This is a genomic window from Marinomonas algarum, assembly GCF_020532605.1.
Taxonomy (GTDB): Bacteria; Pseudomonadota; Gammaproteobacteria; order Pseudomonadales; family Marinomonadaceae; genus Marinomonas; species Marinomonas algarum.
The window spans coordinates 57,672-113,583 of the sequence record NZ_JAJATW010000011.1; the positions used below are offsets into that span (position 1 = coordinate 57,672).

The following is a 55,912-nucleotide window of genomic DNA, read 5'->3' on the forward strand; positions in this document are numbered from 1 at the left end:
AAAGCGTGATCAGATCATTGCTGCAGCTCAGGCCGGAGTGAATGGGTATGTAGTGAAACCCTTTACAGCTGTTGCGCTCAAAGAGAAGATCGAGAAAATATTTGAACGAATAGACGCTGCAAAATAGGGATTTCACATGTCAAACAAACTGGAGTCTGGGCTAGTGGATTTTGAGAAACTAGTAAAAGATGGCGCTGTGGAGCTTTTAAGTTGCATCGAAGTCGGTGATTTCAGTGCGGCGATTAAGAAAATACAAGAGCTAAGCGAGGCGCGTCATAATAGTTTTTATAACGAAGTTGGTTGTTTAACTCGCAGTTTACATGATGCTATCCGTGACTTTCAGGTTGGCTCTGTGGATCTGGTTGTTAATGACAGTGAGAAAGAGAAAACCAACAAAATCACCGACGCATCGGATCGATTAGATTACGTTATTGAAATGACCAGTGCGGCTGCGAATAAAACCATGGATATGGTTGATACCAGCGTGCCTGTGGCCAGTGAATTGCAAAGTCAAGCAAGAGACTTGCGCAAAGATTGGGCTCGACTGATCAAGCGTGATCTAAGCCCACAAGAGTTTCGAGATTTATACAAGCGTATTGATGCATTCTTGTCTTACGCTGATGAAAGTGCAACGACGTTGCATTCAAACCTCAACACCATTCTTTTAGAGCAGGGTTACCAAGACTTAACCGGTCAGGTCATTGCTCGAGTGAATGATTTAATTCGAGATGTGGAAGAAAAACTTGTGCATCTTGTCGCTGTTGCTGGACGCGTTGATAGTATCTCAGGCATCGAACACGCTGAGGATGAGTCTGAGCACGATGACACTCGTGGACATGGCCCCGCTATTAATAAACAAAAAACACCTGAAGTACTGAATAGTCAAGACGAAGTAGACGACTTGCTATCAAGTCTTGGTTTCTAGAAGGAGCTGAGGATGAGTTTCGAGGTCGATGAAGAGATTCTACAAGATTTTTTGGTAGAGGCTGGGGAAATCCTAGAGCAACTCTCTGAACAGTTAGTAGACTTAGAGCAAAACCCTGATGATAAGCCTTTGCTTAATGCCATTTTCCGTGGTTTTCATACAGTCAAAGGGGGTGCTGGTTTCTTACAGCTAACCGCTTTGGTTAACTGTTGTCATTATGCAGAGAGTGTTTTTGATATTCTAAGAAACGGTCAACGTCAAATTGATTCTGACCTGATGGACATCGTTTTGCAGGCACTGGATGCCGTCAATGAGATGTTTGATGTGGTCAGAGCGGGTGGTGAGCCAGAAGAGGCTCCTCCTGAGTTAATTGATGCTCTAAAAGCGTACGCTGTTCCACCATCAGAAGATGAGTTGGCGGAAGACGATCAAGAAGAGGTTGATGAGGCCGCTTCTGATGAGGTCGAGCCTGAAGAACCATCGGTGACGGAAGAAAGTGACACGGCAGAGTCAACGGCCAATCAATCCGTGGATATTTCTGATGATGAATTTGAGTCGTTATTGAATGCATTGGGTGAAGACACAACAGCACCTCAAGACCCTAAAAAGTCTAATGCTGTGCCTGAAAATACAGAAAAAACCGATGATGAGATCACTGAAGATGAGTTTGATGCCTTACTGGATCAGCTCCACGGTGGCGGTGCGCCTGGCGTAGGCGGATCGGAAGGTAATACTGACGAGGGCAAGGCGAATTCTGACATTGACGCTTCGTCGGATGACATCACGGAAGAAGAATTTGAAGCTTTGCTTGATAAACTGCATGGCGAAAAGTCCGCTCCAGAAGGCAGCAAAGACAAAGCACCTGATACTGCTTCGTCGGCATCGGGTGAAGAGTCTGACCTTATTACAGAGGACGAATTTGAGTCCCTGTTAGACAGCCTGCACAGTCAAGAGAAAGAAAAGCAAGCGAAAGAAAAGTCGACCGAAAAACCAGCAGAAAAACCGAAAGAGACACCAAAGCCTAAGGCGAAACCAAAAGTAGCGCCTAAGCCAGAAAAAGCAAAAGCAGAGCCAGCTAAAGAAAAAGTGACTCACGCTCCTGTGACTCAAGAAGCGACTGTTCGAGTGGATACGAAGCGACTTGATGACATCATGAACATGGTGGGTGAACTTGTTTTAGTGCGAAACCGTTTGGTTCGCTTAGGTTTACAAAGTGATGATGAGTCGATGGGGAAAGCGGTTTCCAACTTAGATGTGGTAACCGGAGACCTGCAGAACGCTGTGATGAAGACGCGGATGCAGCCGATCAAGAAAGTCTTTGGTAAGTTCCCTCGTGTGGTTCGAGATTTGGCTCGGAACATGAAAAAAGAAGTCAATTTAGAGCTTCGAGGAGAGGAAACAGACTTAGATAAGAACTTGGTGGAGGCTTTGGCTGATCCTCTCGTTCACTTGGTTCGAAACTCAGTAGACCATGGTGTTGAGCCGCCTGATGTGCGTGAAGCAAAAGGGAAACCAAGAGTTGGTCACGTTATTCTTTCTGCAGAGCAAGAGGGTGATCACATTCTTTTGTCGATTGAAGATGATGGCGCAGGTATGGATCCGGCTTTCTTGCGTAAGAAAGCGGTTGAAAAGGGGCTGATGGATACCGATGCGGCAGAGCGTTTATCTGACGAAGAAGCGTTTAACCTGATCTTTGCTCCTGGGTTTTCCACAAAAGTAGAAGTAACCGATGTCTCTGGTCGTGGTGTGGGAATGGACGTTGTTAAAACGAAAATTTCTCAACTTAATGGCACGCTTCAGATTAAATCCGTTTTAGGTCAAGGTTCGCGCTTTATTATTAAAGTGCCACTGACGTTGGCAATTATGCCGACCTTAATGGTGACTCTGTCGGATCAAGCGTTTGCTTTCCCACTCGTCAGCGTGAATGAGATTTTCCATCTTAACCTGAAAAAGACCAATATCGTTGACGGTCAGCAAGTGGTGGTTATTCGCGGTAAAACATTACCGATTTTCCATCTGAAAAACTGGTTGATAAAGAATCGTCATGAGGATAACCAGCCATCAGAAGCGCATGTCGTTGTCATTCAAGTAGGTATGAGCGAAGTAGGTTTTGTGGTGGATCAACTGGTTGGTCAAGAAGAAGTCGTTATTAAGCCGCTTGGTAAGATGTTACAAGGAACAGCGGGCATGGCAGGGGCAACAATTACCGGTGATGGTCGTATTGCATTAATCCTTGACGTGCCTAGCATGCTGAAGTGTTACGCATCTAGGTAGCAAGTTTTTCGTTTAGGGGATGTAATATGCCTATTAAGGTGCTTGTTGTAGATGACTCGGGTTTCTTCAGGCGACGTTTGGTAGAAATATTCGAGTCTGATTCTCGTCTTATCGTAGTGGGTACAGCGAGTAACGGCCGTGAGGCTATTGATAAAGTGCAGTCGTTATCACCCGATGTGGTGACAATGGATTATGAAATGCCCATTTTAGATGGCATTGCGGCTGTTAGTAGCATCATGAAGAATAAGCCAACGCCTGTGTTGATGTTTTCTTCGTTGACGCATGAAGGGGCGAAAATCACCCTTGATGCATTAGAAGCGGGTGCGGTTGATTTTATGCCAAAGAATTTCGAGGATATCTCTCGAGATTCTGAGATGGTAAGACGTGCTTTGGTTGATCGTGTTTTGGTTGTTGCTAGAACACGCTTTTCTGGTAATCAAAGGTATGTAGAGCCACCTAGGCCTCGTGAAGCGCCTAAGCCTATCGTTACAGAGCGTGGTGTTATCATTCCTCGCTCTCGTAAACGGGTTAGCTTGGTTGCCATTGGGACTTCAACAGGGGGACCAATGGCGTTACAGGCGGTATTGACGAAATTACCAAAAAATTTTGCTGCTCCTTTAGTCTTGGTTCAACATATGCCTGCGGCGTTTACGGGGGCTTTTGCTGATCGTTTGAATAATATCTGTCAGATCACAGTGAAAGAAGCAAAAGATGGAGATCGCCTCCAAGCTGGGGTTGCCTTGTTAGCACCCGGCGGCAAGCAAATGATGATTGACCCTCGAAATGGGGGGTGTGTCAGAATTTTGGATGGAGATGAGCGGCTAAACTATAAACCTTCCGTGGATGTGACTTTTGGCTCCGCGTCTAAGTGTTACCCCGGAAAAGTCTTATCTGTAGTAATGACCGGCATGGGGGTAGATGGGCGAGATGGTGCTCGTATGCTTAAAAACTCAGGGTCAAGAGTGTGGATTCAAAGTGAAGAGTCATGTGTTATCTATGGTATGCCAATGGCCATCGAGAAAGCCAACCTTGCTGATGAAATCATACATTTAGATCATATCGGTGAGCGTATTGCACGTGAGGTTGTCTAGTGGATTTTGTGACTTTAGCCGGACTGATTATTGCTTTTAGTTCCGTATTTTTAGCGAACTGGCTAGGAGGAGGAGACGTTGTTCTGCTCCTCAACTTACCTTCAGCCATCATTGTTATTGTCGGCAGTATTGGTGCCACGTTAATTCAAAGTAATATTCAAGAGTCTCTGCGTGCCTTTGCGCTGGTTAAGTGGAGTCTTTTCCCTCCTGTCTATGACTTCAATTCCGCTCGTTCTTCCTTAAACAGTCTTGCTCATAAAGCCCGTAAGTTTTCTTTGTTAGCGTTAGAGTCGGACATCGAAGTGTTAGGGAATTCTTTTTCCAGTCGTGCATTGCAGATGGCCATTGATGGTGCTGAGGCCGATTCTCTTTCAGACCGTTTACACGATGATGCTGTTCGTCTTTATGATAGGCGAATGAAAAGTGTGTCGTTTTTAGAGTCTATTGGTGGTTATGCGCCAACGCTCGGGATCATGGGGTCCGTTTTAGGTTTGATCCAAGCCATGGCTAATTTAGACAGTCCAGAAGCATTGGGGCATGGTATTGCGGTTGCATTTGTATCCACTTTGTACGGCCAAGGTTTTGCAAATTTAGTCGTTTTTCCTATAGTTAAAAAGCTAACGGGCTACATAGAAAAAGAGCTGCTTTATCATCAATTATTGATCGATGGGATTTGCGGTATCGCTTTGGGCAAACACCCTTATCGATTAGAGCTTGAGCTGGATACCTATGAGTGATGCTCCCAAGCCACCAAGACGTCGAAGAGCGATTCCTAAAACATCGTCTTCTAACACTCAGGGGCGAGATCGATGGATACTGTCTTATGCTGATTTTATCACTTTGTTGTTTGCGTTTTTCGTTGCCTTATATTCATTATCTTTGCAAAGCAATGGCGATGAGCAGCGTTTAAAAGAAAGTTTGGATGGCGTGTTTGAAGCGGTACAAAAGTCAGTTAAGCCTATCAATATTGGTGAGCCGGTTGTAGGGGAACCAAAAGACATTGATGTGATCGAAACGAAGATCATTCCTGAGGCTATTCCATCAATAGAAGAAAGTCGTTCCTCAGTTATTTTCTCTTTGCTAGACCAAGTAGTAGAAAGTCAGTTTACAGGCTTGCGAGCCTTAGGTGAAATTGCTGTTTCTGAGTCCGCCGATTGGGTGAGCCTTGAATTGAACTCTGGTTTGCTGTTTGGTCAGGGAGAATATGAGTTAACGAACGAAGCGGTTGCGCTCTTAATGGTCGTCGCAAATGTATTGAAAAGGTACCCTTCGGTGATATTGGTGGAAGGAAATACGGATAACTTACCTGTGGTCTCGAGTCGTCTGGTGTCTAACTGGCATTTATCGAGTTTACGTTCGTCGTCGGTGGTTGACGAACTGGTCTACCGTGGCGTCAACCCAAAAATGATTGCGCCTATTGGTTTTTCGAGTGAACACCCTCAAGTGAGAAACAATAATGAGGATGGACGCCAGCAAAACCGTCGTGTGGTGTTGAGGATTAGTAAGCGTGACGCTGATAATGTTTACGATTACTTGTTCCAATAGCCTATTACTGTATATGATGGCACAAAATTCATAGGCAAAATAACAGCATAGAATCTCAGGGGAGTCAGAGTGCACATTTGGGCAGTGGCGAATCAAAAAGGTGGCGTAGGTAAAACGACAACAGTGGTGTCATTAGCTGGGTTGTTGGCAGACTCTGGCAAGCGGGTACTGATGATAGACCTTGACCCTCATGGTTCTTTGACCAGTTATTTTCGTTTTGATCCAGACTCTATCGAAAAAAGCAGTTATAACTTATTTCAGACCACAGGGAAAATCCCCGACTCTTTACCCGCTTCTTTAATATTAGAAACGGGGCATCCTAACTTGTCTTTATTGCCTTCTTCGACGGCACTGGCAACCCTGGAGCGCCATGCTCAGGCGCAAGGTGGAATGGGGTTGGTGGTTTCAAAGACATTGGCGATTCTATGGGATGATTACGATTACGTCTTAATTGATAGCCCTCCTGTATTAGGGGTGCTGATGATTAACGCGTTAGCCGCCTGTCAGCAACTTGTGATTCCCGTTCAAACAGAGTTTCTGGCGATTAAAGGTTTAGAGCGTATGGTTCGCACTTTAACCATGATTAATCGTGCGAGAAAGCGCCCCGTGCCTTATATCATTGTGCCGACTCTGTTTGATCGCCGTACTCAAGCGTCAAATAAAAGTTTGCGCAGTCTCAAAGATGCTTATGATGAGTTGGTTTGGCATTCAGTGATTCCGGTCGACACAAAGTTAAGGGATGCGAGTACAGCAGGTGTTGCTCCATCGGCTTTGGATCGTAATGCTAGAGGTATCAAAGCGTATGCTAGCCTGATGGAATCTTTGATGGCACCTGCGGCAGTAGATGGTTTATGAAAGAAGTAAAAAATAAAGAGGTGGATTTAACCAAACCTCAAGTCGCTTTGCAGCGTTATCTTGATGAATTGTTGCAAGAAGCGACTGCGGAGCCTCTACCAGATCAGCAACAAAATGCTTTGTCTATTGAGTCAAGCGAACAAGATACTGTTCAGCCAGAGCCAGAGCCAGAGCCAGAGCCAGAGCCAGAGCCAGAGCCAGAGCCAGAGCCAGAGCCAGAGCCAGAGCCAGAGCCAGAGCCAGAGCCAGAGCCAGAGCCAGAGCCAGAGCCAGAGCCAGAAAAGTTTCATCGAGTAGCAAAAACAGAGCCTCTACCTTGGGCAACAGGTCGCTTTGAGTGTTTACTGTTTTACGTGGGGGGCTTGAAAATGGCGGTTCCTCTTGTTGAGCTGGGGGGGATTTTTCAAAGTGGTGATGACAAATTGACAACGATTTTTGGTCAGCCTGATTGGTTTATGGGCGTGGCAAATGTCGGTGACTTTAATCTTAGAACAGTTGATACCGCACTTTGGGTGATGCCTAATCATTATAAGGGCAGCTTAAAGGAGCATTTTAAGTTTGTAATACAGCTTGATCGGTCTGATTGGTGTGTGGCTTGTGAACGTGTTGCAGAAGCCATTACGCTCGAGCCCTCGCAAGTCAAATGGCGCACTGATCGAAGTAAGCGGCCTTGGTTAGCAGGTACAGTGATAGACCATATGTGTGCCATACTTGATGTTCAAGGCTTTATTGAAATATTAGAAGACCCAAGTAATGGGTTTAAAAACACCTTTAAACAACGATGATAAGAGCCTCTTGGGGGAGTAACCATGTCAACCACAACCAGTCTTGCATTAAACAGTGCAAATCAAGCAGAAGATCCCATGTTGCAATGGGTGACGTTTCGTCTAGAAAATGAAATCTATGGCGTAAATGTTATGCAGGTTAAAGAAGTTCTGCGTTATACCGAGGTCGCGCCGGTTCCGGGTGCTCCGTCTTTTGTGTTGGGTATTATTCATCTACGTGGCACGGTTGTCACCGTTATCGACACTTGTCAGCGCTTTGATCTGCCCTCTGGTGAGATTACAGATTCAACCCGTATTATGATTTTAGAAGTAGACGGCCATGTTATTGGTATTCTGGTCGATGCGGTTTCAGAGGTTGTGTATCTGCGTCAATCGGAAATTGAACCGTCTCCTAACGTGGGTAACGATGATTCGTCTAAATTTATCCAAGGTGTCTGTCATAAAAATGATATTTTATTGATCCTTGTTGACCTAGATAAGCTTCTGTCAGAAACGGAGTGGTCTGAAGTCGCGTCAATGTAATTAAGACAAGAGAGCTCAATGGAATCCCAGTGGTTATTTAATTTTCTTTTGATATTGCAGTTTCTGATACTGATTGCCGTTGTTATTTGGGCGGTCAGACTATCGAGGCGCCTAACGCAAATGAAGCGCTATCATGCGGAAGTCGAGTCAAGCCAAAAGAAACACGTACAAGTGTTGGCATCAGGCTCTATAGGCATGGGGCGACGCCTAGTTGCGATCGAGAAAAAGCTTAACTTAGCGGTTGAAAAGCAGTCTGAGATTCTATCCAAGGAGGGGGGAGTGTCTTATAACCGTGCTATGGAGTTACTGGAAATGGGCGCGACGGTTGATGATTTGGTGTCTAAATGCGGCTTAATTCGAGCAGAGGCAGAGCTAATTAGCTTATTGAAACAAGAGTCTCGGCGCAACTCCGATTACCATTGATGGTTCTTAATGTTATGGGCAAAGGCAATAATTTCTGCCACGGCAAGGTATAACGCCTCAGGTATTTCTTCTCCCAACTCCAAAGTGCTGAGCATTTCAACAAGCTCTGGACTTTGGTGCAGTAACACATCATTTTCTTTTGCGACAGACACTATTTTTTCGGCTAGAAATCCACTGCCTTTGGCTGTGACTTTTGGTGCGCTACTGTAATCGTACTTTAAGGCAATGGCTTTTTGTTGCATTAGGTTCTCACATCGATTAACGAAGAAAGAGAAGGGGCTTTTTTGGCCTCTTCTGTTATTTTTGCCTGAAAGGCGTCGAGTCGATTCACTTCTATGTCTTGTTCTTCCAACTGCTTTTTGAGTGTCGGTAGTTGTTGTTGTAACCGCTGCACGGTGTCTGAGTTTTCAGCAGCGAAAAGTGCCCCAACCTGATTGTTTTGAATACTGGTTCGCGCATCAAAGCGTCCTGTTTCTTCAAAATCAAACTTTAGCTTTACCAGCCAGCGTCGGTCATGTTTGTCTTGCTCTTCTGTACTGGCATCTTGATCTATTTCCATTTGAATAAAATATACGTTCTGTTCTTCTGTTATGGGCAGTTCAATATGAAGTGGGTAGGTTGGAGACTGTGTCCCATTTACGTCGCTAAAATGTCGTAGTTGGTTTGTAGTAATACGTTCGACGGCACTGGCAATTTGTTCTGTTGCTATTTTGTTGGTTTGAGCAGCGACGTTACTCTCAAAGGTGTCTTTTAGACGTGTCAGGTTGAGCTTCAGGTCAGCGGGTAATTGTGTTTTATTGTCATTGGCGAGGATGGACTCAGAGAAAAGCCCACTGCTTTGAATCGCACTCTTCATGGCTTCTGGTGATTGAGTCAGGTTCGCTATATTAGGAAGATATTGTACCAATTGCTTCAATGCAGTTTGTGCCTGAGGAGACAAACTGCTCATGCTACCACTCAGTGTTTGCAGTTGCTTAACAAGTTGTGACATGTCTGTGAAGGATAGTTGTCTTGGTAAACTTTGTTTCAACGCGTCAAGTGAAATAGAGCTTGGCTTTCCTTCAAGTGCTGATGGTAAAACTTGCATCTTGTGATCACTGTCTACGAAGACACGAATAGAGTCCCCTTTCTTTAAAAGTGTTTGACTAATGATCGGAAAAGACGTTTGTCCATCGGTGACGGTTACAGTTTGTGTTCCCTGTGCTGAGGGCGGTGCAGTGGATGTCACCGTCAGGCTTACCACTCGTGACGCTAAGGGGAGGGGGCTCAACTGTGACGGTTTAGCATTGTGAATATCCACAGGCTTTCCCGTGTTGAGCAAACTAAAAGCACCTTGTGCGTTACTGGCATGCAAAAGTTGAGCGGGTTTACCTTGGAATTGAAGGGGTTCACTGTGGTGCAGTGTGGTCGTGTTTAGTCTGCTGATCTGACTGATTTCACTGCTTAGCTTGGCCACCAAGCCCGTTTGATTCAATGGTGAACTGGGTGTGGACTTCGCTGTGTTGTTGTTCAGGATAGGACTGTTTTTGGGAGGAGTGTTAGAGATCATATCTTTCGTCTCTCCAGAAGTCAGGCATTCGCCATTTAAGAAGAATTCTCATATAATATTCAATGTATTTTAAGTGATGCGATCAAAAAGCACAGCGTCACTGTTTGAGTGTTGATTTTATCGGCTGACACGGGGAAATCTTTTGCTTTTTTCTGCCTCTTTAGACGTATCAAACGTATGGATTGAACGATCAGACAGAGATTTATGTCGTGATTTGTCGTTTACGTTGCGTGCCGGTGAGGTGTTGCGTGTCTTGGGCGACAATGGTGCGGGAAAAAGTTCACTTTTAAAGGTCGTGGCTGGAGCGATGACGCCATTGGAAGGACGCATTATGTTTAATGGTCAGGATGTTACGTCTCATCGTGCTTTATTACAGCAATCTATGGTCTACATCGGTCATGGGGCAGGTCTTAAAAGTATGTTAACCATAGAAGAAAACCTCTTAAGTTATTGTCCTGCTACCTCACCCGAACAGATGCAGTCGGTATTAGACATACTGGATCTAGCAAATCATCAAGAAACTTATGTCAAAGCGTTATCTGCAGGACAGTCTCGTCGTGTTGCTCTGGCAAGGTTGTGGCTGAGTCAATGTCCTTTGTGGTTATTGGATGAGCCTTTTGCGTCATTGGATGTGTCTGGTGTGGCTGTCGTTGAGTCAAAAATTCAACAGCATATCAACGAAGGAGGCATGGTGCTTTTAACGACCCATCAAGCCTTGTCGTCTGTCGTGACACGCGATCTGGTGTTGTCTTAATGACGTACCTTACTTTTGGTAGGACACAATGCCGAGTGCTGTGGCGGCGCAAGCAAGACACCGTAAATGCATTATTGTTTTTTGTCATGGTGGTTGCGTTGTTTCCCCTAGGCATTAACCCGTCAGCGGCATTTTTAGCGCCAGCGGCGGGGGGGATTATTTGGTGTGCGGCGGTTTTGGCCATTTTAATGGCGATCGATGGCATTTTTAAAGAAGATTTTCGTGATGGCACGCTTGAACAATGGGTTGTCTGCGGCTTGTCCTTGCCTGTGCTGATGCTGATAAAAGTGGCAATTCATTGGTTTGCGGTGGTGTTTCCTTTGCTTCTGGTCATGCCTTTAGTCAGTGAAATGCTGATGTTGCCTAGCGGCAGCTTTTGGGTGTTGGTTGCTACTGTGTTAGCAGGAACACCCTGTTTATTTTTGTTGGGCGCAATAGGTGCGGCGCTGACGGTGTCGTTAAAGCAAGGTGCGACACTGGTTATTTTGGTGATACTGCCGTTTTATTTGCCCGTGATTATCTTTGCTACCTCTGCGATTGAGGCGTCGCAAGTAGGGTTGCCTTATATTGGCTTTGTGGCCATGTTATTGGCTGTGTCGTTACTGTCTTTGGTCGTTTCGCCGTTTATGACAGCGGTTGCAGTAAAAGCGAGTGTGAATTAAATGAGTTGGGCATGGTTTCATCGATTAGGTTCTCCAAAAAGCTTTTTTTTCTGGTCGAAGAGGTGGGCTCGACCTGCTTTTTTATCGGGGCTGATTATTCTCATCGTAGGTTTAGTATGGGGGCTGGCGTTTGCGCCACCTGATTACCAACAAGGCGATAGCTTTCGGATTATTTATATCCATGTTCCAGCCGCGATGCTGGCGCAAACTTGTTACTTTGCCTTGGGTGTGGCCGGTATTGTGTCCTTGGTGTGGCAAATGAAAATTGCCCCTATGTTTATTCGTGCCGTTGCCCCTATTGGCGCTGTTATGGCGTTTATTTCTCTAGTAACGGGGGCCATCTGGGGAAAAACGGCATGGGGAACCTGGTGGGTTTGGGATGCTAGGTTAACGTCTGTGTTGGTGCTGTTTTTTTTATACATGGGCATTATTGCGCTACAAAATGCCTTGGAGGAAACCGCGTTAGCAGACAAGGCCACGGCGGTCATTAGTGTAGTGGGGTTAATCAACTTACCCATTATTAAGTACTCGGTAGTGTGGTGGAATACTTTACATCAAGGGGCCACGTTTACCCTGACTGAAAAGCCTGCTATGCCGGTGGAAATGTGGCTGCCGCTTTTAATTGCCGTGATTGGTTTTTATTGCATGGTGATGGGATTGGCTTTATGGCGCATGCAAACCATTATTTTACTGCGCGAACATAGAACGCAATGGGTAAAACAAGAGGTGACGGATCATGGCGTTTGATACGGTGTCAGCGTTTCTACAAATGGGCAAACACGGCCTGTATGTTTGGTCTTCTTATGGTATCAGTGTTGTTGCTTTAGGGTGGTTGATTCATCATACCTTGGCGTCGCGTCGACGTGCTCAAATAAGGTTAAGTAAACGATTTAAGAGAGGTGTGTAGGTATGCATCCGCTTCGTAGGAAACGTTTAATCATTATTATAGCGATTTTATTAATACTGAGTTCTGCAGTAGGGCTGGTGATGTTTGCTTTGCAGCAAAATATTAATCTGTTTTTTTCGCCCACACAAATTGCCTCAGGTGAGGCGCCTCAACAAGCCACTATCCGAGCGGGTGGTGTGGTTGTTGAGGGCAGTGTGAAGCGTGATCCACAAACCCTGTATGTTTCATTCGATGTAACAGACTACCAGTACTCGATGACCATCGAATACTTAGGTATTTTGCCTGACTTATTTCGTGAGGGTCAGGGGATTGTGGCGCAAGGTTCAATGATGGCCAATGGCGTCTTTAAAGCAACGCAGGTATTGGCGAAACACGATGAAGAATACATGGCACCGGAAGTATCGGATGCATTAAAAAATGCGCAGAGTAAACGCGTTACGGTAACCGAATCGGCTCTTTCTTATTAGACTGAGCTTCTCATGGTGATTTTTTAAACTGGGTTGTTTATGTTTCCTGAATTAGGCCAATTTTCCCTCATACTGTCGCTATTCTTTGCTTTGTCCTTGGCTGTTCTTCCGTTGGTAGGGTATTGGAAGGGAAATCGTTTGTTGCTTGAAACAGCGAGGCCATTGACGCTTATTATGTCGATGTTGGTGTTGGTTGGCTTTATTAGTCTGTGTATTGCTTTTTTAAGTGATGACTTTTCTGTTTTGTATGTGGCGCAAAACTCGAATACTCAGTTGCCGATTTGGTACAAAGTTAGTGCGGTATGGGGCAGTCATGAGGGCTCTTTACTTTTTTGGGTATTGATCCTTTGCGGCTGGTGTTCAGCAGTGGCGCTGAAAATTCGCACATTACCGGCGGATGTCGGGCCGATTGTGTTGGCAGTACTCGGTATTGTGTGTGTGGGTTTTTTATCTTTTCTATTATTCACTTCTTCCCCGTTTGTGCGCATTTTGCCCGACGCTCCCCTTGATGGTGGCGATTTAAATCCATTGCTTCAAGATTTTGGCCTGATTGTGCATCCGCCGGTTTTGTATATGGGGTATGTTGGTTTTTCTGTGGCCTTTGCGTTTGCCGTAGCGGCCTTGATTACAGGAAACCTCAATGCCTCTTGGGCTCGTTGGGCTCGGCCTTGGACAGCGGCCTCTTGGGCGTTTTTGACTTTAGGTATCACACTAGGCAGTTGGTGGGCTTACTATGAGTTAGGTTGGGGGGGCTGGTGGTTTTGGGATCCGGTAGAAAATGCTTCTTTTATGCCGTGGTTGTCAGGAACTGCTTTATTGCACTCGTTGGCTGTGACAGAAAAACGGGGTGTGTTTAAAAGCTGGACTGTATTACTGGCTATATTCACCTTTAGTTTGTCTTTGCTTGGGGCGTTTCTTGTACGCTCTGGTGTTTTGACCTCGGTGCACTCTTTTGCTGCTGATCCGACCCGAGGCGTGTTTATTTTAGGGCTTTTGATTGTATTGATCGGTGGGAGTCTTCTGTTATACGCCATTCGTGCTGCGCAGGTGCGTTCGACCGTGTCTTTTGGTTTATCCGGACGCGAAGCTTGGCTGCTACTGAATAATATTTTACTCACAGTGCTCACACTCACTGTTTTACTGGGCACCTTATATCCCTTGCTGTTTGATGTTTTAGGGTTAGGAAAAATCTCTGTTGGCGCACCGTATTTTAATGCGGTCTTTTCTCCCATTGCGTTATTACTGATGGTGTTTATGGCGGTTGGGCCATTATCAAGGTGGCATCAGACCTCTGCTAATGCGCTGTTAGTGCCTTGTGTGATCGCCGTGCTGGTGTCAGTGAGTGTTTCTGCTGGGCTTGTTTACCTGCTGGGTTTTGGCGTAACAGCGTTTATAAGTTTGGCGGTAGCCATGTGGGTAGTTGTGCTGTCCTTTTATGATTGGTTTAGTAAAGTGTCTGCGGGGACAAAAGGTATTATTCCCAGAGCACGTCAATTGCCGCGTAATTATTATGGTATGTTGCTCGCGCACCTAGGTATGGTGGTTACCTTAGTTGGTATTGTGCTGGTAACTGTGAACAGTGAAGAGTCTATGTTGCGTTTATCCCCCGGGGATCAAGCGACTGTAGCAGGGTATGAATTTCGTTTTGATCGTGTTGAGCAGTTGAAAGGGCCAAATTACTTGTCCAGCAAGGGGCAGTTTACCGCCTACAAAGAGGGTAAGCAGGTGGCGGTTCTGTATCCTGAAAAACGCTTTTTTACCACACGCCAGCAAGTGATGACAGAAGCGGCTCTGGACGCCGGCTTTACTCGAGATTTGTATGTTTCTTTAGGTGAACGAGTGGATGAGCAGGCTTGGGGAGTACGTGTGTATGTTAAATCGTTTGTTCGCTGGATTTGGCTGGGGGGCTTGTTGATGATGGCCGGTGGCTTATTAGCCGCACTGGACAAACGTTATCGTAAACGGGCGAGGGCAATTTAAATGCGTAAGTTTTTCCTTTTTTTTCCTTTTGTCGCCTTTTCCATACTCAGTGTTGTTCTTTATGTTCAGATTGGTAAAGATGCGAACTACATGCCGTCCGCCTTGATCGGTCAAACCGTACCGGAATTTACGCTAGTATCGTTAACAGACGACGAATTAGTGTCAAACAAAGATTTACCTAATCAACCCTATTTGATTAATTTTTGGGGCACTTGGTGTGCAGCTTGCCATGTTGAGCATCCCTATCTAGTGCAGTTAGCGCGTTCAGGTGTGGTGATTGTGGGGGTTGATTATAAGGATAAAAAGTCACTGGCAGAGCAATGGCTAAACAAAAAAGGTGACCCCTATCGTTACGTTTTAATGGATGAGCTCGGGCATTTTGGTGTGGATATGGGCATAACCGGAGCGCCAGAAACCTTTGTTGTAGACAGCCAAGGCGTTGTCGTATATCGCCATCAAGGGGAAATTAATGCCCAAAATTGGCCAGTTATAGAGGGCTATTTGCAATGAAGAATGCCTTTCAATGTGTTGTCGCCCTAATGTTTTTCTGTGTTTTACCTGTGTCGGCTGAACAAGAGATGGATTTTCGTTCTGAATTGCACAAAACGCGTTTTCAAAGTTTGGTGATGGAGTTACGTTGTCCAAAGTGTCAAAATCAAAACTTGTCTGACTCTGAATCCAGTATTGCAATCGACCTGCGCGAGCAAATTTTCCAGATGATTGAGCAAGGTAAGACAGACCAAGAAGTTGTAGATTACATGGTGGCACGTTATGGCACTTTCGTTTTATATCGTCCGCAGCATTCATCGGCGACCTTTTTGCTCTGGTACGGTCCTTTCATTTTATTAGCATTGGGGCTAGTGGCGTTTATTGTTGTGGTTGTCTCTAATCGTAAACGAAAAGGGCAATCGTCATGATGATAATGTATTTGGCAATGATCGCTTTATTGATGTTGAGTGTAGTTTGGCTTTACTGGAGCCTTGCCGCTCGATCGGCTAAGAATACTGACGAAGACCGTTTCACTTTTGTGTCTGTCCGACAAAGAGAGATAGCAGAAGAAAAACAGGTAGGAAGATTGTCGGCAGAAGAGGCGGCACAGCTTTTAAAAGACACAAAAGAAGAGTCTCTCGCTGTTGCGAGTCATCAAAGTCGGCGCTTGATGACGGATACCCGTTTGGCTCGACAGGTTGTTTTGTTGGCTATTGTGGTGACAATATTAGGCAGTGTGACCCTATACCAATTCATGGGCTATTCGAGAGATGTGGCTTTTACAGAAGATTTGCAGAAGCAACGATTAACGCCTGACAAGATTACTCATTTTCTTCAGTATCGAAGCGAGCGCTATGGCAGAACAGAAGATTGGTACTATTTAGCGTCAGATTACATGAATACGGGACGTTATTCTGAGGCCGTTGTGACGTTCGAAAAAGCGTTGGAGGTTATGCCTGACAACACAGAAGGCCAAGCGAATCTGATGGCAGAATACGCTCAAGCGGTTTTTTACGCCAATGACAATCAAAGTTCTGACAAGATGCGTGATATCGTTGAAGCGGCATTGGCATTAGAACCCACACAAGTCACGGCACTGGACCTAAAAGGGGTGGCAGAGTTTGCCCGACAGAATTACTTAGGCGCTGTATTAGCTTGGCAGGAAGCCATTCGTTACAGTGTGCGCTCTGGTGAACGCCTTGCTTTACTGTCGGCCATCGGCAAGGCCAGGCAAAGAGGGTTTATTGATTACCAACAGGTTGCGCCCATTATCACCGATCAATTAGCGGTTAAAATAGAATGGGATACGGGCAAAGTGACTTGGCAAGCAGACGATGTATTGTTGGTTTATGCGTCAGTAAAAGACCAAGCTATGCCCGTGGCTATTCAACGAGTCACCCCGGAGGAGTTAGGGCAATTAATTTTACTAACAAACCTGGATTCCCTGATGCCAACGGCTACATTGGCGGAAATAGATAAGGTGGATGTGACGGTGAAGTTGGCTAGCCTTCATGACAATGATCTGACAAAAGGCCGCATTATTGGCAGAAAACAAGGTTTATCGGTCAATCAGCAAGAGATTTTCTCAATCAATGTGGCCTTGTAATTGAAACCTAAGGCACTTCGCTTGATAATACGGACAATACTAATTAACGTTATTCGGAATATGTAATGGAATTCAGCTTACGTGAGTGGCTCATCGTAATTGGCGTCGCCATCATTGTCGTCATCCTAGTAGATGGCTTTCGTCGATATAAAAAAGGGCAAAAGTTTGCTCAATTAGAAGATGAATATTCAGATCTTGATGGTCCTGATGACGATGTGCTTGTGGGGCGCGCGACGCCTGTGTCTCATGCTAAGCCGGCTGCAGCGCGTCGAGTGGTACAAGAAAAGCCCACAGTCAGTGCGTTTGAAAATGCACGTAAAACGGCACATTCACCCTTAGCAGATGTACCTCACAAAGTGGATTCTGGTCCTGAACTGGACCGAGGTAAAGAAATGCACCTTGATGAATTAGCGTCTTTAGTACCAGAGCGCGACTTTGGCGATTCGGCTGTTTCGGAACAAAATTACGCCGATGATGGTTTTTATGAGCCAGACGAACCTGAGGTGTCTACATCCTACCAAACTAAACGACCTTACAAAGACGAGTCGTACCAAGAAAATCTGTCTTATCAAGAAGAGGAAGTCGATAACGACTATGAACGACATTACTCTGCTGTTGATATTAATCAGGTCACACCACACGATGGTTTTGATGATGAGATAGAAGAAGACGACAGCGAGTCTGAGATTGAAGAAGTTATTGTTATCAATATTTTTGCACCCGAGAATCAAAACTTTGCAGGCATCGAACTGCTTCAACTGATTCTCAATTGTGGTATGCGCTATGGCGATATGGACATTTTCCACCGCCATGAAGATGGTTTTGATCGAGGTCGCGTGCAATTTAGTATGGCCAATGCGATTGAGCCAGGCACGTTTGATTTAGAAACCATGGGCGAAACCGAGTGCCCTGGTGTGAGTTTCTTTATGGGGCTTCCCGGTCCGAAAAATAGCATGAAAGCGTTTGATTTTATGTTAGAAACGGCACAAACGCTGGTACGCAATCTAGGAGGCGAATTACGCGACGAACGTCGTACGCCAATGAGTGATCAAACGATTGCCCATTGTCGTCAACGAATACGAGATTTTGAGCGCAGACGCTTAATGCGTAGTAAGCAACCTAAGTAATGATGAATGCAACACACTAAGTACAGACTAAGTACAGACTAATTAGGGCCCTAAGGGGCCTTAATTGTTTTTACCATTTCGTAAATTAAAATGTTTCCCGTTATCATTTCGAGCAATTTATGACCCAAGAAACCGACTTAACTTATCAAGAGATGCTGAGTCTTATCCAGCGATTGAATGATTACAGCTATGCCTACCATGTTAAGGACGCACCTATTGTCCCGGATGCGGTGTACGACCGTGACTACCAACAACTGCAAGCGATTGAGGCTCAGCATCCCGATTGGGTGCAAGCGGATTCGCCAACCCAACGTGTTGGTGAAAAGCCAGACGGCGGTTTTGTTAATGTGGCTCATACGGTTCCGATGTTGTCTTTGGATAATGCGTTTGATAACGAGTCACTGGCAGATTTTGATCAGCGTATTCAAAAACTCCTAAATACCGAAGAGCCAGTGACCTATTGCTGTGAGCCCAAATTGGATGGTCTTGCCATCAGTTTGCGCTACGAAAAAGGCCACCTAGTCCGTGGGGTAACGCGTGGTGACGGACTCTCTGGGGAAGACATTACTTCTAATATAAAAACCTTGTATTCAGTGCCATTGAAGTTACGCACTGAGACCCCTCCAGCCGTCTTGGAGGTAAGAGGCGAGATTTATATGCCGAAAGAGGGGTTTGAAAAGCTTAATCAACTGGCCATAGAGAAAAGGGAGAAAACCTTTGTGAACCCCCGTAATGCGGCTGCAGGCAGTCTGCGTCAATTGGATCCTAATATCACCGTAAAGCGTCCTTTGGTTATGTGCGCTTATTCGATTGGCTATGTGGAAGGCTGGACTCAACCTGAAAGCCATTACGAAGGCTTGGTACAACTAAGTGAATGGGGATTTCGTATAAATGAGCGTATGGCGAAGGCCCAAGGTGCTCAAGGTTGTGTGGACTATTACGAGGCGCTTAATACGGAACGTGCTGCGTTGTCCTATGATATCGACGGTATTGTGTACAAAGTAGATAGCATCGATAAACAAAATAAGCTGGGTTTTATCGCTCGTGCTCCCCGTTGGGCGATTGCTCGCAAATTTCCCGCTCAAGAAGAAATGACGCGTATTTTAGGCGTAGATTTTCAAGTTGGCAGAACGGGGGCCATCACACCTGTTGCGCGGTTAGAGCCCGTTTTTGTCGGTGGTGTCACAGTGTCAAACGCCACCTTGCATAACAAGGATGAAATTGCTCGACTGGGTGTCATGATCAAAGATTTTGTCGTGGTTCATCGAGCGGGAGATGTGATTCCAAAAGTGGTTCATGTTGTTGAGGAAAAGCGGCCTGCCGATGCTGAGCCGGTCAGTTTTCCTGATGCGTGCCCTGTCTGTGGTTCTGATCTTGAACAGGTTGAGGGTGAAGCGATTATTCGTTGTACCGGTGGTCTGGTATGTGCAGCGCAGTTAAAAGAGTCTCTTAAACATTTTGTTTCCCGTAAAGCCATGGATATTGATGGTCTGGGTGACAAGTTGATTGAGCAGCTGGTTGATCAAGGCTTAGTCAACACTCCTGTAGACATCTTTACTTTGTTCGAGAAAAAAGACACCCTGCTTGCGATGGAGCGGATGGGGAAAAAGTCCGTCGAGAAGCTCTTAGCTTCTATTGAGCAGGCGAAAAATACACAGTTTAATCGCTTTATTTATGCTCTGGGCATTCGTGAAGTGGGTGAGGCAACAGCTCGTGCGTTAACTCAGTATTTTGTCGAACTTGAGCCCCTTATGGCGGCAGACCAAGACAGTTTGGTGGAAGTAGAAGATGTTGGTCCTGTTGTCGCGCAACATGTAAGGCTCTTCTTCGATCAGGCGGTGAATCGTCAGACCATTCAAGGTTTGCTAAATGCCGGTGTGATGTGGGAGAAAAAGCAGGCCATCGCCTCTGACGAGTTGCCCTTGTTTGGAAAAACTTACGTTGTAACAGGTTCTCTCAGTCAGTTTAGCCGTGATCAGGTAAAAGAAAAATTGCAAATATTAGGTGCCAAAGTGAGCGGCTCCGTATCGGCCAAAACAGATTGTTTGGTTGCGGGAGAGAAAGCCGGATCTAAATTGACCAAAGCGCAATCGTTGGAGGTGCCTGTGATTGATGAAGAGGGTGTGATTGCTCTATTAACAGAACATGGGGCTATTTAATGGATACCTTGATACCTTATGATTCTTTAGCGCCAGAGACATTGGAAGCCATTTTAGACGACATTGTTTCTCGGGACGGCACGGACTATGGTGACTATGATTTATCTGCCGCACAGAAACGTGAACAGGCATTGCGCTTCTTAAAAAGTGGTGAGGGCGTTTTGTTGTTCGATACGGAAAGTGAAACCATTAAAATGGTTCCTAAGGACTCAATGACACATTATGACTTCACATGAAGCCATAATGCGTCTTAGGGCGTTATTATGGGTTGTTGTCTTGTAGGCAGTTATTAATGTTATGGTCCATGCCGAGAGCGGGTTCACGTTCGGTATTGCGTCCCACTACTTTGGCTGGCACACCCGCTACCGTGGTGTGGCGTTCAACCGCTTCCAATACCACACTGCCTGCGCCGACTTTTGAGCCTTCTCCGATTTCAATGTTGCCAAGAATTTTGGCGCCGGCACCAATCAAGACGCCAGAGCGTATTTTGGGGTGACGATCGCCATGCTCTTTTCCTGTTCCGCCCAATGTAACGGATTGCAAAATAGACACATTGTCTTCGATAACGCAGGTTTCCCCCACGACCAATCCCGTTGCATGGTCAAGCATGATGCCTGAACCAATGGTTGCTGCAGGGTGAATGTCGATACTAAACACCATGGACATTTGACCCTGCAAATACAAAGCTAGGCTCTTGCGGTTATTTTTCCACAGCCAGTTAGCCACTCGGTAGGTTTGCAGAGCATGGAAGCCTTTAAAAAATAACAGTGGTGTCGTCAAGGTATCACAAGCGGCATCGCGTTCTTTTATGGCTAAAATGTCTTGCTCGATGCATTTGACAATGCCAGAGTGAGGGTCGGCCATGGCTTCTTCAAAAACTTCACGTAACACCATGGCGGGAATAGAAAGGCTGTCCATCTTACTGGCCAATAAAAAGCTTAATGCCGAACACAGTGTTTCATGACGTAAAATGGTGGTGTTAAAAAGACTGGCAAGTATCGGTTCGTCTTGGGCGAGCTTTGCCGCTTCCGCTTGGAGGGATTGCCATAAGTTGTCAGAGGTCACTGCACTGTGCATTGTTATACTCAAGGGGTATTCACCTATATTGATTCACGTTTAGAATGTAGGTTATAAGGTTAGGGTTAAACATTACAAGGGGCAATGAGAAGATTGTCTAAAAAGTTGGAGATAACATGTCTAAAAAAAATGTTGCTGATGCGCTACACATTTTCTATGAACTGAACGCTGTTTTTTCAGATGCCTACTGGGAAACCAACAACATTAATCAGAAAGATCGCTTTTTTGCGATGAAAAGTATATTACAAGATGAGTTAGATGAGTTGCATAAGTTGAGTCTACAAGATCATATGTACCCTTATGAGCCTATTAATCCTAGTCTTATGCAACTGAGCGATAAGTTACGTGCTCTGCTGCCAGATCTAAATGACTATGTGTATCGGCCTCAAACATCATTGCGTTTTGCTGAGTTAATTCCCAGTGCTTGTGAGTTGTTTGAGTTGTAAAAACAATATTAAGACGGCCCGACAACACACTGTTCTCTATTGAAGTCGGGCCAGTCTTGTTTGTATTTTAGGATAAAGGTGTCTGGCTACGTTTTAACTCACGAATGACAAATCGACTCGGATGCAAAGCATGGCTAATTTTTTGCTCTAAAGGCGAGGGTGTACCCAAAATTAAGCTGGCAATATAACTGCCACTGAGGGGAGTGGAAGTTAACCCTCTGGAACCGTGGCCTATATTGAGATACAGCTGATTAATGGGGTCAGCTATGTCAGTGCTTTGCCATTTCGCGTTTTTGCTTAAGGGGGCATAACAGTCTAGATAGCGTTTTTGCGACAAAGCAGGCCCTACAATGGGAGTATAATCTGGCACAGCACACCGGAAAGAGACACGCCCACCACAGTCCTCTGTCGAAAACGTGTTTTTGGGTGTTTCTAGCAGACTTTCTAAAATGGACAAGTTACGCTGATGGCCTTCTTTTCTTACCGTTATGTCGTTATCTTGTAAGTCGTAAGTCGAACCGAAATGCAGTAAACCATCCACAGAAGGCGAGACGTAACCAAATTCGCACAGCACCTTATCAAAGTCTATTTTGTCACGCGTTTCGCCCATCGACTGACACGCCTTTTTGGCTTTTTCCACCTCAAGAAATGATACCTGACCGCGAATTGGGTAAGCAGGGGTATCGGGTGCCGCATCGACTGTTTCTGTGTCGTTCGCGGTGCACAGCACCACATGAGAAAATGAATGCGTGTGACCATTTGAGGAGGCGTTCCAGCCGGTGGTTTGACCTTCCTCTTGAACGGGGGATAAGCTGTCGAGGGCTGTATTGAGACGCACTGTGATCTTGTCATGCGCCAACAGAGTTTCACACAAGCGAGTCAAAATCACCCAGCCTGAGAGTGGTAAAAACAAGCTCCCCGTTCGGTCTGTTGACGCCTGCAAAATACTGTCTGGGTACAGGGCTTTTTTCAGTAGACCATGAAAACGCTCGGCTTCTTTGTCATTTTTCGGAATTTGAATTAGGCCGCATTGATCCCAGAAATACTTTTCCTTGTCCAGTTTGTTGTACAGACGCGTTGCGTAGAGATAAGCTGTCAAATAGAAACGGTTAACAGGGGTGTCTTGTGCCGCCAATTTTGGGTAAAGCATACCTTGAGGGTTACCCGATGCACCACAGGCAATGTGATCTCCCTTGTCCCAAACGGTTACTTTGACACCTTGTGAGGCAAGAGCAAAGGCGGTGTGAGCACCCGCTAGTCCAGCACCCACTACCAAAACATGTGTTACCTGAGCAGGAGTATCTTGTCGTACATTAAACCAGGGCTGGCCTTGCGACATGCGTTGCGTGAGCGAGGCGTCATCTTTGGCCAATAAGCCAACGGTCATGTCGCGCTTGATACCAAAGCCTTTGACTTTTTTGACTTCAAACCCCGCATTCTGCAACCCACGACGTACTATGCCCGCCGCGGTAAACGTTGAGCAGGTAGTGCCTGGGTGGCTGAGTCGTCTGATATGGCGAAATAAGGTGTCGCTCCACATGTCGGGGTTTTTACTAGGTGCAAAGCCATCCAAAAACCAAGCGTCAACATCGGCGTCCATTGCAGCAAAGCCGGTTTCTGCTTCGCCAAACCACAATGTCAACTGGATACGCCCTTCTTCTAGCTCAATGCGATGAAGTCCGTGGCACACTTCAGGGTAAGCCTCAATCAAGGGGCGGCTGAATGTGTCAAGAGACGGCCACATGCGCAAGGCCTGAGCTAGCATGGCTTTAGTGAGCGGGTATTTTTCAACCGAAATAAAGTGAAGCTGTTTATCTTTTGGTGCGTGCTCAAGAAAAGCTTGCCAGGTACAGAGAAAATTCAGTCCTGTACCGAAGCCGGTCTCAGCAATAACGAAAGCGTTTTTGTGTTGTGTGTTCCAGCGCTCAATAAGCTGATTGTGTTTAATAAACACATAGCGCGTTTCTTCTAACCCCGATTCCTTGTCAAAATAAACATCATCGAATGCATTAGAATGTGGCGCGCCATCGTCTGCCCAGCTTAACGCAGGAGGGGTGAGGCGATAGCTAGTTAACACGGGTAACGCTCTCGATGATCACGGGTGTTTTCGGGACGTTTTTGTACGGGCCAACAGTGCCTGTAGCAACCGAAGCGATGTCATCTACGATGTCCATGCCGGTGATGACTTGACCAAATACCGTATAGCCTGCACCACCACGGGCGCCATGATTCAGAAATGCATTGTCTACGTGGTTAATAAAAAACTGCGACGTTGCACTGTTTGGATCTTGAGTACGCGCCATAGCAAGGGTGCCACGATTATTAGCCAGGCCATTTTCACCTTCATAGGCCACAGCACGACGTGTTTTTTTGCGTTCGAGTGCTTCTGTAAAACCACCACCTTGCACCATAAAGCCACGCATCACTCGATGAAAAATGGTGTTGTTGTAAAAGCCATCGTCCGCATAGCGAAGAAAGTTTTCCACCGTTTTGGGCGCTGCTTCATCATTTAAATCAACGCGAATTGTGCCTTGATTGGTGATGATATCCACTTCCGTTGCCTGTATTTGGGTGCAAAAAGCCAATAAAGCTAAGCCAGTAATAAGAGATTTACGCATGTATTGCTTCCTTAATAGGTGAAGGTCGAATAATGTGACGCATTTACCCCTGATTTTACCGGAGAAAAGAGAAATGCGAACGGCCATTGTCGAAATTGAATATTGTACCTTATGCCGTTGGATGTTGCGTGCGGCTTGGTTGTCACAAGAGCTGTTAACCACATTCGATGATGATATAAAAAGTGTGACCTTGTTACCAACGCAAGGGGGTATTTTTAAGGTAAGAGTGAATGGTCAGCAGATTTGGTGTCGAAAAGAAGAAGAGGGGTTTCCTGAAGCGAAAGTGCTCAAGCAAAGAATGCGTGATGTGATTGACCCAGAAAGAGACCTTGGTCATTCTGATGTGAAAGTGAATAAATCATAATGTGCACAGGAGACGCCACCAGAACAGGTGGTGCTCTTGTGCCTATTATCTGTTTTGTACGGCGGTAAAGTGTTTAGTTGGGGAAAACTTGTTTGAAAGGTTTGACTATCACCTGTTGATAGACACCTGCATCGATATAAGGATCGGCATCAGCCCAAGCTTGCGCTTCTTCAAGGCTTGCAAACTCGGCCACGACCACACTGCCCGTAAAGCCCGCATCGCCTGGATTATCAGAGTCAATGGCCGGGTTTGGCCCTGCCAGTACTAGGCGACCTTCGTTTTGTAGGGCTTGTAAACGAGCCAAATGCGCAGGACGTGCTTGCAGACGATCATTCAGGCTGTTGGCAACATCTTCGCCGACAATAGAGTAAAGCATGATGATTCCTTATGGTTGAATCAGTGAAAACTTATAAAAGATTAAAAGAGCAACCCAAGTAAATAGTATTTACATATAAAAACCAATGTGGGTATGCTGATACAATAATAACCATCATTCCTTTTGAAGAACAGTCTGTCTATGCCCGAAGCTGCAAGTTACCGAAAAGTCGATTTACACACTCACTCGCAGCGCTCTGATGGCCATTTTTCGCCAACTGAACTGGTTGATCTCGCTGTAGAGCAAGGCGTTGAGGTGTTTGCTTTAACCGACCACGATACCCTTGATGGCTTGGTAGAAGCACAGCAAAGAGCCAATGCGCAGAATATGATTTTTATTAATGGAGTAGAGCTGTCAACACAATGGCAAGGGATTCCTCTGCACATGGTGGCGCTCAACTTTTCAATGGATAATGAAGCGCTTATTCGTGTCGTGGCGCAGAATCAAGCGATTCGTTTAGATCGTGCTCGTCGAATTGCCGATTTATTGGTAAAACAGGGTTTGCCAGACTTATTCGACGAAGCGATCAAGTTGGCGGGAGAGAGTCAACTTGGTCGACCGCATTTTGCCAATTTACTGGTTGAAAAAGGTTTTGTGAAAGACACTAACAAGGCGTTTGATCGTTATTTAGGCAATAAAAAATTAGGGCAGCTAAGGGATGTTTGGCCAGAACTGGAAGCCGTATTGAGTGCGCTGTCAGGGCAAGGTATAGAGCTGGTGCTTGCACATCCTAAGCGTTACCATTTAACGGTTACAAAACTAAAGCGTCTGTTAGGGGATTTTAAAAAGTGGGGCGGTACGGGAATTGAAGTCGCTTCTGGCAACGAACGTCCAGATAATGTGCGTTTGCTGGAGCGTCTGTCAAGAGAGTTTGGTTTAACCGCCTCGGTTGGCAGTGACTACCATGGTCCTTATGGGCCTTGGATGCAGGTGGGTAAATTTACACAAATAAAAGAAAGTGAGGTGGATCTGGTATGGCAATCTTGGGTTTAGTTCAGTTTTAAATCGGTTATGATGATTTTTATAACAATGGAGACAACACCGTGAGCCAGTTTTTTCAGATACACCCAGAGACACCTCAAACACGTCTTATTAAGCAGGCGGCCGAAGTGATCCGCAATGGGGGCGTTATTGCTTACCCAACAGATTGTGGTTACTCGCTTGGTTGCCAATTAAGTGACAAAAATGCACAAGACCGTATTCGTGCCATTCGTCGTTTAGATGACAAGCATAACTTCACGCTTGTGTGCCGAGATTTGTCAGAAATTTCAACATATGCACGTTTTGATAATCGCCTTTATCGATTGTTAAAAAATAATACCCCGGGACCTTATACCTTTATTTTTAATGCGACGTCAGAAGTGCCAAGACGCTTAATGCACCCAAAAAGAAAAACCATTGGTATACGTATCCCCAAAAATAATATCGTCTCGGCTTTGCTAGAAGAACTGAGTGAGCCCATCATGAGTGTGTCACTTATCCTTCCTGGTGAGACAGACACCATGACAGACCCCTACGATATCCGTGACACCCTTGAGCATGCATTAGACTTGGTCATTGATGGTGGCTTTTGTGGTATGGAGCCGACCACAGTCGTTAAAATGGACGCAGACAGTATTGAGGTGGTTCGAGTGGGAGCGGGTAATCCTAAGCCGTTTGAGTAAATTGTTTGATATTGCGCTGTCATGGCCCATGCTGTGTGGCATATAATGCGGAAAATAGTCAATTAACATTATTAAAATGGGTTGCTGAGAAGCATTCCTACTAAGAGGTTCGTAATGGACGAGAAGTTACAAAAAGTATTAGCAAGAGCTGGCCAAGGTTCACGTCGCGAAATGGAGAATCGTATTCGTGAAGGTCGAGTATTGGTCAATGGCGAAGTCGCAACACTAGGCGATCGCGTCAGTATTAAAGACGCCATCACCATAGATGGTTATGCGATTGTGGCGACGGAAGCCGGTGAAAATCGTCGAGTGATTATTTACAACAAGCCAGAAGGCGAGGTGTGTACACGAAAAGACCCAGAAGGGCGTCCCACCGTATTTGAAAAATTGCCTAAGTTACGCGGTGAGCGCTGGATTGCAGTGGGTCGTTTAGACATCAACACCTCAGGTTTGTTACTTTTCACAACAGACGGCGAGTTAGCGAATCGTCTGATGCACCCATCAACAGAAATTGACCGTGAATACTTGGTTCGAGTGATGGGCGAAGTAACGGATGACAATTTAGCCGCATTGAAAAAAGGCGTGATCCTTGACGATGGCGTTGCTAAGTTTACCGATATCGTTGATGGCGGCGGTGAAGGGATTAACCGTTGGTTCTACGTCTGTTTAATGGAAGGTCGTAACCGTGAGGTGCGTCGACTTTGGGAGTCGCAGGGCGTTAAAGTAAACCGTCTAAAACGTGTCCGCTTCGGTCCTGTGTTCCTGCCATCAAAAGCAAAAGTGGGTCGTTGGGTAGAAATGGAAGACGCTGAAGTGAATGCGTTATGTTCCATGGTTGATCTGAAATTGTCTGAGTTAAAACCAAAAACACAGCAACAAAAAGCCGATTTAAAACGCCACAAAAATAAAGCCACTGCGGGTGGTGCTCGTCGTGCCCCTAAAGGTTTTGATTGGCAAAGTAATGATAAGCCTGAGTTTAAACCGAAAAAACCAGGCAAAAGATCGTTTCGATAGTTTCACGGGGTTGGAGTAGCAATTAAATGATTCGTTGGGTAGTGGCCGTATTGGTGGTGTTCGTCATTGGCTTTCTTGTTTATGTGAACATGAACAACAAGATGCCAGAAGGGTTAGGGACAACAGAGGGGTTGTTAAAGCTATGTCCAGCGTCTCCTAATTGTGTGTCAACGCAAGCATCACCCGACGATGTCGATCATTATATTGATCCTATTGTTTATACTGGAGACGCCAAAGAAACTCAGTTAGCGATTGAGGCCTTTATGCTGGATCAAGACAATGCACGTATCGTCAGTCATACTTTGGGTTATGTACATTTTGAGGTAACAAGCCAACTGATAGGTTACGTAGACGATGTTGAGTTTTATTTTCCAGAAGCCGACAGCGTTGTGCATGTGCGTTCTGCGTCCCGAGTGGGGTACTCCGATCTCGGTGTGAATCGTAAAAGAGTTGCGCAAGTTCGCGCCATGTTAGGTGAGTAGCGAGCACCGATTAATTTATTATTGGCTCTTATGAAAATAGCCAGTGCGACGAGGAAATTGCATGAGTTTGGTCGACCATAAAACCATTTTAATTGTAGAAGATGATGAACGTTTAGCGTTACTGACCCAAGAATATTTGCAGAAAAATGGCTTTACTGTCTCTATTGAGGCTGATGGGCGCAAAGCCATTTCACGTATTATCACTGAGCAACCGTCATTGGTTGTGTTGGATCTGATGTTGCCTGGCGCAGACGGCTTTACGGTGTGTCGTAGCGTGCGTAACGAGTACAAGGGGCCTATCCTGATGTTGACCGCTCGCAGCGATGACGTTGACCAAATATTAGGTTTAGAAATCGGTGCCGATGATTACGTCTCTAAACCAGCAAAACCTCGAGTCTTACTGGCTAGAGTGCAATCTTTACTGCGCCGTAGCACACAAGATGTTGATATTGCAGTGGCGGATTCTAAAGCAGACCAAACGCTGACGTTTGGCCCATTGACCATTGATAATTCGCGACGTGAAGCTTGGTTAAACGAGGAAGAAGTTGAACTGACAAGTGCAGAGTTTGATTTGCTATGGCTCTTGTCCAGCAGCGCCGGTCGTATTTTGAGTCGAGAAGAAATCTTCAGTGAGTTACGTGGTATAGAATACGACGGTCAAGATCGCTCTGTGGATGTTCGTGTGTCTAGAATACGCTCTAAAATTGGTGATGATCCTATTCACCCGCGTCGTATCAAGACAATCCGCAGTAAAGGTTATTTGTTTGTAAAAGAAGTATAAGCATTTGATTCAGACTGAAATGCGACGTTTATACCGCAATCTAGTGATTGGTGGTGTTGCGATTACCCTTTTTTGTTATGGCATCATGTCCTTTAGTCATAATCGATTCGACGACTATCAAACCAAACGTTTGTTGTCGTTGGATGCTCAGTTAAGTGCTGTTTTGCTTATGTCAGGCGGGGCGCAGAGTTTACCTGAATCTCAGTTTACTTGGTCGACTCCTGTCTCTGAGCCACTTGCTCTTTCTGCTATTAAAAAGTCTATTTCCTCTGTCCGTATTGTGTCGACCTCAAGTGGCTATGATCAAGCAGAGTTTACTGCTTGGCCTGCCTTGGTGGGCAGTGCCAAGCAAAAAGCCTTTGTGTTCCGTGTTGCGCCCCTGATGACACGATTTTTAACCACAGATACTCTAAGTTATGAAGATAAAAAACAGCTTTTATCGGCTATGTCCTGTGTTTTAACGGTTGCGCCTTCAGTCGATTACAGTGAATTTCCTATCGGCGTGAGTGTGGTTCAAGATAAACATGGACAACCGGGTTTTATATGGAAAGACGCTGCCCAACCGCCCATGCATTTTACCGTCCTACAAGAGAGCGTTCTTTCCTTGCCCCTGATTATGGTGCTTGTAGTAGGGCTTGGCATGGTGCTGATGATCTTGTTTATTTGGCGTGAGCTTGCGTCTTTAGATGTTAAACGTAAAAAGTTTGAAAGCATTACCCGACAGATCGCACGCGGTCGTAGTGGTTTGACAAAAGAGATTCCAGACAGCAGCGGGACGCTTAAAGAACTGGCTTATTCTTTTGACTCTATGTCATCGCATATTCAGCGTCTGCTAAAAGTGCAACGTGAAATGATTAACGCGATTTCTCATGAACTAAGAACGCCTATTGCGCGTCTGCGTTTTGGCCTTGAGATGGTGAAAGACGAAGTGGATGATGGCGTATTAACAACCATAGAGGCATTGGAAGGTGATGTTGAGGAGTTAAATACCCTAGTAGATGAGGTGTTAACTTACGGTAAGTTAGAAGACGGTTCATTAGAGTTAAGCTTCAAAGAAGTGCCTATCCATCAAATTGTGGAGGGTATTTTGCAGCATAATCATTTGTTGCTACAGCATCTAAAAGTTGAGGTCAGCATAGAGAAAAGCGACTTAGTGTTGGCGGACGAACATCATTTAAATCGTGCTTTGCAAAACCTGATCTTAAATGCGGCTAAGTACGCCAATAGCCGCATCGCGTTGACGTTTTTTTGTGATGATGAGCGTTGGCAGTTAGACATCGAAGATGATGGCCCAGGCATTCCTCTTGAAGACAGAGATAAGGTGTTTATTCCTTTTCAGCGACTCGACAACAGTCGAACAAGAGCGTCGGGAGGATATGGTCTAGGGTTGGCGATCGTACAGCGTATTGCGTTTTGGCACGGTGGTGCTGTGTTAATTGAAGAAAGTCAGTTTGGTGGTGCAAAGTTTCGTTTTATTTGGTCCCGCAACCAGCATCAGAAGACGCTTTCTTGATGCTGGTAGTGTTTTATATCGTGATATAAAGTGCTGCTTATCGTTAGAGTTCAGGCGCCAGAATACCTTTTAAGTTTTTAAAGCAGGTTTTCGAGGCCGTGCTAATCAAATCTTCCATGTAAGCGTTTTCACGCTGATCTTTTCGAATAGCGATGTAGAGTTTACACCACACACCTTCCTCTCCCAGTGACTTTGTGATGACGTATTGTCTATTGGTGTACTCGGTTAATGCCCAATTAGGAATGCAACAAATCCCTCGGCCACTTGCCACCAGCTGCATCATCATTAACGTTAATTCACTGTGTCGGATCTTTGCCGGTGATACACCTGCTGGGCTTAAAAAGTGCTTAAAAATATCGAGTCGATCAATTTCAACGGGATAGGTGATCAGGGTTTCTTTTTCGAAGTCCTGTGGCGTCAAAAAATCTTTTTTGGCCAACGGGTGGTGTCGCGACAGGGCAACTTGAGACTCATATTGAAATAGGGGAATGTACTCAATATTTGGAATGTCTTGAGGGTCTGAAGTGACCACCAAATCCAGATCACCACGGGCGAGAGCAGGTAATGGCATAAAGCCAAACGCCGTGGATAAATCCAGCTCTACATCGGGCCAATGTTCACGAAAATGGTCAATGGTTGGCATGAGCCATTCGTAGCAACTGTGGCATTCGATGGCAATATGAAGTCGCCCACTTTCTCCTTCGGCAAAGCGTTGAATATCCCGTTGAGCAGAGCGGAAGGAAGGTAAAACATCGTCAGCTAATTGCAATAATCTCAACCCCGCGCTGGTAAAACGAACGGGCTTGGTTTTACGTATAAACAAGGGACAACCAAGCTTTTCTTCTAGATCTTTAAGCTGGTGAGACAGCGCCGATTGTGTTAAGTGAACGCGCTCCGCGGCCTCAACAAGACTGCCTGTTTCGCGCAGTGCTGATAACGTTTTTAGGTGCCTAACTTCGATAATGCTCATAATGGTTCACATTGAATGATGGGGTTCAACCGATCAGGTACAAAAAAAGCCCGCAAAGCAATAGGCTCTGCGGGCTTAGGTCGTGTTTTAGCGACAGAGTAAAAACTCTAACAAGGCTTTTTGCGCATGCAGACGATTTTCTGCTTCGTCCCATACGACGCTGTCAGAGCGATCCATCACGTCAGCAGACACTTCTTCGCCACGGTGTGCAGGCAAACAATGCATAAACAAAGCGTCTTGATTGGCCTGTGCCATTAAGTTGGCGTTGACTTGAAAACCATCGAAGTCCTTGACGCGCTGGTCTTGTTCGTCTTCTTGACCCATCGAGGCAAACACATCCGTGACGATCAAATCGGCATTTTGTGCGGCTTCTTGTGCATCGTGTAGCACGGTGACGCGGTCACTATGTTCTGCCAATAATTCGGCGTTTGGTTCGTAACCTGCTGGGCAGGCAACGACTAACTGAAAGTTCAACAGCGCCGCTGCGTTAATGTAGGAATGACACATATTATTGCCGTCACCGACCCATACGACTTTTTTACCCTCAATTGAACCTCGGTGTTCTTGGTAGGTCTGCATGTCAGCCAACAGTTGGCATGGGTGATAATCATCGGTTAAGGCGTTGATAACAGGTACAGAGGAATATTTCGCAAACGTTTCAACCGTCTCATGGTCGAATGTTCTAATCATTACCGCATCGACCATGCTGGAGATAACGCGTGCGCTGTCTTCAACCGGTTCGCCACGCCCAAGTTGCGTATCACGAGAAGAAAGAAACAATGCGTGGCCGCCAAATTGTGCCATACCTGCTTCGAAAGAGACGCGCGTTCGGGTCGAAGACTTCTCAAAGATCATCGCTAAAACACGGCCCTTTAATGGCTGGAATAAGGTGCCTTCTCGATGAATTTTCTTAAGCTCAGAGGCTCGACGTAGTAACTGCTTTAACTCATCAGAAGTAAGATCCTTCAAAGTAAGAAAATGTCTTGGCGACACGCGATTGCTCCTTAATGGTCTTTCGAAAAAATAATCTGTCAATTTAATACACTCAGGTGGGTGAGTAAAGGGCTAGGATCAATAGAAAGTCTTAAGGAAAGCCGCTTGTTGGGGTTGTAAACAGCCCCTTAGACCCAATAAACTGACATCAGTTGAGATAAGTACGAAAGATAAATGCAAAACAGTTCGTCCTGAGTTGCTCTTGTCGTACATTAATCGCCCTAATGAGATGTCTTTTAAGACTGAGGTTTTCATCATGAGTAATACAATCGAGACAATTAAAGAGCAAATTAGCAGTAATGATATTCTGCTATACATGAAAGGAAATCCACGTGCACCACAATGTGGTTTTTCTTCTCAAGCCGTTCAAGCGTTGATGTCGTGTGGCGAGCGTTTTGCTTTTGTTAATATTTTAGACAACCCAGATATTCGCGCTGAGTTGCCAAAATACGCTAACTGGCCAACTTTTCCACAACTTTGGATAAAAGGCGAGTTAGTGGGTGGTTGTGACATTATTGTAGAAATGGCCGGAAATGGTGAGTTGCAAACGCTAATCAATGACGCTGTCGGTACAACAGAAGGTTAATGGTTTTTTGTACGACGGATTAACGTCGAACAATAACGGTTAACATTGCTAAAAGCACCGCTTTAACAAGTAGGTGCTTTTTTATTATCAGGTCTTTGCTTTTAGTTCGTTTGCCACGTCAATGACTTGCTTTCTAAACCAAATATGACTGGCGTCGTGGTGAAGGAGAGGGCTCCAAATCATTTTCAACTCGATTTCAGCAATATCAAAAGGTGGGTCGAGAATCACCAAGTCGGGATTGTTTCGATTGACCATGGCGACTTTTTTGGGAAGCGTAGCGATGAGGTCTTGTTCTAAGGCCAGATGCATGGCGGTATGGTAACTGCGCGTAAAAACTCGAATACTGCGTTTATGGCCTAAGGTCTGAAGGGCTTCATCTACCCAGCCCAACTTTTGCACATCATTTGGGTCCATGCCAACACCGATACCAAAACCGGTTTTACTGACCCAGATGTGTTGTGCTTGTAAATACGCTTCAATGGTAAAGTTTTCTTTGATCGGATTGTTTGAATTTAGCATGCACACAAAGGTGTCAAACCAAACACTTTTTTGGTGAAACGACTGAGGCAATTCTTCGAAGCGATTAATGGCCATATCAATTTTACCCGCTTCAACATCATGAAAAGTGACGTCACTTGGTGTCATTATGTCCAAAGTAATGCCGGGGGCAAATTCTCTGAGGCGATTCAGTAGTCGTGGAATAACGGTCGAAGCGGCATAGTCGCTAGCCATGATACGGAAAACACGCGTACTGGTGCTTTCGTTAAAGTCGGCTTCGGGCTGTAGCGCTTCTTCTAACTCGAGCAGTACCTTGCGGACAATAGGTTGCAGCCGTAAGGCCTTTTCTGTGGGTTTCATCCCTTCACTGGTCCGTACAAGTAAAGGGTCACTGAGTAAATCGCGCAAACGCTTGAGGCCATTACTCATAGCTGGCTGGGTAATGTTCAGCTTGTTAGCCGAGCGCGTGACATTGCACTCTCTGAGTAAGACGTCGAGATAAATAAGAAGATTAAGATCAATTTTATTTATATTCATACTGATTATGCTATTTGCGAAATTAATAGGCTATCTGAATTTATTGTATCGACTCCAAGGGTGGAACGCCACAGCATAAATCAATGAACTTCTGAGCATTTTGCGTCAAAGCGGTGTTTTTGGGGGTCACGATTAACAAATTACGATTTAGTTGAAGCGGAGTTCGGTAAAGCCGGATCAATCCTGACTTTAACTCTTGTGAAATCGCCATGCGTGATAAACAACCCAGCCCCATTTGGTGGATAACGGCTTGCTTTACGGCTTCCATATGTGCAAGAGAAAGCACCACGTTGAGTTGAGAAATGTGTGTTGCGGTGGCTTGCTCTAAAATATTGCGTGTGCCTGAGCCGGTTTCTCGCATAATCCAGTTAGCTGCTTGTAGATCTTCCCACGAAAGGTCTGTGTTGCGATCCTCTGCTGAGGAACCAAAGACAACCAATTCATCTTTGAGCCACACTTGTGTCATCAATTCTGCATGTTGGCAGTAGCCTTCAATAAAGCCAACCTCAGCGTTGCCTGTCAGTAGTTGTTGAATCACGCTTTGTGTGTTGCCAATGTCCAAATTGAAACGAATGTTTGGGTGTTGGCGCTTAAACTGTGACATTTTCTCAGGCAACAAATAATTGCCGACACTGACACTGGCGGCGAGGTGTAAAGAGCCGCTAAGCTCATCCTCGTTGCCCATGCTTTCAATTTGTTCAATTTGGCTAAGCACAGCCCTTGCTTGAGGAAGCAAGTGGCGAGCTTGAGGGGTGATTTGCAATCGCTTGCCGTGCCGGCGAAATAGAGGCCGACCCAATAAAGCTTCAAGCTCTCTCAAAGCCTGACTGGCAGCGGGTTGACTAATGGATACCATTTCAGCGGCGGCTGTGACGGACCCGGTGTGTACAACGGCTTCGAATATTTGTAATTGTCTAAGTGTTATTCTCATTGGGATATTGTAGCCTTGTTTTTGTTGTTATGAGTAGTGCTGCGCCATCTTTTATCCCTTTGGTCTGGAGAACTGAGGGTAAAAAATATCGGTTTTTTATCGTCGTGTGGTAATATTCATGAGTCGTTTGTGGTGAGGAACACTTGCCACAAAATCTTACTTAATAATCAACCAAAGCAAGAATGAGAGAGAACTATGTCAGGATTAGAAGAAGAGGCAACGGGCCGTCTTACAACAAGAACGGTGGCCATGCCGGGGGATACTAATCCAGCGGGCGATATTTTTGGTGGTTGGGTCGTTTCACAAATGGACATCGCGGCAGGAATCTGCGCAGGTCAGCGTGCACAGTCACGTGTAGTGACTGTTGCGCTGGACAGCATGAGTTTTATCCGTCCTGTCAAGGTGGGTGACATCCTCGGTGTTTATACACGCGTGGAGTCTGTTGGTCGTACTTCCATGAATATCATGGTGGAAGCTTGGGTGCGTCGTGGTCGAATTGGGCAACGAGAAAAAGTGACCGAAGGGCTCTTTAAGTTCGTTGCTATCGACGAAAGTGGTGCCTCTATGCCGATTCCAAAAGAAGAAGACTTACCTGATTATGTGTTAAAAGGTATGAATTCTATATAGTCCTCGTTATATGGTTAAGCGGAATTTCTCTACGAAAATCCGCTTTTCTTGTGGCATTTTTGGGAAAAAGTACGATTTTGAGTAAGTTGGCTTTAAAGAAAACAAGTGTGTTTTACATTGAGTGAACTTTCTTGCAATGTTATTATTTTTCCCCGTCCTGAAGGCGCATTTATCTGTGTCATCAAATCTCATTTTTTCATATTTTAAGGCGGGTTAAACACTCATGGCGACACGATATATTTTCGTCACAGGCGGCGTGGTTTCATCACTGGGTAAAGGTCTAGCGGCGGCATCTTTGGCCGCTATTCTTGAATCGCGTGGTTTGAAAGTCACCATGCTTAAATTGGATCCTTACATCAATGTGGATCCTGGCACCATGAGTCCTTTCCAGCACGGTGAAGTGTTCGTTACTGAAGACGGCGCGGAAACTGATCTCGATCTTGGCCATTACGAGCGCTTCATTTCCACGAAAATGGGCAAGCGTAATAACTTCACAACCGGTCGTATTTACCAGCATGTTCTGAGAAAAGAGCGTCGTGGTGAGTATTTAGGAGGGACCGTTCAGGTTATCCCTCACATCACAGATGAGATTAAACGTCGCGTTATTGCCGGTGCACAAGGGGCCGATGTTGCCTTAGTCGAAATCGGTGGCACAGTAGGTGATATTGAATCTCAACCTTTCTTAGAAGCCGTTCGCCAAATGAAGGTAGAAGTCGGTTCTCATCGTGCTTTGTTTATGCACCTCACATTGGTGCCTTACATTCGTACTGCCGGTGAAACCAAAACTAAGCCGACTCAGCACTCTGTAAAAGAGTTGCGTTCAATTGGTATTCAACCTGATATTCTTGTTTGTCGTTCTGAAGTGACGATTGAAGCACCAGAGCGCAAGAAGATTTCCTTGTTCACCAACGTAGAAGAACGTGCCGTTGTGTCCTTGCCAGACGCGGATACGATTTACCGTATCCCACAAATGTTGAATGATCAGGGCTTAGACAGTTTGATTGTAGAGCGTTTCAATCTTGATTGTGATATGCCCGACTTGAGCATTTGGAACAAGGTAACACAGGCGAAATTGAACCCTGAGAAACAGATTAACATTGCCATGGTTGGTAAATACATGGAGTTGTTGGACGCCTACAAATCCTTGATTGAGGCGATGGATCACGCTGGTATTCACGCCCGTACCAAGGTGAAATTGCATTACATTGATTCAGAAAGTATTGAAGAAAATGGTACCGAAGCCCTAAAAGGAATGGACGCGATTCTGGTTCCTGGTGGCTTTGGTGAGCGCGGTGTGGAAGGCAAAATTACCACAGCGCAATACGCTCGTGAAAATAAAGTGCCTTACTTAGGTATTTGTCTAGGGATGCAGGTTGCGGTGATTGAATACGCGCGTAACGTGGCAAACTTAGCCGGTGCGCACAGTACAGAATTCAATTTAAAAGCAGAGAACCCTGTGATCGGTTTGATTACCGAATGGACGAACTCTGAAGGCTCAAAAGAAATTCGCTCAGAAGAATCTGATTTGGGTGGCACTATGCGTTTGGGTGCGCAAAACTGTAATTTAACAGAAGGCACTAAGGCGTTTGAAGCATACGGTGAAGCGGTGATAACAGAGCGTCATCGTCATCGTTATGAAGTGAATAACTTTTACCTAGACGCATTGCAAAAAGCAGGTTTAACCATTTCTGGTCGCTCAGAAGACAATTCTTTGGTTGAGATGGTTGAGATTGCTGACCATCCTTGGTTCGTAGCTTGTCAGTTCCACCCAGAATTCACGTCAACGCCGAGATATGGGCATGGCTTGTTCAGTGCCTTTGTGCATGCTGCATTGAAGCATGCAGGAAAAGAAAAATAATTAGCACCAACGCTATTCGTTAGAGCAAGCACGACCAGCGGATTCGATCGGTGTGTTTGTGATTTCTCATTTATACTAAGAGGTTTGTTATGAGTCAGATCGTTGATATCAAAGCCAGAGAAGTACTAGATTCTCGTGGTAATCCTACTGTCGAAGCGGATGTAATTCTTGCTGACGGTTCCATCGGATCAGCGTGTGCACCGTCTGGTGCTTCTACCGGTTCTCGTGAAGCTTTAGAGTTACGTGATGGCGACAAGAGTCGTTATTTAGGCAAAGGCGTATTAAAGGCCGTTGCTGCGGTCAACGGTCCTATTCGTGATGCCTTGGTGGGTAAAGACGCGCTTGCTCAAGCCGATTTGGATCAGATTATGATCGATCTTGACGGTACTGAGAACAAATCAACGTTTGGTGCAAATGCTATTTTAGCGGTGTCTTTAGCCGCTGCGAAAGCCGCTGCGACTTCTAAGAAAGTGCCTTTGTACGCACACATTGCTGATATCAATGGCACACCTGGTGTGTACTCCATGCCGGTTCCTATGATGAACATCATCAATGGCGGTGAGCACGCAGACAACAACGTTGATATCCAAGAATTTATGATTCAGCCTGTTGGCGCGCCAAACTTCCGTGAAGCACTTCGCTACGGTGCAGAGATTTTCCATGCATTGAAAAAAGTGCTAAGCGACCGTGGCCTAAATACCGCCGTAGGTGATGAGGGTGGGTTTGCACCGGACTTAGCATCGAATGCTGATGCACTTGCGGTCATCAAAGAAGCAGTGGCTGCCGCAGGTTACGAACTGGGTAAAGACATCACGTTGGCAATGGATTGTGCGGCTTCTGAGTTTTACGAAGACGGCAACTACAACTTAAAAGGCGAAGGTAAAGTCTTTAGCTCTGAAGGCTTTTCTGATTACCTTGCACAGTTGTGTGAGCAGTACCCAATTGTATCGATTGAAGATGGCTTGAATGAGTCAGATTGGGAAGGCTTTGCTTACCAAACTAAGATCCTAGGCGATAAAATTCAACTTGTTGGTGATGATTTGTTTGTTACCAATACAAAGATTTTACAGCGCGGCATCGATGAGGGCATTGCGAACTCTATCTTGATCAAGTTTAACCAAATTGGTTCTTTGACTGAGACATTGGAAGCGATCAAGATGGCCAAAGCGGCAGGTTATACTGCGGTTATTTCTCACCGTTCTGGTGAAACAGAAGACGCCACCATTGCAGATTTAGCCGTAGGGACTGCGGCAGGTCAGATCAAAACAGGCTCTCTATGTCGTTCTGATCGTGTTGCGAAGTACAACCAATTGCTGCGAATTGAAGAACAGTTAGGCGGTAAAGCACCTTACAAAGGTCTTTCTGAGATCAAAGGCCAAGCCTAATCTTAGTCAGGTCTAAAAAGGGAGAACTTGGTTCTCCCTTTTTTTATGTTTTTTTTCGTCTATTTCTTTAATAATACGCACGGCTTCTCTCATAATAAGAGTGGATTTCATGAAATATCTGAGGGTGTTATGGCGCGTTTGTTCGTAGTTCTTTTTCTGTGTGCCATCGGCTATCAAGGCTATTCGCTGTACTTTGGTGAACAAGGGATAAAACGCCAAGAAGAGCTTGCTAAGCAAATTGCTTATCAAGAGCGCATTAACTTACGACTTAAGCAACGTAATGAGGCCTTGCGTGCTCAAGTGTACGATTTGCGCCTGGGTGAAGAGGCCGTCGAAGAGCGTGTACGTAGCGAGCTCCAATATATCAAAGAAGGCGAGACTTTTTATCGTATGGTGAACAAAAAATGAGAGCGGCCTTATGGGTGATTATTCCCGCTGCTGGTGTGGGAAAACGGATGCAATCAACTTGCCCTAAACAGTATTTGCGTCTTGCTGATAATACGATTTTGGACACGACCATCGAGCGTTTCATTCAGCATCCTAACATTGCGGGCGTGCTGGTTGGTATTAGCCAAGAAGATGAGTACTGGTGCCAATCAAAGTGGAGACAGCACGCCAGTGTGCATACCTTTACGGGCGGTAAAGAGCGTTGTGATACCGTTCAGAAAGGCGTTTCTTTTTTGTCTCAATCTTGCCTTATTGATAAGAACCCTATGGTCTTAGTTCACGATGCCGCAAGACCGTTGTTATCGCTAGCAGCTTTGAATCGCATCATTGAACACGAATCTGATCAAGGTGCCTTATTGGCGGTGCCAGTGAAAGACACGCTGAAGCAGCAACATCAAACCAGTTTAAAGGTAGAGGCTACTCTTCCTCGCGAGCGTATTTGGTTAGCGCAAACGCCACAAAAGTTTCCAGTGGCGGCCTTGTTAGCGGCGTTTGAACAGGCACAGAGAGAGGGGGTCGTGGTAACAGATGAATGTTCGGCAATGGAGCGAATGGGGTGGCAACCAGATTTAGTATTGGGTGACAGTCGTAATATTAAGGTGACGGTTCCTGAAGACTTAGGGATCGCGGAAGCCTTGCTACCACATATGTTAGCCACTGGCGCGCTTTAGTCGTGCTTGTTTGCCTTGAATAACAATCTCATAAGAGGGGAGTACTCAACATGATGCCATTTCGAATTGGCCATGGTTTTGACGTTCACAAATTTGGAGAAGGCGACCACATTGTATTGGGTGGCGTTAATATTTCATATCAACAAGGGTTAATAGCGCACTCTGATGGCGATGTTGTGTTGCATGCGTTAACGGATGCCTTGCTAGGTGCTGCGGCTCTGGGGGATATTGGTAAGCACTTTCCTGACACCGACATGGCGTTTGCTGGGGCGGACAGTCGTGTTTTATTGCGACGTGCTTATCAGGAAGTTCAGGCGCTGGGCTTTCATGTCGGCAACCTTGATATCACGATTTTGGCGGAAGCTCCAAAAATGCGTCCACATATTGATGCGATGCGAGCCTGTATTGCAGAAGATCTGTCCGTTTCAATTGACAGAGTGAATGTAAAAGCGACGACCACCGAAAAGCTTGGCTTTGTTGGGCGCAAAGAAGGCATTGCGGTGGAAGCCGTTGCGTTGATTTTTAAACAGGAAGCGTTATGAATACACAATGGCGCTATGCTTGGTCAAAACCCACGGTGAGTGGTGATTTAAAGACCCACGTACAAGACTTCTATGTAGAAGAGCAGTTAGGTTTTGAGCCAGATGGAAAAGGTGAGTTCTGTTTTGTTTTTATTGAAAAACAAGGTGTAAACACCGATTTTTTAGCCAAGCGTTTAGCGCAAGTGGCTGGTATCGACTCAAGTAAGGTGACCTATAGTGGGGTCAAGGATCGTCATGCCTGTACACGTCAGTGGTTTTGTTTGCATACATTGAATAAAGAACCGGATTTATCGAGTATTCAGGAAGCATTTAGAGAACCGGAAAGTGTTCGAGTGGTGGCACAACTAAAGCACTCTAAGAAGCTTCGTACGGGCGCGCACCTAGCGAACCGTTTTGTAATTCGTCTTCGAGAGCTGACAGGGGATCTTGAGGAATTAGAAGGTCGTCTCACCTTGATTCAGCGTGGCGGTGTGCCTAATTACTACGGGCCACAACGCTTTGGTATTAACGGCAACAATTTGCAAAACGGTAAAGCGTTGGTGTTAAAAGGACGACAAAGCCGTCGTAAATTGCCCAAAAATGAGTCTTTCTGGCTGTCTGCTATTCGCTCTTGGTGTTTTAACGAAGCATTAAGCGATCAGGTCGAAAGTGGCATGTGGGCGCGTTTGTGCGATGGCGATATTGCCCAGTTTCAACGACGCGATGAACAGTTTCGCGTCAAAGAGGTTGGAGCATTGATGCACCTAAAAGTAATGCAAGGCGATATTAGCCCTGTGTTACCGATGATTAGCGAAGGCTGGGAAGCCGGTACAGGGCCTCAGCGTGAAGCCGCGATTAAGCACTCATTGGCCAACAGTACAGATTTAATTGATGGACTGATGACATTTGATTTATCGCGTGACAGCCGTTTAGCACGTCTTGTTCCTATGGACATGGTATGGGAATGGATTAAACCTAAAGAAGGCAATGCACAATTAATCGTCGAGTTTTTGCTGCCAAAAGGCTGCTTTGCAACGAGTGTGTTGCGTGAGATGATTGATTTTACGGACAAATCAGCAGAGAAGTATCATGAGAATATTGATCGCTAATGATGACGGCATAGACGCCGTTGGTATTCAAACGTTAGCAGAACACGTACAACGCCATTATGACGTTTTAGTGGTTGCACCGGATCGAAATCAAAGCGGTGCGAGTAATTCATTAACCTTGTCTCGTCCTATTTACCCTGTAAAAGTTGCTGAGAACCAATACCGTGTTGATGGTACGCCGGGAGATTGTGTAAACCTTGCGGTTGCTGGCCTAGTCAATGGCGATGTTGATCTTGTGGTATCGGGTATTAATCATGGCGCGAACTTAGGGGATGATGTGATTTACTCGGGAACCGTCGCTGCAGCGATGGAGGCTCGTCATCTAGGCAGACCTGCCTTAGCCGTTTCCTTGGTGGGTAAGCAGCACTTTGATACTGCGGCAAAGGTGGTGTTACAGCTTCTGCAAGATGCGCATAATCTCACCTTACCTGCAGGTATTTTGCTTAATATCAATGTACCGGATTTACCCTATGAGTCACTAAAAGGTGTTCAAGTGACGCGTTTAGGCCATCGTCATCAAGCGCAATCGCCCGTACCGGCTCAGCACCCAAGAGGGGTGCCGAGCTTCTGGATAGGAGCGCTTTCAGAAGCCAATGACAATTCATCGGGAACAGATTTTTGTGCCATTGCAGAGGGGTATGTGTCTATTACGCCTATTCATACTGATATGACCTGTTATGAAGCAAAGGCGTCGCTTGAGACTTGGACTGACACCATCACATTATGAGCCAGTATGACCTCCGCCATCTTGTAACGGGCTCTGAACCTAAAGCCGCGGCGATGGTGCGTGAACTTAGAGCGCAGGGGATTACTCATGAGGCGTTATTGTCTGTTATGGGGACTCTACCACGCCACCAGTTTGTCGAGCCGGCGTTTTCCCATTTAGCCTATTCTGCTACGCCTCTGCCGATTGGTCGTCAACAAACGATTAGCCAGCCTCTAACAGTGGCAAGAATGACGCAGTGGTTATTGCAGTATGCGCGGTTAGGTCGAGTGTTAGAAATAGGCACGGGGTCAGGTTATCAAACACGAATTCTGGCGCACTTTTTTAACAAGGTGCACACCATAGAGCGGCATCAATCTCTTCATAACAAGGCAAAACAGCGTTTGTTGTCGATGGGAGTTGGTAATGTGGAGTACTGGTTTGGGGATGGACAAATAGGTTGGCCACAAAAAATAGAAATGGATGCTGTTATCATTACTGCCATGGCAAGTAAAATTCCTTTGGCGTTAACGGATTGTTTGAAACAAGATGGTATTTTAATTATGCCAATTGATCAGCCCACCCAACACATTGGTTGTTGGCGAAAAAAAGGTGATCGTTGGCAGTGTTTAGGGACAGAATCTGCGCATTTTGTGCCGTTATTGGAAGGAACGGAAGATGCCTAAGTGGCTAAAAGTGTATTTGAGTGGTGTACTGATGGGAGCGGCTGATGTCGTGCCAGGCGTGTCGGGTGGTACGATTGCTTTTATTTTGGGCATCTATGATCGCTTAATTGCCGCCTTGAGTGGCGTGAATAAACAGAGCGTGATGTATCTGTTAACAGGTAATGTTGTCGCATTGTGGCGTCATTTTGATGGGGCTTTTTTGCTGCCGTTAGGAGCCGGTATTTTAAGCAGTATTTTTCTGATTGCTGGCCTGATAACGCACCTATTAGACAGCTATCCTAGCTTTTTATGGAGCTTCTTTTTTGGCTTAATACTGTCATCTGCGTACTTTTTGATCCAAGAAATACAAGGCTTTTCAGCACGACATCTTGGCGTGATGGTGATTGGGGCAATAATTGGTGCCAGCTTGTCTTTATTGGTCCCAACGCAGTTTAATACCTCTATGTTGATGGTGTTTGCTTCCGGCATGATTGCTATCTGTGCCATGATTCTTCCAGGTATCTCTGGTAGCTTTCTCTTACTGATGATGGGCATGTATGGTTTTGTTCTGTCTGCGGTCAAAGGGTTAGACATCACGATCATTATGGTGTTTGCCGCAGGGGCGTTAGTGGGTCTGCTTAGCTTCTCGAAAGTACTGAATTATCTTTTAACCCATGCTCGTTCAATGACCTTGGCGCTGCTAACAGGGATTATGTTAGGTGCTCTGGTAAAGGTTTGGCCATGGAAGGTAACAGATACTTGGAGCCAAGTGGGTAGTAAGGTTGTGCCTCTAGAAGAGCATCTTATTTTGCCTTGGCAGCAAACGTCGTTTTATTGGCTAAATGATTTGCTGTTTCCGATTATTTTTATGTCGATAGGTTTCTTGAGCGTTATTTTTATTTCGCGTCTTTTTGCGAATAAAAGTGTCTCTTAAAAATAGTGTATGCTTTGGTCATTTCTCTAATAAGATTCATGGGGTAACCTTATTTTTTGTTCTCCCTTTGCGATGAATAAGCAATCAGTATGGTGGGGTAAGAGTGTGAGAAGTCTCGTGCTTGGCTGTATTCTGCTGTCTGGGTGTTCCTATGAAGTCCTGCATTATTCCGATAAAGCGTCCTCTTCCTATTCAAGTAAACGGGCGCAAGTAACTGCGATTCCGTCATCGGGTATCTATCGTGTAAAACAAGGTGATACTCTATTTTCAATCGCGTTCCGTTATGGCTTAGATTACCGTGAGTTGGCGCAGTGGAATCGCATTGCCTCACCTTATGTTATTTACCCTAATCAAAAAATCCGTCTTCATTCGACGTCTAGGTCAACGAAGCCCGTTGCTCAGAAAGTGGCCACACCGACGACGAAAGCGCCAGCGGCTAGCCCGACACCAAAAGCAGTGAGTCCTAAAACGCCATCTGTTGTTGAATCGACGACGTCACAACCGGTTGTGTCTGCTCCTGTGCCTTCTAAAGCGGTTGAGCCAGCAGTGGTGACCAAGACTCCTATTGTGACCAAGCCAACACCGGTTCAATCATCGAGTACTGAAATGACCAGTGATTGGGCGTGGCCTGTCAAAGGCAAGGTAACCAGAAGCTTTTCGAACTCAGGTGTGAGCAGTAAAGGCATTGATATTAAGTCAAACCAAGGCGAACTTGTAAAAGCGGCCGCAGATGGTACCGTGGTATACGCAGGCAACGGTCTAATTGGTTATGGCAACCTGGTGATTATTAAACATAACGATGAATATTTAAGTGCTTATGCCTATAACGAGAGCATCTTGGTGAAAGAGCAGCAGATTGTTCGAGTGGGTGACTCCTTAGCGATTATTGGCGGTAAAGGAGAAGATCGGCCGGTGTTGCACTTTGAAGTGCGACGTGATGGTCAACCGATTGATCCACTTAGTGTGTTACCAAAATAAAATCAATCAACACGAGTATTTGGAGGGGCATGACGTTGGACAAAACCACAAAAAAGACAGAGACAGGTCGCATCTTAGATGTTACTCAGCTGTATTTGAGCGAAATAGGGTTTACTCCTTTACTCACGATGGAAGAGGAAGTGTTTTTCTCACGCTTAGCGCTGAAAGGCGATGAATCAGCGCGTAAACGCATGATAGAAAGCAATCTGCGTCTAGTGGTTAAAATTTCTCGTCGTTATCTCAATCGTGGCTTGTCGTTACTTGATTTGATCGAAGAGGGCAACTTGGGGCTGATGCGAGCGGTTGAAAAGTTTGACCCAGAACGAGGCTTTCGCTTTTCAACCTATGCAACTTGGTGGATACGACAGACCATCGAGCGCGCGATCATGAACCAAACGCGGACCATTCGTCTCCCCATTCATGTTGTAAAAGAGCTGAATATTTACCTGCGTGCTGCCCGTGAATTGACTCAGCAGCTGGATCATGAACCAAGCGCAGAAGAAATTGCAGATAAGCTAGACTGCCCCGTCGAAGATGTTCAAAAAATATTGGGACTAAATGAAAAAGTGAGCTCTTTAGACGCTACCTTTGGTGGCGAGCATAATGATAAAAGTTTCACCGAGGTATTGGCTGATACACTGCACCAAGGTCCCGAAGCCGATCGTCAGGAAGGGGATGTGCAGCAAAGCATTGATCTTTGGCTTAACGAACTGGATGAAAAGCAGCGTGAAGTGATTACACGACGTTTTGGTCTACGGGGGCATGAAGCCAGTACACTTGAGTATGTTGGTGAAGAGATTGGTTTAACGCGTGAGCGTGTGCGTCAGATCCAGATGGAAGCACTGCGGAAACTTCGTCTTATTATCGATAAAAAAGGCTTGTCACTCGACGACGTGATGCAGTTTGATGAGCGTTAGATCAGTGCGTCCGCCTGTTCTGTAGGGTGAATAATGTCGACCATTTGCTGGTGGATTTGCTGCTTGTATTTGTCCGACATGCCCCTTACCTCATAAGCCAACACTTCTTGATTATTATCCTCAATTATCTCCGGTAAGCCCGTAAATACACGGTTTTGGATCTGTGGTTGAGTAAATATTTCTTCACTAATAACCAACTTATTGATGCTTTCAGATTGGCTAAGTTGTTTCATTTCATGTAACAAATCACTCACTTGTTCAGGTTCAAAATGGTTTTCTTTGACCATATGAGTAATGTCTGCACTGCCTTGATGTAACCCTAGGTGAAAGTTCAAGGTAGGCACATCCGTGTAAAGAGGGTTTTTTAACAATTCCTCTACAAGTCCCAAAAACAGTTGCGCTGTACTGACCGCATTAATGTAAAGCTTCTCATCACAGTGGATGGCGCTAAACAAGATCACGGCCGCATCATCTTTGTACTGATGAATTTGTCCAAGATACCGCTCGGATGCTTGAAACATGGCTCGGTAAATAGGGGTTAACAGATTAGAAACCTGCAGTGGTGTCATGTCTTCGTGCCACTTTTCTAAGTTAAGAATATCAAAGTACAATACACAACTGCGTTGTTTGGATTCTTCAAAAATAGCATCAAAGTTAATTTCAAACTGGGGAATCACCGGTGTCGATGTGTTGGCTTTTTCTTCATCACTGTCCTCCACTGCTGTTTTAGGCAATGGGTTGGCTTTTACCGCGTTGACCGCTCTAAATAAATGTCTGGATTCTTGATACTTAGGATGTGCTAAATGCGTTGTGTCTTTGCCTTTACTGTAGGCTAAAAGTGCGGAGGTGGCGTCTGTAACAGGGGCAAATAACCATCGCGTCACAAAGATAATAAGCAGCAGGGACAACGCACTAATAAAGATAGCAACTCCAATGAGTAAATTATTAAGATGCTTTAAGGTGGCTTGAGCAGGGGTTTTGTCCAAGGTGATCAGTACATGTCCCACGATTTCATCTCTAAACCGGATGCTAGAACTGTAGATGCGACGAGTATCATTGGGGCGTAAGCGACGTTCAGAATTTAATCCGGAAAGGCCACTGTCGGCTTCGGCTAACAGTTCGTCTTTTTTGTTATAAACCCGTGCGCTAAGTATGTTGTCGTCCACCACCAGTCGATTTAATAATACGTTAAGGCTGAGCAAATCATTGTTTAATATGGACTGGGTGGCATTAAAGGCGGCTTGGGTGGCTAAGCTGGTGCCTAGAACCTCGGTCTGTTGTGTCAGGTAGTTGCCCAGTGCCTGTGTCATGGTATACCAAAACAGACATACGGTCAGAATCATCAAGGAGCAAAAAGTCATCACCATCACAAGTGTTGCGCTCATAGAATGGCGCAAATAAGCCAAGATACGCGCCTTTCTTGATGGGGCTGTATTTGATTGAGCTGTGCTTGTTTGAGTGTCCATTCATTTCCTTCGGGTAACTCGTTGTGCTGGTATAAAATTAAGTATACCTATCATAACGGCCGTTTTCCGAATTCTTTAAAGTAGATCAGGTGCTTAGCGAAAAGAAAACGATTTGCTATAGTAGTCGTCTTATTGCATTAGGAGCGTTTATGTCTGCCAGTATTACCCTTATCGGTTCTTTCACTTCGGAATACCTTGATCAATTCAACGCTTGGTTAGACAAACGTCATTTGTCTGGTGTGCGTCGTTTATTAACAAATAAAGATGAAAAAGTCTCTGTTGTTCGAATCGAGCTTGTCGATTGTGCTTTAGACGCAGCCAGATTGCGCACTGAGTTATTGATTCTGTCTAATCACACAGAAATTGATCATATTTACCAAGCAGCATCACTGGATATTACAACGCCAGGTGTGGCGGTATTTGACATGGACTCCACGCTTATTAAGGCTGAAGTGATGGATGAACTGGCCGTAGACGCGGGAATCGGTGAGCAAATTGCCACCGTGACGGCCAGTGCCATGCGTGGTGAAATTGATTTTGTAGAAAGTTTCGTGCAGCGTCTAGCGCTTCTAAAAGGGTTGAGTAGCGACGTTATGGATGGTGTGTATCACCGTATTGAGCATATGGAAGGAATTGCTCCGCTAATGGCGGTTTTGCATCACTATGGCTGGCATACAGCGATTTTATCCGGTGGTTTTACCTATTTTGCTGATCGAGTAAAAGACGAATACGCCATGAAAGAAGTGCATGCAAACGTGTTGGAAATTGAGAATCATCAATTAACAGGGAAGCATCTTGGTGAAATTGTTGATGGTGCTCGTAAGAAGCAGTTGTTAGCGGATATTGTCAGCAACCAGCAGGTTGACTGGTCGCAGACGCTTGCCTGTGGTGATGGCGCGAATGACTTACTAATGCTAAATAAGGCGGCGTTGGGTGTTGCTTTGCATGCCAAGCCATTAGTGAGGGAGCAAGCGCCTTGCCCAATGAATAATCTTGGCTTAGAAGGCATTTTATATTTATTAGGCCTATCCACCAATGAGATCCAGGCGATTGTGGGATAATGAACTTCTTAGTGGCATAGGTAAAATAACCACTACTGCTATTTTTAAAAGCTTGTTATGATTCCTGATTATAGCAAGCTAAGCAGGAGTGCGATTTTGTCAGAAGTCACTTTATCGAATATCGACTTAAATTTACTGTATGTTCTGCACGTCCTTATTGAAGAGAAAAACGTTACCAAGGCCGCTGCTCGGTTGGATGTGTCGCAACCTGCTGTAAGTCGGTCTTTATCACGTTTACGCGATATTTTTGATGATCCGCTGTTTTTACGCACCTCTCACGGCTTATCGATTACGTCAAAAACACAGAGTCTTGCGCCTTTCTTGGCGGATACTCTAAAAGATTTAGAGGCGTTGGTTCAACCCAGTCAATTCAACCCTGCCACCAGTCAGCGTCGGTTTATTTTATCGACAACCGATTTTGGCGCTTTAACCGTGTTACCAAAGATTCTTGATCAATTTCGTGAGGCGGCGCCCAATGCGACTCTGGATGTGAAAGCGTGGCACGATGACATGGCGTCTGAGCTTGATCACAGTGCCATTGATGTGGCTGTGGCCGTGTTGTCAAAAGAGCCTCCGGTGAACATTCACTCTGTGCCGCTGAAAAGTGATCGCATGGTGTGTTTGGCTCGAAGAGGACATCCAGCGATTGGTGATACCTTAACACTGAAAACCTACTTAGCAGCCAGTCATATTCAAATTGTACTCGGTCGTCGTGAGTATTTCGCAGTAGACAGAGCGCTGGAAAAAATGGGTCACAAGCGTGATGTCACTGTGCATTTACCAAATTTTTTGCCAGCAGCACGCGTCGTCATGGGCAGCGATTTGTTGCTGACGGTGCCCAGTTTATTTGCTCAAGATATGGCCAGCATGATGTCTAATGTGGATTTTTATGAGTTGCCTTTCGAGGCGAGAACGTTTGATTACTCGATGATTTGGCATGAACGATTCCAGCACGATGCTGCACACCTTTGGTTTCGAAACTTGCTTAAGAGCTCTTTCACTGAGATTAACGAGTAGTATTAAAACGTCGTAAATCTCAGTGAGGCATAAAGGAATGAAGAGCAGCTAAAATCCTGAGAATGGGATAAACGGATAGGAATGACCATATTCAATGGGTGTATTGGCTTTAATATGCAAATAGCCTTGGCTTTCACAGGCCGCTAAAAGTGCCCCTGAGCTCTGTTGTGCGTGCGCATACGCCAAACCATCTTTACCAATAGAGACTCTTAAAAACTCATCTCGGCGTATGGTTTTGCTACGAGTAAAGCCTGCATCAACAGGGTAAGACCGTGGACGCGATGGGGTGGCGCCTGAGCACACTGCCAAAAGCAACCGAGCAAACCAATGATAGGTTACCAAGGTTGAGCTAGGGTTGCCCGGCAGTCCTAAAAAAGGTGTCCCTTTAATCGAAGCATGAACCAATGGCTTTCCTGGTTTAACCGCAATTTTCCACAAGTGAAGGGTCCCTAATGTTTCTAAGACACGTTTGACATGATCCTCTTCACCCACTGAAACCCCGCCTGATGACAGAATAACATCTGAACAAGATAAGAGTGTATTCAATGCGGCTTCCGTTGCCTCCGGGGTATCAATAGCGTGCAAACATTGGCTGACTTGATGACCAGATTGCGTCACTAATGCGCTCAACATAGGACCGTTTGAGTTGTAAATTTGACCCTGTTGTAAGGGCGCACCGACCGAAACCAGTTCGTCCCCCGTGGTTAAAATACCGACTCGCAACACCTGATATACGGTGATGTGTGTTAGGCCAAGACTAGAGAGTAAGCCAATGTGAATAGGGGTAACTTTGTCGCCTTTTTGCATCACGGTTTGGCCGATTTGCATGTCTTGTCCGGCAGGTCGAATGTTGCTTCCTTGCTCTGGGCGATCATTAAAGGCCAGTGTATCTTCAATAACCTGAGCGTTTTCTTGCATGATGACGGTGTCTGCACCAGGGGGGATATTGGCGCCTGTAAAGATTCGAGCACAGGTCCCTTTTTCAAGTGGGTCTGGATGCTGGCCTGCCGCGATGCGCTGACTGACCGTAAAAGCTTTTCCGACTTGCCAATCGTTAAACGCTAAAGCATAGCCATCCATTGCGCTGTTGTCGCTGGGTGGCACGGCAATGGGGGCTTTAATGTCGGTCGCTATTATACGCCCTGTTGCATGGTGTAAAGGGGTATCGATCGTGCCTACACGAACGTGGGCGCTGGCTTCTATATTGCTAAGTGCATCTTCAAATGCGAGTAGGGTAGACATGACCGTTTAGGCCTCGTGTTGCGTTGGTTGGTAAGGGCCAATAAGCATACTGACAAAGTTACAGGGGCGGTGTGATGCATCCAGCTGCTCTTTCAAAATACCATGCCAAGCGGTTTTGCATGCGCCGGTAGAGCCTGGTAAACAGAAAATCAATGTTTGATTTGCTAGCCCTGCAACAGCACGAGATTGAATGGTGGAGGTGCCAATTTCTTGATACGAAATATGCCTAAATAACTCGCCAAAACCTTCAATACTCTTATCAAATAAGGGCGTCATCGCTTCGGGCGTGCTGTCTCTTGAATAAAACCCTGTTCCACCCGTAATCAACACCACGTTGGTGGTGTCGCTGGCGATCCAGTTTGAGACAACGGCGCGCATTTGGTATACGTCATCTTTGACCAGCTTGCGTTCACTGAGAGTGTGTCCAGCCTGGGTGAGCAGAGCAATTAACGCTTCACCAGAAGTGTCTTCAGTCAATGAGCGTGTGTCTGATACGGTGAGTACGCTGATGTTTAATGGACGAAATGGAGTCGGTGTTTTAGCCATAGAAGTTCCTGTTTAGCCTCCTGTTGCACTCATGAAACGTAAAATCTGAGGCGTTTCATCGAGATTGAAGTGGTGTTTATGAGGTTTTAATGCCAACGCGTCGATAATGGCACTTTTTAGTAACTCGGTATCTTGTTGTGGGTCGCCTGAATGTTTACGAACCACGCTTTTTAAGTCTTTAGCGTGTTCGTTGCCAAGGCACAATAAAAGTTGCCCTTCTACTGTTAGTCTAACCCGGTTACATGCGTCACAAAAATTGTGGCTATGTGGTGAGATAACGCCAATTTTATGATCGTACCCTTCCACCTGATAATACGTTGTAGGGCCGCTGGTGGTCATACTACTTCGTGTCAGTGTGTAATTTTGTTCTAATCTTTCGATGACTTCATCGCTTGAGAGGTAGGTCGCGGCACGATTATGATCCGTAATGATCCCTAGCGGCATTTCTTCAATAAAACTGATGTCCATGCGTCGTTCCAGTGCAAAGCGGGCAAGGTCAAAAAGCTCGTCGTCGTTGTGTTGTTTGAGGATAACGCTGTTGATTTTAATGCGTTTAAAAGGCAACTGATTGACGGCATCGATCCCATCAATGACCTGTTGAAATTTGTCTCTGCGGGTTAAAGCATGAAAGCGGTCTGCTTTTAATGTATCCAGGCTGATATTAATGCGTGATACGCCGATATCCAGTAAACGTTGTGCCATTTTACGCAGTTGCGAGCCGTTGGTGGTAATGGTCAGTTCTTCCAAACCGTCTGTATTGGCAATTTGCTCTAATGCCCACAGTATATTCTTGCGTACTAGGGGCTCTCCTCCTGTCACACGAATGCGTTTTGTCCCCATGGCAATGAAGGTTTTGGCGATATAAACGATTTCTTCAAGGGATAGAATTTGCTGTTTCGCTAAAAAAGTGACGCCTTCATCCATGCAATAAGTGCAGCGGAAATCGCATCGATCCGTCACGGAAATGCGTAGGTAGTCAATCTTTCGACCAAAGGGATCGATTAAAGCGGGTGTAGACAAGCAAAAGTACCTCGTAATTTAAGTGTTCATAAAAGCAAAAAAAAGCCTATTAAGCAAAGCGGTAGCGACATTTTTACTGTGTTTTAATAGTGGAATGTGTCGATGTGCTGCATTGAGGTTAAACGCACCGAATAAAAACGGCATAATAAGAAAAATCTTATGCAATGATTGTGTAGAATGAGTGCGATAAAACGACGTGAACAAAAGGGAGTAAACGTGTGAATTCCGTAGTGAACCATTTAATTGGATTGTTAAAACTCGAGCGTATTTCAGATACTCAGTTTATTGGTTTGAGCCAAGACATAGGTTTCCCCAAGTTATTTGGTGGTCAAGTGGTGGGGCAAGGACTGAGTGCGGCAACTCAGACGGTAGAAGGACGTTTTCCACATTCTCTGCATTGCTATTTTTTGCGCCCAGGTGATTCTGCTCACCCTATTAAATACGATGTTGAAGTGGTTCGTGACGGTGGCAGTTTTAGTTTACGGCGCGTGCTTGCGTCTCAGTTTGGCAAAACGATTCTATCGATGACGGTTTCTTTTCAGGTGAAAGAAGAGGGCCTTGATCATCAAGATGCCATGCCTAATGTACCGGGTCCAGAGTCTTTTAAGTCAGAGTTATCGTTGTATCGAGAACACGCCAATGAGATACCAGAGAAAGTGCGAGACCTATTTATTTCCGATCGACCCATTGAATATCGTATTGTAGAAAATCAAAACCCCTTTCGCCCTCGTCCAGGTATTGCCAAGCGTCATATGTGGATTCGCAGTGTGGCGCCTTTACCCGATGACCCGTTGATTCACCAATCCATGCTTGCTTACACAACAGACTATGGCTTTATTGAGACCGCCCTAATGCCTCACGGTATTTCTATTGGGAATCCACGTCTTAAAATTGCCAGTTTAGATCATGCTATTTGGTTTCATCGCCCCTTCCGTTTGGATGAATGGCTTTTATATGTGGCCGATTCGCCTTCAGCAAGTGCTGCTAGGGGATTTGCGCGTGGGCAGATATTTAACCGTAAAGGTCAACTGGTAGCGTCTACCGCACAGGAAGGGTTGTTACGCTTTGCGGATAACCCAAAGAAATAGTGCGCATCTATGAGGGCGTGTGTTGATCCAGTGCCCAAATAATATGCTCTTTGACGAGATCAGACGCATTAGGTAACGCGTTTTGTAACGTTTCTATGGTGGCTTGATTGGTGGGCGCGTTACCCAAAGCAATGGCGATGTTACGTTGCCAATTTTCAAATCCTGTTCGACGAATAGGGGAGCCCTCTGTTTTTTTCAAAAACGTGGCTTCATCCCACTCGAATAACGTAATCAAATCCTCAGCGTCTAGGTTGTGACGTGGTTGAAAGTCGTCTTCATCCGTATGCTTAGCAAACTTTGTCCAAGGACAGACTAGCTGGCAGTCGTCACAGCCAAAAATGCGATTTCCCATTTTGCTGCGTAGCTCAACTGGAATAGCACCTTTGTGTTCAATGGTCAGGTAAGAAATGCATTTGCCAGCATCAAGTACCCATGGTTCTACAAACGCATCTGTAGGGCATTGTGTTAAACACGCAGTACAACTTCCGCAATGACGGGTTGTCGTGGGTTTGTCTACGGGCAGAGGTAAGTTAGTAAAAATTTCACCTAACAAAAACCAGCTACCCGCTTTAGGCGTGAGTAGAAGCGTGTTTTTACCAATCCACCCCATGCCTGATTGTTCAGCGATTTGTCTTTCTAATATGGGGGCGCTGTCAACAAAGGCACGATAGCCATGATCACCAACCTGTTGTTCGATCTTTTTTGCTAGCTGAGTAAGTCGCTTACGGATCAATTTGTGGTAATCACGCCCTAATGCGTAGCGTGCAATGTAGGCCTTGTTTTTCGTTTGAAGTCTTTCAACAGTGGCGACAGATTGGGGAAGGTAATGCATTCTGAGAGAGATGACACGACGTGTTCCCGGGTGAAGTTGTTCAGGGTGAAAGCGCATATCGCCATGGTTAGCAAGATAGTCCATGCCAGCATGATAGCCGTTGTCCAACCATTTTTTGAAGTCGTCTTTATATTGAGTGAGTTCAGGTTCAACAACACGGGCTTCGGCAAAACCAAACTCTTTTGCCCAAGTTTTGATGTCAGCAACCAGCTGTTGCAATGTTTCTGGCGTAGATAAAGAAGAAGGGAGCAAGGAAATACCGAAAGATAGAGCGCTAGGCAATAAATATTTGCCTAGCGTAGAAGGATTAATACAGTTGAGAGTCGCCTTTTACCACGTCCATTAACAATTTAATGAATCGACGATCGGCTTCTGTGTGCTCTTCCTGAATTTTAATGGTTGTTTGGTTTGAGACTTCTTCTGCAATGCGCTGGTAGGCATTAGGCTGATTAATGTTCTCTTTTGCAATACGGACTAACTCAGCAGCAAGTTCTGGGTCCATCAACATTTTGCGAAAACAACGGGTAAACTCATCAATAATACGTTGCTGATTAAGCTCGTTAGTCATGGTAAAACTCCTAGTAAAATTATTTTGCTATGACATCACGAAGTGTGAAATAGAGCAAGTTTTTAAATGTGGTTTGTACACTTTTGGTTGACAAGACCCCAAGGTAAAGACAGAATAAAACAACTAAAATTCGACAACATCCTGTCGATAACACCTTTTTATGAGCCACTAGCTCATCTCGTCAGATTTTTCTGATATGCACAAGTATAAAATGACGCAATACTGTCGTTTTTGCTTCTTCTCGCGAAAAGACGCGGGCAGTGTAAACACTGCGATTTCTTGCGTTTGAGTGTTTCTTACTTCTTATAAGTCATTTCTATTTATAATGAGTATTTCTTATTTTTAAGAGTTACCTCAGATTAGTTTAGCAAACTTCGTTTTATCAACTTTAATCTGTTTGTCTTATCCGGTTACAATAACCGCACTAAAATTAAAAAGACAAAAATATATAGAGGGTAACAAGGTGGAGTTATTATCCGGTGGTGAAATGATCGCCCGCTTCCTCAAAGATGAGGGAGTTGAGTATATCTATGGTTATCCAGGTGGTGCAGCCCTTCATATTTACGATGCTTTGCATCGTCAGTCTGATGTTAAGCACGTCTTGGTTAGGCATGAACAAGCGGCTACACACATGGCCGATGGCTATGCTCGTGCAACAGGCAAGGCGGGTACTGTATTAGTAACCTCAGGCCCTGGTGCAACGAATACAGTAACAGGCATAGCGACGGCTTACATGGATTCCATTCCTATGGTCGTTATCTGTGGCCAAGTAATGAGCTATCTGATTGGTGAAGACGCATTTCAAGAAACTGACATGGTGGGTGTGTCTCGTCCTATCGTTAAGCACAGCTTTACAGTGAAGCATCCTTCTGAAATCCCGATGATTATGAAGAAAGCGTATCATATTGCCAGTACCGGTCGACCAGGTCCTGTTGTGATTGATGTGCCAAAAGACATGACCATGCCGGGTGATAAGTATGAATACACTTACCCAGAATCAGTCGCCATTCGTTCTTATATACCGCCAACAAAAGGCCACTCAGGTCAAATTAAGAAAGCGGTTGAGCTTTTATTGGCAGCCAAGCGTCCTATTATCTACGCTGGTGGTGGCGTTATTATGGGCAATGCTTCAGATACGTTGATCAAGTTAGCAAAAGATCTTAATGTTCCTGTCACCAATACCCTGATGGGGTTGGGTGCTTATCCAGGTACAGATGAGCAATTTGTGGGTATGTTAGGTATGCATGGCGCTTATGAAGCTAACATGACCATGCATCACAGCGACGT

63 protein-coding genes (2 of these 63 only partly in view) are annotated in these 55,912 nt (G+C 45.4%); 47 read left to right on the forward strand and 16 right to left on the reverse strand.

Annotated elements, in window-relative coordinates:
* The 10 genes from LG368_RS08705 to LG368_RS08750 all read left to right on the forward strand — a co-directional run.
* Positions 1-127: the end of a chemotaxis response regulator CheY gene (locus LG368_RS08705; protein ID WP_476703451.1), read on the forward strand. 254 nt of this gene lie to the left of the window's left edge; 127 of the gene's 381 nt are visible here — the last part of the coding sequence; the start codon falls outside the window, past its left edge; its stop codon occupies positions 125-127.
* 9 nt (positions 128-136) lie between these two features.
* Positions 137-925 (forward strand): protein phosphatase CheZ, encoded by a 789-nt coding sequence (locus LG368_RS08710; protein ID WP_226754347.1) that lies wholly within the window; start codon positions 137-139, stop codon positions 923-925.
* 12 nt (positions 926-937) lie between these two features.
* A complete protein-coding gene (locus LG368_RS08715; RefSeq protein WP_226754348.1) occupies positions 938-3,199 on the forward strand; it encodes a chemotaxis protein CheA in 2,262 nt (753 codons plus the stop codon).
* Between the two features lie 26 nt (positions 3,200-3,225).
* Positions 3,226-4,290, forward strand: coding sequence for a protein-glutamate methylesterase/protein-glutamine glutaminase (locus LG368_RS08720; protein ID WP_226754349.1), 1,065 nt, complete (start codon positions 3,226-3,228; stop codon positions 4,288-4,290).
* Positions 4,290-5,027 (forward strand): flagellar motor protein, encoded by a 738-nt coding sequence (locus LG368_RS08725; RefSeq protein ID WP_226754350.1) that lies wholly within the window; start codon positions 4,290-4,292, stop codon positions 5,025-5,027. Before LG368_RS08720 ends, LG368_RS08725 begins: the two co-directional genes overlap by 1 nt.
* Entirely contained in the window at positions 5,020-5,835 is an 816-nt protein-coding gene (locus LG368_RS08730; protein ID WP_226754351.1) for an OmpA family protein, read from the forward strand. Before LG368_RS08725 ends, LG368_RS08730 begins: the two co-directional genes overlap by 8 nt.
* 69 nt (positions 5,836-5,904) lie before the next feature.
* A complete protein-coding gene (locus tag LG368_RS08735) occupies positions 5,905-6,690 on the forward strand; it encodes a ParA family protein (protein ID WP_226754352.1) in 786 nt (261 codons plus the stop codon).
* The gene (locus tag LG368_RS08740) at positions 6,687-7,475 is read left to right on the forward strand and encodes a chemotaxis protein CheW (RefSeq protein ID WP_226754353.1); all 789 of its coding nucleotides are present in this window, start codon (positions 6,687-6,689) and stop codon (positions 7,473-7,475) included. Before LG368_RS08735 ends, LG368_RS08740 begins: the two co-directional genes overlap by 4 nt.
* Positions 7,476-7,499: 24 nt before the next feature.
* The gene (locus LG368_RS08745; RefSeq protein WP_226754354.1) at positions 7,500-7,997 is read left to right on the forward strand and encodes a chemotaxis protein CheW; all 498 of its coding nucleotides are present in this window, start codon (positions 7,500-7,502) and stop codon (positions 7,995-7,997) included.
* A gap of 18 nt (positions 7,998-8,015) precedes the next feature.
* On the forward strand, positions 8,016-8,420 hold the full coding sequence (locus tag LG368_RS08750; RefSeq protein WP_226754355.1) for a DUF2802 domain-containing protein: 405 nt from the start codon (positions 8,016-8,018) through the stop codon (positions 8,418-8,420).
* Here the strand turns inward: LG368_RS08750 and LG368_RS08755 are convergent.
* Together LG368_RS08755 and fliK are read right to left on the reverse strand one after the other, a co-directional pair.
* Positions 8,411-8,662 carry an EscU/YscU/HrcU family type III secretion system export apparatus switch protein gene (locus tag LG368_RS08755; protein WP_226754356.1) on the reverse strand — a complete coding sequence of 84 codons (252 nt, stop codon included), beginning with the start codon at positions 8,660-8,662 and terminating at the stop codon, positions 8,411-8,413. The two genes, LG368_RS08750 and LG368_RS08755, sit on opposite strands and share 10 nt — an antisense overlap.
* A complete protein-coding gene (fliK, locus tag LG368_RS08760; RefSeq protein ID WP_226754357.1) occupies positions 8,662-9,969 on the reverse strand; it encodes a flagellar hook-length control protein FliK in 1,308 nt (435 codons plus the stop codon). The genes LG368_RS08755 and fliK overlap by 1 nt, the downstream gene beginning before the upstream one ends.
* 142 nt (positions 9,970-10,111) lie before the next feature.
* On the opposite strand from fliK, the gene ccmA reads away from it, so the two are divergent.
* From ccmA to LG368_RS08820, 12 genes are all read left to right on the forward strand, one after another.
* A complete protein-coding gene (ccmA, locus tag LG368_RS08765) occupies positions 10,112-10,723 on the forward strand; it encodes a cytochrome c biogenesis heme-transporting ATPase CcmA (RefSeq protein WP_226754358.1) in 612 nt (203 codons plus the stop codon).
* Entirely contained in the window at positions 10,723-11,385 is a 663-nt protein-coding gene (gene ccmB / locus LG368_RS08770) for a heme exporter protein CcmB (RefSeq protein WP_226754359.1), read from the forward strand. The genes ccmA and ccmB overlap by 1 nt, the downstream gene beginning before the upstream one ends.
* Complete coding sequence (locus tag LG368_RS08775) at positions 11,386-12,132, forward strand: heme ABC transporter permease (protein WP_226754360.1); 747 nt, start codon at positions 11,386-11,388, stop codon at positions 12,130-12,132. It abuts the gene before it with no gap.
* Positions 12,122-12,292 (forward strand): heme exporter protein CcmD, encoded by a 171-nt coding sequence (gene ccmD / locus LG368_RS08780; RefSeq protein ID WP_226754361.1) that lies wholly within the window; start codon positions 12,122-12,124, stop codon positions 12,290-12,292. The genes LG368_RS08775 and ccmD overlap by 11 nt, the downstream gene beginning before the upstream one ends.
* Positions 12,293-12,294: 2 nt before the next feature.
* Complete coding sequence (gene ccmE / locus LG368_RS08785) at positions 12,295-12,759, forward strand: cytochrome c maturation protein CcmE (RefSeq protein ID WP_226754362.1); 465 nt, start codon at positions 12,295-12,297, stop codon at positions 12,757-12,759.
* 39 nt (positions 12,760-12,798) lie between these two features.
* Positions 12,799-14,739, forward strand: coding sequence for a heme lyase CcmF/NrfE family subunit (locus tag LG368_RS08790; RefSeq protein WP_226754363.1), 1,941 nt, complete (start codon positions 12,799-12,801; stop codon positions 14,737-14,739).
* Positions 14,740-15,249, forward strand: coding sequence for a DsbE family thiol:disulfide interchange protein (locus LG368_RS08795; protein ID WP_226754364.1), 510 nt, complete (start codon positions 14,740-14,742; stop codon positions 15,247-15,249).
* A complete protein-coding gene (locus LG368_RS08800) occupies positions 15,246-15,656 on the forward strand; it encodes a cytochrome c-type biogenesis protein (RefSeq protein ID WP_226754365.1) in 411 nt (136 codons plus the stop codon). The genes LG368_RS08795 and LG368_RS08800 overlap by 4 nt, the downstream gene beginning before the upstream one ends.
* A complete protein-coding gene (gene ccmI / locus LG368_RS08805; RefSeq protein WP_226754366.1) occupies positions 15,653-16,834 on the forward strand; it encodes a c-type cytochrome biogenesis protein CcmI in 1,182 nt (393 codons plus the stop codon). The genes LG368_RS08800 and ccmI overlap by 4 nt, the downstream gene beginning before the upstream one ends.
* Positions 16,835-16,899: 65 nt before the next feature.
* Positions 16,900-17,961, forward strand: a complete 1,062-nt coding sequence (zipA, locus tag LG368_RS08810) for a cell division protein ZipA (protein WP_226754367.1) — start codon at positions 16,900-16,902, stop codon at positions 17,959-17,961.
* A 119-nt stretch (positions 17,962-18,080) separates the two neighbouring features.
* Positions 18,081-20,120, forward strand: coding sequence for an NAD-dependent DNA ligase LigA (gene ligA / locus LG368_RS08815; protein ID WP_226754368.1), 2,040 nt, complete (start codon positions 18,081-18,083; stop codon positions 20,118-20,120).
* On the forward strand, positions 20,120-20,356 hold the full coding sequence (locus tag LG368_RS08820; protein WP_226754369.1) for a YheU family protein: 237 nt from the start codon (positions 20,120-20,122) through the stop codon (positions 20,354-20,356). The genes ligA and LG368_RS08820 overlap by 1 nt, the downstream gene beginning before the upstream one ends.
* A 25-nt stretch (positions 20,357-20,381) precedes the next feature.
* Here the strand turns inward: LG368_RS08820 and cysE are convergent, their stop codons facing one another.
* Positions 20,382-21,197, reverse strand: coding sequence for a serine O-acetyltransferase (cysE, locus tag LG368_RS08825; protein WP_226754413.1), 816 nt, complete (start codon positions 21,195-21,197; stop codon positions 20,382-20,384).
* Between the two features lie 116 nt (positions 21,198-21,313).
* Here cysE and LG368_RS08830 point away from each other — a divergent pair, with 116 nt between their 5' ends.
* Complete coding sequence (locus tag LG368_RS08830) at positions 21,314-21,643, forward strand: hypothetical protein (RefSeq protein ID WP_226754370.1); 330 nt, start codon at positions 21,314-21,316, stop codon at positions 21,641-21,643.
* A gap of 67 nt (positions 21,644-21,710) precedes the next feature.
* Here the strand turns inward: LG368_RS08830 and mnmC are convergent, their stop codons facing one another.
* Both mnmC and LG368_RS08840 read right to left on the reverse strand, forming a co-directional pair.
* Positions 21,711-23,720, reverse strand: coding sequence for a bifunctional tRNA (5-methylaminomethyl-2-thiouridine)(34)-methyltransferase MnmC2/FAD-dependent 5-carboxymethylaminomethyl-2-thiouridine(34) oxidoreductase MnmC1 (gene mnmC, locus LG368_RS08835; protein WP_226754371.1), 2,010 nt, complete (start codon positions 23,718-23,720; stop codon positions 21,711-21,713).
* The gene (locus tag LG368_RS08840) at positions 23,710-24,261 is read right to left on the reverse strand and encodes a peptidylprolyl isomerase (RefSeq protein ID WP_226754372.1); all 552 of its coding nucleotides are present in this window, start codon (positions 24,259-24,261) and stop codon (positions 23,710-23,712) included. The genes mnmC and LG368_RS08840 overlap by 11 nt, the downstream gene beginning before the upstream one ends.
* A 73-nt stretch (positions 24,262-24,334) precedes the next feature.
* Here LG368_RS08840 and LG368_RS08845 point away from each other — a divergent pair, with 73 nt between their 5' ends.
* A complete protein-coding gene (locus LG368_RS08845) occupies positions 24,335-24,625 on the forward strand; it encodes an Rdx family protein (protein ID WP_226754414.1) in 291 nt (96 codons plus the stop codon).
* Between the two features lie 73 nt (positions 24,626-24,698).
* Here the strand turns inward: LG368_RS08845 and LG368_RS08850 are convergent, their stop codons facing one another.
* Positions 24,699-25,001: a YciI family protein gene (locus LG368_RS08850; protein ID WP_226754373.1), complete on the reverse strand. Its 303-nt coding sequence runs from the start codon at positions 24,999-25,001 to the stop codon at positions 24,699-24,701.
* Between the two features lie 141 nt (positions 25,002-25,142).
* Between LG368_RS08850 and LG368_RS08855 the strand changes: the two genes are divergently transcribed.
* The 6 genes from LG368_RS08855 (at position 25,143) to LG368_RS08880 (ending at position 30,455) form a co-directional block, all read left to right on the forward strand.
* A complete protein-coding gene (locus LG368_RS08855; protein ID WP_226754374.1) occupies positions 25,143-25,994 on the forward strand; it encodes a PHP domain-containing protein in 852 nt (283 codons plus the stop codon).
* A 50-nt stretch (positions 25,995-26,044) separates the two neighbouring features.
* Positions 26,045-26,665, forward strand: a complete 621-nt coding sequence (locus LG368_RS08860) for an L-threonylcarbamoyladenylate synthase (protein ID WP_226754375.1) — start codon at positions 26,045-26,047, stop codon at positions 26,663-26,665.
* Positions 26,666-26,779: 114 nt separating this feature from the next.
* The gene (gene rluB, locus LG368_RS08865) at positions 26,780-27,679 is read left to right on the forward strand and encodes a 23S rRNA pseudouridine(2605) synthase RluB (RefSeq protein WP_226754376.1); all 900 of its coding nucleotides are present in this window, start codon (positions 26,780-26,782) and stop codon (positions 27,677-27,679) included.
* 26 nt (positions 27,680-27,705) lie between these two features.
* The gene (locus LG368_RS08870; protein WP_226754377.1) at positions 27,706-28,161 is read left to right on the forward strand and encodes a DUF1499 domain-containing protein; all 456 of its coding nucleotides are present in this window, start codon (positions 27,706-27,708) and stop codon (positions 28,159-28,161) included.
* A gap of 61 nt (positions 28,162-28,222) precedes the next feature.
* Entirely contained in the window at positions 28,223-28,942 is a 720-nt protein-coding gene (locus LG368_RS08875) for a response regulator (protein WP_226754378.1), read from the forward strand.
* A gap of 4 nt (positions 28,943-28,946) precedes the next feature.
* Positions 28,947-30,455 carry an ATP-binding protein gene (locus LG368_RS08880; RefSeq protein WP_226754379.1) on the forward strand — a complete coding sequence of 503 codons (1,509 nt, stop codon included), beginning with the start codon at positions 28,947-28,949 and terminating at the stop codon, positions 30,453-30,455.
* A 43-nt stretch (positions 30,456-30,498) separates the two neighbouring features.
* Here the strand turns inward: LG368_RS08880 and LG368_RS08885 are convergent, their stop codons facing one another.
* Together LG368_RS08885 and argF are read right to left on the reverse strand one after the other, a co-directional pair.
* On the reverse strand, positions 30,499-31,425 hold the full coding sequence (locus LG368_RS08885; protein WP_264194016.1) for a LysR family transcriptional regulator: 927 nt from the start codon (positions 31,423-31,425) through the stop codon (positions 30,499-30,501).
* An 87-nt stretch (positions 31,426-31,512) separates the two neighbouring features.
* Entirely contained in the window at positions 31,513-32,418 is a 906-nt protein-coding gene (argF, locus tag LG368_RS08890; protein ID WP_226754380.1) for an ornithine carbamoyltransferase, read from the reverse strand.
* Between the two features lie 256 nt (positions 32,419-32,674).
* On the opposite strand from argF, the gene grxD reads away from it, so the two are divergent.
* Positions 32,675-33,004 carry a Grx4 family monothiol glutaredoxin gene (grxD, locus tag LG368_RS08895; protein WP_226754381.1) on the forward strand — a complete coding sequence of 110 codons (330 nt, stop codon included), beginning with the start codon at positions 32,675-32,677 and terminating at the stop codon, positions 33,002-33,004.
* An 87-nt stretch (positions 33,005-33,091) separates the two neighbouring features.
* Here grxD and LG368_RS08900 read toward each other — a convergent pair whose 3' ends face one another.
* Entirely contained in the window at positions 33,092-34,039 is a 948-nt protein-coding gene (locus LG368_RS08900) for a LysR family transcriptional regulator (protein ID WP_226754382.1), read from the reverse strand.
* A gap of 40 nt (positions 34,040-34,079) precedes the next feature.
* A complete protein-coding gene (locus LG368_RS08905) occupies positions 34,080-34,970 on the reverse strand; it encodes a LysR substrate-binding domain-containing protein (RefSeq protein ID WP_226754383.1) in 891 nt (296 codons plus the stop codon).
* A 195-nt stretch (positions 34,971-35,165) separates the two neighbouring features.
* On the opposite strand from LG368_RS08905, the gene LG368_RS08910 reads away from it, so the two are divergent.
* From LG368_RS08910 to rpoS, 12 genes are all read left to right on the forward strand, one after another.
* Entirely contained in the window at positions 35,166-35,597 is a 432-nt protein-coding gene (locus LG368_RS08910; RefSeq protein WP_226754384.1) for an acyl-CoA thioesterase, read from the forward strand.
* A gap of 223 nt (positions 35,598-35,820) precedes the next feature.
* Complete coding sequence (locus tag LG368_RS08915) at positions 35,821-37,455, forward strand: CTP synthase (protein ID WP_226754385.1); 1,635 nt, start codon at positions 35,821-35,823, stop codon at positions 37,453-37,455.
* A gap of 89 nt (positions 37,456-37,544) precedes the next feature.
* A complete protein-coding gene (gene eno, locus LG368_RS08920) occupies positions 37,545-38,840 on the forward strand; it encodes a phosphopyruvate hydratase (protein WP_226754386.1) in 1,296 nt (431 codons plus the stop codon).
* A 129-nt stretch (positions 38,841-38,969) separates the two neighbouring features.
* Positions 38,970-39,248: a septum formation initiator family protein gene (locus LG368_RS08925; RefSeq protein ID WP_226754387.1), complete on the forward strand. Its 279-nt coding sequence runs from the start codon at positions 38,970-38,972 to the stop codon at positions 39,246-39,248.
* Positions 39,245-39,958, forward strand: a complete 714-nt coding sequence (gene ispD, locus LG368_RS08930; protein WP_226754388.1) for a 2-C-methyl-D-erythritol 4-phosphate cytidylyltransferase — start codon at positions 39,245-39,247, stop codon at positions 39,956-39,958. The genes LG368_RS08925 and ispD overlap by 4 nt, the downstream gene beginning before the upstream one ends.
* 50 nt (positions 39,959-40,008) lie before the next feature.
* Positions 40,009-40,500: a 2-C-methyl-D-erythritol 2,4-cyclodiphosphate synthase gene (ispF, locus tag LG368_RS08935; protein ID WP_226754389.1), complete on the forward strand. Its 492-nt coding sequence runs from the start codon at positions 40,009-40,011 to the stop codon at positions 40,498-40,500.
* Positions 40,497-41,588 (forward strand): tRNA pseudouridine(13) synthase TruD, encoded by a 1,092-nt coding sequence (gene truD, locus LG368_RS08940; RefSeq protein WP_226754390.1) that lies wholly within the window; start codon positions 40,497-40,499, stop codon positions 41,586-41,588. The genes ispF and truD overlap by 4 nt, the downstream gene beginning before the upstream one ends.
* Positions 41,569-42,315 (forward strand): 5'/3'-nucleotidase SurE, encoded by a 747-nt coding sequence (gene surE / locus LG368_RS08945; protein ID WP_226754391.1) that lies wholly within the window; start codon positions 41,569-41,571, stop codon positions 42,313-42,315. The genes truD and surE overlap by 20 nt, the downstream gene beginning before the upstream one ends.
* Positions 42,312-42,977, forward strand: coding sequence for a protein-L-isoaspartate(D-aspartate) O-methyltransferase (locus tag LG368_RS08950; RefSeq protein ID WP_226754392.1), 666 nt, complete (start codon positions 42,312-42,314; stop codon positions 42,975-42,977). Before surE ends, LG368_RS08950 begins: the two co-directional genes overlap by 4 nt.
* On the forward strand, positions 42,970-43,890 hold the full coding sequence (locus LG368_RS08955; RefSeq protein WP_226754393.1) for a DUF368 domain-containing protein: 921 nt from the start codon (positions 42,970-42,972) through the stop codon (positions 43,888-43,890). The genes LG368_RS08950 and LG368_RS08955 overlap by 8 nt, the downstream gene beginning before the upstream one ends.
* A gap of 105 nt (positions 43,891-43,995) precedes the next feature.
* A complete protein-coding gene (locus tag LG368_RS08960) occupies positions 43,996-44,868 on the forward strand; it encodes a peptidoglycan DD-metalloendopeptidase family protein (RefSeq protein WP_226754394.1) in 873 nt (290 codons plus the stop codon).
* Between the two features lie 29 nt (positions 44,869-44,897).
* On the forward strand, positions 44,898-45,785 hold the full coding sequence (gene rpoS, locus LG368_RS08965) for an RNA polymerase sigma factor RpoS (RefSeq protein ID WP_226754395.1): 888 nt from the start codon (positions 44,898-44,900) through the stop codon (positions 45,783-45,785).
* Here rpoS and LG368_RS08970 read toward each other — a convergent pair.
* Positions 45,782-47,251: an AhpA/YtjB family protein gene (locus LG368_RS08970; protein ID WP_226754396.1), complete on the reverse strand. Its 1,470-nt coding sequence runs from the start codon at positions 47,249-47,251 to the stop codon at positions 45,782-45,784. The two genes, rpoS and LG368_RS08970, sit on opposite strands and share 4 nt — an antisense overlap.
* Before the next feature lie 149 nt (positions 47,252-47,400).
* On the opposite strand from LG368_RS08970, the gene serB reads away from it, so the two are divergent.
* Together serB and LG368_RS08980 are read left to right on the forward strand one after the other, a co-directional pair.
* The gene (gene serB / locus LG368_RS08975; protein WP_226754397.1) at positions 47,401-48,312 is read left to right on the forward strand and encodes a phosphoserine phosphatase SerB; all 912 of its coding nucleotides are present in this window, start codon (positions 47,401-47,403) and stop codon (positions 48,310-48,312) included.
* A gap of 96 nt (positions 48,313-48,408) precedes the next feature.
* Positions 48,409-49,329: a LysR family transcriptional regulator gene (locus tag LG368_RS08980; protein ID WP_226754398.1), complete on the forward strand. Its 921-nt coding sequence runs from the start codon at positions 48,409-48,411 to the stop codon at positions 49,327-49,329.
* A 48-nt stretch (positions 49,330-49,377) separates the two neighbouring features.
* On the opposite strand, the gene LG368_RS08985 is transcribed toward LG368_RS08980, so the two are convergent.
* The 3 genes from LG368_RS08985 to moaA are packed head-to-tail and all read right to left on the reverse strand — an operon-like array spanning position 49,378 to position 52,137.
* Positions 49,378-50,571: a molybdopterin molybdotransferase MoeA gene (locus tag LG368_RS08985; protein WP_226754399.1), complete on the reverse strand. Its 1,194-nt coding sequence runs from the start codon at positions 50,569-50,571 to the stop codon at positions 49,378-49,380.
* Positions 50,572-50,577: 6 nt separating this feature from the next.
* Positions 50,578-51,117, reverse strand: a complete 540-nt coding sequence (gene moaB, locus LG368_RS08990; protein ID WP_226754400.1) for a molybdenum cofactor biosynthesis protein B — start codon at positions 51,115-51,117, stop codon at positions 50,578-50,580.
* A gap of 12 nt (positions 51,118-51,129) precedes the next feature.
* Positions 51,130-52,137 (reverse strand): GTP 3',8-cyclase MoaA, encoded by a 1,008-nt coding sequence (moaA, locus tag LG368_RS08995; protein WP_226754401.1) that lies wholly within the window; start codon positions 52,135-52,137, stop codon positions 51,130-51,132.
* Positions 52,138-52,355: 218 nt separating this feature from the next.
* On the opposite strand from moaA, the gene LG368_RS09000 reads away from it, so the two are divergent.
* Positions 52,356-53,225, forward strand: a complete 870-nt coding sequence (locus LG368_RS09000; RefSeq protein WP_226754402.1) for an acyl-CoA thioesterase domain-containing protein — start codon at positions 52,356-52,358, stop codon at positions 53,223-53,225.
* A 7-nt stretch (positions 53,226-53,232) separates the two neighbouring features.
* Here LG368_RS09000 and queG read toward each other — a convergent pair whose 3' ends face one another.
* Positions 53,233-54,309, reverse strand: coding sequence for a tRNA epoxyqueuosine(34) reductase QueG (queG, locus tag LG368_RS09005; RefSeq protein WP_226754416.1), 1,077 nt, complete (start codon positions 54,307-54,309; stop codon positions 53,233-53,235).
* Between the two features lie 55 nt (positions 54,310-54,364).
* Positions 54,365-54,625 carry a hypothetical protein gene (locus LG368_RS09010; RefSeq protein WP_226754403.1) on the reverse strand — a complete coding sequence of 87 codons (261 nt, stop codon included), beginning with the start codon at positions 54,623-54,625 and terminating at the stop codon, positions 54,365-54,367.
* A 463-nt stretch (positions 54,626-55,088) separates the two neighbouring features.
* Between LG368_RS09010 and LG368_RS09015 the strand changes: the two genes are divergently transcribed.
* Positions 55,089-55,912, forward strand: the 5' end (the start) of a protein-coding gene (locus LG368_RS09015; protein ID WP_226754404.1) for an acetolactate synthase 3 large subunit. 889 nt of this gene lie beyond the right edge of the window; only the first 824 of its 1,713 coding nucleotides appear in the window; the start codon lies at positions 55,089-55,091; its stop codon lies beyond the right edge, outside the window.

What these genes read in the sequence shown, in the direction of transcription:
- LG368_RS08710 (WP_226754347.1), top strand. Translation starts at nt 137, where the DNA reads ATGTCAAACAAACTGGAGTCTGGGCTAGTGGATTTTGAGAAACTAGTA.
- LG368_RS08715 (WP_226754348.1), top strand. Translation starts at nt 938, where the DNA reads ATGAGTTTCGAGGTCGATGAAGAGATTCTACAAGATTTTTTGGTAGAG.
- LG368_RS08720 (WP_226754349.1), top strand. Translation starts at nt 3,226, where the DNA reads ATGCCTATTAAGGTGCTTGTTGTAGATGACTCGGGTTTCTTCAGGCGA.
- LG368_RS08730 (WP_226754351.1), top strand. Translation starts at nt 5,020, where the DNA reads ATGAGTGATGCTCCCAAGCCACCAAGACGTCGAAGAGCGATTCCTAAA.
- LG368_RS08740 (WP_226754353.1), top strand. Translation starts at nt 6,687, where the DNA reads ATGAAAGAAGTAAAAAATAAAGAGGTGGATTTAACCAAACCTCAAGTC.
- LG368_RS08745 (WP_226754354.1), top strand. Translation starts at nt 7,500, where the DNA reads ATGTCAACCACAACCAGTCTTGCATTAAACAGTGCAAATCAAGCAGAA.
- LG368_RS08750 (WP_226754355.1), top strand. Translation starts at nt 8,016, where the DNA reads ATGGAATCCCAGTGGTTATTTAATTTTCTTTTGATATTGCAGTTTCTG.
- LG368_RS08755 (WP_226754356.1), bottom strand. Translation starts at nt 8,662, where the DNA reads ATGCAACAAAAAGCCATTGCCTTAAAGTACGATTACAGTAGCGCACCA.
- fliK (WP_226754357.1), bottom strand. Translation starts at nt 9,969, where the DNA reads ATGATCTCTAACACTCCTCCCAAAAACAGTCCTATCCTGAACAACAAC.
- ccmB (WP_226754359.1), top strand. Translation starts at nt 10,723, where the DNA reads ATGACGTACCTTACTTTTGGTAGGACACAATGCCGAGTGCTGTGGCGG.
- LG368_RS08775 (WP_226754360.1), top strand. Translation starts at nt 11,386, where the DNA reads ATGAGTTGGGCATGGTTTCATCGATTAGGTTCTCCAAAAAGCTTTTTT.
- ccmD (WP_226754361.1), top strand. Translation starts at nt 12,122, where the DNA reads ATGGCGTTTGATACGGTGTCAGCGTTTCTACAAATGGGCAAACACGGC.
- ccmE (WP_226754362.1), top strand. Translation starts at nt 12,295, where the DNA reads ATGCATCCGCTTCGTAGGAAACGTTTAATCATTATTATAGCGATTTTA.
- LG368_RS08790 (WP_226754363.1), top strand. Translation starts at nt 12,799, where the DNA reads ATGTTTCCTGAATTAGGCCAATTTTCCCTCATACTGTCGCTATTCTTT.
- LG368_RS08795 (WP_226754364.1), top strand. Translation starts at nt 14,740, where the DNA reads ATGCGTAAGTTTTTCCTTTTTTTTCCTTTTGTCGCCTTTTCCATACTC.
- LG368_RS08800 (WP_226754365.1), top strand. Translation starts at nt 15,246, where the DNA reads ATGAAGAATGCCTTTCAATGTGTTGTCGCCCTAATGTTTTTCTGTGTT.
- ccmI (WP_226754366.1), top strand. Translation starts at nt 15,653, where the DNA reads ATGATGATAATGTATTTGGCAATGATCGCTTTATTGATGTTGAGTGTA.
- zipA (WP_226754367.1), top strand. Translation starts at nt 16,900, where the DNA reads ATGGAATTCAGCTTACGTGAGTGGCTCATCGTAATTGGCGTCGCCATC.
- ligA (WP_226754368.1), top strand. Translation starts at nt 18,081, where the DNA reads ATGACCCAAGAAACCGACTTAACTTATCAAGAGATGCTGAGTCTTATC.
- LG368_RS08820 (WP_226754369.1), top strand. Translation starts at nt 20,120, where the DNA reads ATGGATACCTTGATACCTTATGATTCTTTAGCGCCAGAGACATTGGAA.
- cysE (WP_226754413.1), bottom strand. Translation starts at nt 21,197, where the DNA reads ATGCACAGTGCAGTGACCTCTGACAACTTATGGCAATCCCTCCAAGCG.
- LG368_RS08830 (WP_226754370.1), top strand. Translation starts at nt 21,314, where the DNA reads ATGTCTAAAAAAAATGTTGCTGATGCGCTACACATTTTCTATGAACTG.
- LG368_RS08840 (WP_226754372.1), bottom strand. Translation starts at nt 24,261, where the DNA reads ATGCGTAAATCTCTTATTACTGGCTTAGCTTTATTGGCTTTTTGCACC.
- LG368_RS08845 (WP_226754414.1), top strand. Translation starts at nt 24,335, where the DNA reads ATGCGAACGGCCATTGTCGAAATTGAATATTGTACCTTATGCCGTTGG.
- LG368_RS08850 (WP_226754373.1), bottom strand. Translation starts at nt 25,001, where the DNA reads ATGCTTTACTCTATTGTCGGCGAAGATGTTGCCAACAGCCTGAATGAT.
- LG368_RS08855 (WP_226754374.1), top strand. Translation starts at nt 25,143, where the DNA reads ATGCCCGAAGCTGCAAGTTACCGAAAAGTCGATTTACACACTCACTCG.
- rluB (WP_226754376.1), top strand. Translation starts at nt 26,780, where the DNA reads ATGGACGAGAAGTTACAAAAAGTATTAGCAAGAGCTGGCCAAGGTTCA.
- LG368_RS08870 (WP_226754377.1), top strand. Translation starts at nt 27,706, where the DNA reads ATGATTCGTTGGGTAGTGGCCGTATTGGTGGTGTTCGTCATTGGCTTT.
- LG368_RS08875 (WP_226754378.1), top strand. Translation starts at nt 28,223, where the DNA reads ATGAGTTTGGTCGACCATAAAACCATTTTAATTGTAGAAGATGATGAA.
- LG368_RS08885 (WP_264194016.1), bottom strand. Translation starts at nt 31,425, where the DNA reads ATGAGCATTATCGAAGTTAGGCACCTAAAAACGTTATCAGCACTGCGC.
- grxD (WP_226754381.1), top strand. Translation starts at nt 32,675, where the DNA reads ATGAGTAATACAATCGAGACAATTAAAGAGCAAATTAGCAGTAATGAT.
- LG368_RS08900 (WP_226754382.1), bottom strand. Translation starts at nt 34,039, where the DNA reads ATGAATATAAATAAAATTGATCTTAATCTTCTTATTTATCTCGACGTC.
- LG368_RS08905 (WP_226754383.1), bottom strand. Translation starts at nt 34,970, where the DNA reads ATGAGAATAACACTTAGACAATTACAAATATTCGAAGCCGTTGTACAC.
- LG368_RS08910 (WP_226754384.1), top strand. Translation starts at nt 35,166, where the DNA reads ATGTCAGGATTAGAAGAAGAGGCAACGGGCCGTCTTACAACAAGAACG.
- LG368_RS08915 (WP_226754385.1), top strand. Translation starts at nt 35,821, where the DNA reads ATGGCGACACGATATATTTTCGTCACAGGCGGCGTGGTTTCATCACTG.
- eno (WP_226754386.1), top strand. Translation starts at nt 37,545, where the DNA reads ATGAGTCAGATCGTTGATATCAAAGCCAGAGAAGTACTAGATTCTCGT.
- LG368_RS08925 (WP_226754387.1), top strand. Translation starts at nt 38,970, where the DNA reads ATGGCGCGTTTGTTCGTAGTTCTTTTTCTGTGTGCCATCGGCTATCAA.
- ispD (WP_226754388.1), top strand. Translation starts at nt 39,245, where the DNA reads ATGAGAGCGGCCTTATGGGTGATTATTCCCGCTGCTGGTGTGGGAAAA.
- ispF (WP_226754389.1), top strand. Translation starts at nt 40,009, where the DNA reads ATGATGCCATTTCGAATTGGCCATGGTTTTGACGTTCACAAATTTGGA.
- truD (WP_226754390.1), top strand. Translation starts at nt 40,497, where the DNA reads ATGAATACACAATGGCGCTATGCTTGGTCAAAACCCACGGTGAGTGGT.
- surE (WP_226754391.1), top strand. Translation starts at nt 41,569, where the DNA reads ATGAGAATATTGATCGCTAATGATGACGGCATAGACGCCGTTGGTATT.
- LG368_RS08950 (WP_226754392.1), top strand. Translation starts at nt 42,312, where the DNA reads ATGAGCCAGTATGACCTCCGCCATCTTGTAACGGGCTCTGAACCTAAA.
- LG368_RS08955 (WP_226754393.1), top strand. Translation starts at nt 42,970, where the DNA reads ATGCCTAAGTGGCTAAAAGTGTATTTGAGTGGTGTACTGATGGGAGCG.
- rpoS (WP_226754395.1), top strand. Translation starts at nt 44,898, where the DNA reads ATGACGTTGGACAAAACCACAAAAAAGACAGAGACAGGTCGCATCTTA.
- LG368_RS08970 (WP_226754396.1), bottom strand. Translation starts at nt 47,251, where the DNA reads ATGGACACTCAAACAAGCACAGCTCAATCAAATACAGCCCCATCAAGA.
- serB (WP_226754397.1), top strand. Translation starts at nt 47,401, where the DNA reads ATGTCTGCCAGTATTACCCTTATCGGTTCTTTCACTTCGGAATACCTT.
- LG368_RS08985 (WP_226754399.1), bottom strand. Translation starts at nt 50,571, where the DNA reads ATGTCTACCCTACTCGCATTTGAAGATGCACTTAGCAATATAGAAGCC.
- moaB (WP_226754400.1), bottom strand. Translation starts at nt 51,117, where the DNA reads ATGGCTAAAACACCGACTCCATTTCGTCCATTAAACATCAGCGTACTC.
- LG368_RS09010 (WP_226754403.1), bottom strand. Translation starts at nt 54,625, where the DNA reads ATGACTAACGAGCTTAATCAGCAACGTATTATTGATGAGTTTACCCGT.